Origin of the sequence: Shouchella xiaoxiensis (genome assembly GCF_016907895.1) — a bacterium.
Taxonomy (GTDB): Bacteria; Bacillota; Bacilli; order Bacillales; family Bacillaceae_D; genus Shouchella; species Shouchella xiaoxiensis.
Genome location: NZ_JAFBCV010000014.1, coordinates 1 through 57,671 on the forward strand (window position 1 = coordinate 1; position 57,671 = coordinate 57,671).

The following is a 57,671-nucleotide window of genomic DNA, read 5'->3' on the forward strand; positions in this document are numbered from 1 at the left end:
GCCTTCACTTGAAGCCAGTTGCCTTCTTGTTTGATGATCTCCAGCTTCTGTCCGAGCGGAAGCGTCGTAAGAACGCGATGAGACGTGCCTGCACCGGCGCGTAAGTTCAAGCGAGCTGTTGTTTCACCTGTTCCAATAGAAGGAGCTGGTTGTGTAGTGTTGCCACTCGTCTTCACATGGTCGGAAGAAACCCAACCTGTTTGCGAGCCGGCCTTCACTTGAAGCCAGTTGCCTTCTTGTTTGATGATCTCCAGCTTCTGTCCGAGCGGAAGCGTCGTAAGAACGCGATGAGACGTGCCTGCACCAGCGCGTAAGTTTAAACGAGCCGTTGTTTCACCTGTTCCAATAGAAGGAGCCGGTTGTGTAGTGTTGCCACTCGTCTTCACATGGTCGGAAGAAACCCAACCTGTTTGCGAGCCGGCCTTTACTTGAAGCCAGTTGCCTTCTTGTTTGATGATTTCCAGCTTCTGTCCGACCGGAAGCGTGGTAAGAACGCGATGAGACGTGCCTGCACCAGCGCGTAAGTTTAAACGAGCCGTTGTTTCGCCGTTACCAATAGAAGGAGCCGGTTGTGTAGTGTTGCCACTCGTCTTCACATGGTCGGAAGAAACCCAACCTGTTTGCGAGCCGGCCTTCACTTGAAGCCAGTTGCCTTCTTGTTTGATGATCTCCAGCTTCTGTCCAAGCGGAAGCGTTGTAAGAACGCGATGAGACGTGCCTGCACCAGCGCGTAAGTTTAAACGAGCCGTTGTTTCGCCCGTACCGATAGAAGGTGTTTCTTCAACTTCTTCGTTTTCAGAAATTTTTACATAATCTGCGGAGACCCATCCGGTTTGGAAGCCAACTTGTACTTGATACCAGTTGCCTTCTTTAGCAAGAATTTGAATTTTTTGTCCACTGGTCAATGTTGTGCGAATGGAGCTAGATGTATTCGGTTGACTACGCAAGTTTAACCTTGCTGTCGTCGTTCCTTCAGCAATTGGATCTTGAGTCCCTTCGTCGACTTGATCTTCACTAGCTGGATCGAGTTTTAAATAGCTACCAGAAATAAAACCTGTACTTGATCCAACTCTAATTTGGTACCATCCGCCTTGTTTAGCAAGAAGTTCTACTTTTGTGTTATTGCTTAAGGTAGTAATTACGGAATGATTTTGTCCAGGGCCAGTACGTACATTTAAACGAGCCGTTGTTGTCCCGTATGTATCTGGAGGTAGCTGTTCAAGTTCACCAGTGTCAGGACTCGTCCCATCAGGCTGATTTCTATATACTGGTACATCAAATTTCAAATGGTAATCATCAACTAAGCTATACAGATTAGACATGTGGTGAGTTTGTTTAACCGCCCATCCAATATCTGTTGCATATTGATATGTAGCAGGATTTGCCGGGTTCCAGCGCATTTTATAAAGCGTATTTTGGCCACGAGCCATATAGCTGTTAGAGACAAATCTAGCTCCGCCAATAATAGCGTCTTCTGGTGTAAACCAACCTTGGTTGTATGCGTACTGAGCACCCATTCGAACAGCGTCACCATCAAAAGCACCAATTCCATACATGTTATAAACAGTTCTGCCATTTACCTCTACACCAGTTGCTAGACGAGAACCACCGTTTCCTGTTTCTAAAAGAGCGTGTGAGATTAAATAAATCTCATTCACATTATAGAGTTTACTTGCGTTAATAAAAGCTTGACCTTGTCCAGATAATGTCCCTTTACCAGCTAAAAGTTGTGAATTAATGGAGCTGGCACTTAAACCCGCACTCGATTGCAAGTCAAGGAATTGCAAGTAAGAGGATGTACCTTGACTGAAATTATTTGGATTCATGTAATAGGAAACATCTGAACGACTTGCATTCTGCCAACGGCCATTACGATCTGTTTGTGGTGGAGCAGATGCCTTCATTTGTCGGTCAACAGCTTGCTCAAATGAAATGTCGTATGTCGTCTCTGAAATACTGGATGTACTTGCATAAGCAGAATGTAATGGAAAAGCAGATGCAAGCAGAGTTAAAGCAGATGCAGAGCCCCCAGTTAGTAACAGTTTTTTCTGAATGAGAAACACCTCCAAGTTAGTTAATTGCCCTCACTATCTACTATCGTTCTAATAGATTAATAAATTAATAGGGTTTTAACATTTTCTCATATTTATTTAGCAAAATACAACTTAATTGAACATAATTCGTTCTTTTTATATTTTAAAAACATTCATTTTTTGACATATTTTTTATTATATTCTTTACTTTAGAATATAATAAAAAAACTCCCTTCATCGTTTTCACTAAGTGATTACTTTGAAGGGAGACTTTTTAACTCGTCTTTTCCTATTTAACTAGCGCTAATTCTGTTGAACAGTCGATGAAGGAGCCGTTGATTCCAGTCCTAGGTGTTCTTTTAGTGTGCCTTGTAGCTCAACCAAGTCTTCCTCTATAACATCCTCGTACCATATGCTATTACCATAGTTGTCTAGACGACGGTCACCTGCTGTTTGCAGCTGATGTGTTTCAATGTTACTAATAGAAGAGGCGTAGCCATGTAATGAGAGGATATTAGCGAAACTAAGATCCATTTGAATGTTGTTGCCTACCGCGTCAAACACATCATTAAAGCGCGTTATACTTGAAAATGAAGCAGCTCGATCAATAATGGCTTCTATTACTTGTTGCTGACGAATGCCTCGTCCTTTATCGCCACCACCTGCAGCAGACTTTCGTTCACGAGCATAGGCAAGTGCTTTTTCGCCATTCATCTTTGTAGGGCCTTCTGTGAAAGTGAAGTCAACGTTCCGGCTTTTCTCTTTAAAATCAAATTCATAAGTGACATCTACAGTGATTCCTTCAAGTGCGTCAATAATCTCTACTAAACCATCAAAACGCACTAAGGCATAATGATCAATGGGAATATCAAGTAAATTTTCGACTGAATCGATGGTCATATCAATTCCACCAAAAGCGTGAGCGTGGTTTATTTTATCGTAAAACTCACCGCTGCGATGACCAACAATCTCAGTATACGTATCACGTGGAATGCTTGTAAGCATAATGGAGCGATCATCTTTATTAAATGTCGCGACCATCATTGTATCGGTCCGCTCTCCACCACTATCGCCTTCACGGTGATCACTTCCGAGTAATAACATCGAAAAATTATCTTTTCCGACATCTACAGGTTCAATTCTTAGCTCAGATTTATTGCCACGATCAAGTCCTTGAAATGCTCCTGCAGCAGTATCATTTAATTGATTGTATATATACCAAACACCGCTTCCGACCGTAATCAGTCCAATTAAAGAAACAATTAAAGCTGTCTTTAAGACGAAGCGAGTTCGTTTTTGTTTCCGACGACGTTTTCTAGAATCTTCCATAATACGCCAATCCCTCATTTCATATATAGATAGAAAGTAAGCTAATGCTTATAAATGTATACAGTTCAAAATAAAATTATAGCATATCTTGTAGGAAATGATAGAGAATAAACAAATAAATAAGATGTTACAATTTCTTACACGCAGCTTGCATTCTAGGCTAAAGTTTTTGACATTATATATATGAGTTCACTAACTAAATCATGAGGGATTCATTTAAATAGTAAATAAGGAGGAAATAGAATGGCTTATATATGGAAAAATCACACTATTTTTAGAAAAAGTGTTGCACTTTCCATATTAATAAGCTAATAATGAACGTACTTCATAAATATGTTATACAGACGTAACCTAAAATTAATATAATTCATTTATCTTTAATTTTTACAAAAAAATAGATTTGTCTAAACTTTTTGTTGCTTTCTTAATTTGATTCTTTTATACTAACTATAACATTTACGAAATTGACAGTTTATTTGAAGATTCTCTACTGAATTCGTAAAGCGAACTGCTTTTATTAGTTGGGAAATAAGTGAGTGATAAAATGGGGAAACTGGATGAATTAGATTTTTTGATTTTAGATCATTATCAAAAAGACGGAAAATGTTCCTACAGTAAAGTTGCTCGATTGCTTAATGTGAGTGAAGGGACGATTAGGCAAAGGACTAAAAAGATGCGTTCTAATGGTGTCTTTGACTTTATGATTCAGATAAATCCAATAAAGGTAGGTCTTGCGGTTAAGGCTGTTATTGGACTTAAGGTGAACTTGGGAAACCATGATGAAATAGGAACGTGGCTAGCTTCATTTCAAGAAATTGTATCTGTCACTGCTGTTTCAGGCTATCATGATTTTATTATTCAAGCATACTTTAATCATAATGAATCTCTTGTCCACTTCGTCAATTATGAATTATCAAAATCCGCAGATATTTATACCTTGGATGTTAGTGTGCAATTAAAGGAATACAAGAATTCTTTTTCTTATTTATTATCTAACAAAAGTGACAAATCAATTATTTAATCAGTAAGGTGGGGCACGATGTGGATAACAAATTACTTCAAATTGAGAATTTAAAAACATCATTTCGGATTAATGATGAGTATTACGCAGCGGTAGACGATGTAACTTTATCGGTAAACAAGAATGAGATTTTAGGTATAGTAGGCGAATCTGGTTCTGGCAAAAGTGCATTGGGATTCTCAGTCTTAGGTCTCCATCCTAAAAACAAATCAAAAATAGAGGGAAATATCTTCTATAAAGATGAAGATATAGCAAAAGTTTCCGAAGCCAAGTTGCAGAAGTTACGTGGTGGTGAATTAGGTATGATTTTCCAAGACCCCATGTCTGCATTGAACCCATTAATGATAATTGGTAAGCAAATAGAAGAATCTCTAATATTACATACAAATTTACTGAAAAAAGAAAGAAAGAAAAGAGTAATAGAATTATTAGAACAAGTGGGAATTTCAAGTCCTGAGGTTGTTTATAATCAGTACCCACATGAGCTATCTGGCGGAATGAGGCAAAGAGTAGTAATTGGGATAGCAATTTCTTGTAACCCAGCATTTTTGATTGCAGATGAGCCAACGACAGCTTTAGATGTAACGATTCAAGCGCAAATTTTAGGTTTGATCAAAAAATTAAAGGAAGAGTTAAATAGTGGTGTCATTTTAATTACACACGACTTAGGAGTAGTTGCTGAAATGGCTGACAAGGTTGCGGTTATGTATGCAGGGCAAGTCGTAGAACTAGCACCGGTACATGAATTATTTAAAAATCCAAAGCATCCATATACAAGATCCTTATTACAATCTAATCCAACGAATAATTTGGCAAAGACCAAATTGCATGTTATTCAAGGAGTGGTTCCATCTTTAGCGAATTTACCTAGAACGGGATGTCGTTTTGCGACTCGAGTGCCGTGGGTGAGTAATTCTGCACACGAGGAAAATCCAGAGCTCCACGAAATTTCACCAGGTCATTTTGTGCGGTGTAGTTGTTATAAAACCTTTGAATTTGCAAAAAAGGAGGACCTCAAGGATGGAATTTCTGAAGATTAAAGATTTGAAAATACATTTTCCTATCAAAGCAGGCATTTTAAAAAGAACAGTTGGACATGTGAAAGCTGTTGACGGATTAAACATAACTCTAGAAGAAGGTAAAACATACGGACTTGTTGGCGAATCAGGATCTGGAAAAACAACAACAGGTCGTGGAATAATTGGATTAAATGATATTACTTCTGGTCAAATATTAATAAACAACAAAGAAATGACTAAACGGAATATCAAGGAGTTTAGGAGAAATGTTCAGATGGTTTTCCAAGATCCATATTCTTCTTTAAATCCCAAAAAAAGAATTTTAGATATAGTCGCGGAACCTTTTAGGAATTTCGAGAAATTATCAAAGGCTGAAGAGAAAAAAGCAGTTCAAGAATTATTAGAAAAAGTCGGCATAAGCGCTGATAGTATTTTCAAGTATCCCCATGAATTCTCAGGAGGTCAAAGGCAGCGAATTGGAATTGCTAGAGCTATTGCATTAAAGCCAAAACTAATTATAGCTGACGAACCAGTATCGGCCTTAGATGTATCGGTTCAGGCTCAAGTATTAAATTTCATGCAGGATATCCAAAAAGAATTAAATTTAACGTATTTCTTTATAAGCCATGATTTAGGTATTATACGTCATCTATGCGACCACATTGGAATAATGTATAAGGGTAGGTTTGTAGAAGAGGGCACACCTGATGATATATTTAATAACCCTCAGCATATTTATACTAGAAGATTAGTTGCTTCAATTCCCGATATTGATCCCGGTAAGAGAGAACAGATTCAATTATCAAGAAAAAAAATAAATGAGGATTTTCAAATGAATACAAATAAATATTTTGATCAAGAAGGATTGGCTTACCCCTTGAAAAGTATTTCCAACACTCATAAAGTTGCAATGCCAGAAAGGGGCTAACTATGTGGAAATTTATTCTCAGAAGAATGTTAATTGCTATACCGCAATTATTCTTCTTAAGTTTATTAGTGTTTATCCTTGCTAGTCAAATGCCTGGTGACCCATTTACTGGATTAATTGATCCAAGTATCACGGCTGAAAGATTAGCGGAAATGCGAGAGATACATGGTTTAAATGACCCTTGGTATCAGCAATATGGTCGATGGGTTTCTAATGCAGTGACAGGAGATTTTGGACAATCTTTTCGTTATAAAATGCCTGTTACAGAATTAATAGGAGACCGACTACTCAACACTGCGGGTCTGGGATTACTAACTCTTATCTTCTCTTATCTAATAGCTATTCCATTAGGCATTGTCAGTGGAAGATATAATGATACGTGGGCAGATCGCGCAATTGCAGGCTATACATATGTAGGTTTTGCCGTCCCAAGTTTTATTTTTGGTCTAATTGCGTTATTCATTTTCGGGTTTCGTCTGAATTGGTTCCCTGTTGGAGGAAGTGTGTCTCCAGGTCTTGTTTCAGGTACATTGGAATATTATTTAAGTAAAGTTTACCATATGACATTACCAGCTCTTTCTTTAGCTCTAATTACAACGGTGGGTACTGTCCAGTATTTACGAAGCGAAATAATAGATATAAAGCACAAAGAATTTATTTTAACTGCTAAAGCAAAAGGTGCTAGTGAGAATAGGATTTACAATAAGCATATTTTTAGAAATTCTCTGCTTCCTATTGCTGCCTTCTTTGGGTACGAAATTACAGGTATACTCGGTGGCGCTGTTTTCATTGAAAGAGTCTTTAGTTTTCCAGGAATTGGTGACCTGCTAATTTCTTCAATTAATAATAGGGATTATAGTGTTGTAACTGCCCTCTTATTACTGTCTGGATGTTTAGCGGTAGTTGGAACGATGTTATCGGATATTATACTGAGTATGGTAGACCCACGAATTCGTATTAAGTAAGAGGGTGAGGATTAAAAATGGAAACGCAGAAGAATGTACAAACAAATCCAGGTAATGATCCAGCCATTAAAACACCTTCAGGAGCTAAAGTAATCCTTGTAGAGATTCTAAAAGATAAAATGGCTTTGTCATCAGCGATTCTTCTACTGTTAATAGCTGCTTTTGTGTTTGGCGTTTCAATAATATTAGATCAAGATCAAATTGTAACAGTTGATCTATTAGCAATTTTTGAGCCTCCATCATCACAATATTGGTTAGGAACTGACCACGGGGGACGAGATGTGTTTGGTCAATTAATCATTGGGACACGTAATTCATTGCTAATTGGTATAGCAGTAACGGCACTTTCAGGATTAGTTGGATTAGCGATGGGCTTAATAGCTGGTTATTTTGGTGGCCATACAGATAATGTAGTTATGAGAATAGTAGATTTCTTCCTAGTTCTTCCTACTACAATGATAATCATTGCATTTGTGGCTGTTGTTCCGAATTACTCGCTTCTTCAATTCACATTAATAATGTCTGCATTTATCTGGATTTCTATGGCGAGATTAGTTCGTTCCAAAGCTTTACAGCAGAGCGAACTTGAGTATATACAAGCAGCACGAACATTAGGAACACCTCATTATAAAATTATTTTTAGTCATCTTTTGCCAAACCTGAGTTCCATTATAATCGTTAATTTAACGCTTAGTTTGGCAGCAAATATTGGAATTGAAACAGGCTTATCTTTTCTAGGATTTGGTTTTCCAGAGTCAACACCAAGCTTGGGAACATTAATGAGTCATGCAACAAATCCGCAAATTTTTGAGTTACGCCCTTGGGTATGGTTACCTGCATCAATCTTAGTTTTAGTATTGATGCTGTGTATAAATAATGTTGGTCAAGCATTAAAACGTTCGACTGACGCAAAACAAAGAAGAGGTTAAAAGGAGGAGCAATTATGAAGAAGTTATTACAGCCTAAATTTTATTTAGCACCAACGCTTGTTGCAGTTTTAGCACTTGCAGCTTGTAATGATAGTGGGGATGGAGGTTCTACAGAACCAAGTGGAACGGGAGATGATACTGAAACAGAAGAGACCGTAGAGAATGAGGATGGTATTTATTCTCTTGATGATTTTGAACCTACAAAAGCAGCAGATGGAGATGGAATTGAAGGTGGCACGCTAAATGTAGGTGTTGTGGCTAGTTCTCCATTTGAAGGAACACTTGATTGGCAACATTACTCGATTTCAACTGATGCCGATATCTTACAATTTTTTAGTGAATCGTTATTTGCAATGGACGATGCCTTTAATATAACCGATGAAGGTGCTGCAACAATTGAAGTATCAGAAGACAATTTAACGTATACTATTACAATTAAAGACAATGTCAATTGGCATGACGGAGAGCCAGTTACTGCAGAGGATTTTATTTTCGCGCATGAAGTAATTGGTCACAAGGATTATGACGGGGTTCGCTATGATGCATCTTTTAGAAACATAGTTGGAATGGAAGAGTATCATGACGGTGAAGCAGATGAGATTTCAGGCTTTAATATTATCGATGAAAAAACAGTTGAGTTAACATTTAAAGAAGCAACACCGTCTCTAATGAGTGGAGGAATTTGGTATTATGCAATGCCAAAACACTACTTTGAAGGTGTAGAAGTGGCAGATATACCTGCTTCAGACCAAGTGCGTAGAGAACCATTAGGTTATGGACCTTTTGTTGTTGAGAATATTGTACCTGGTGAGTCTGTTACGCTTTCAAAAAATGAAGACTATTGGAAAGGTGAGCCTCTTGTTGATGAAGTTGTCTTAACAGTAGTAAATCCAGATGTTGTAGTCGAATCATTAAGATCAGGACAAATTGATCTTGTCACAACGTTCCCTGCAACTCAATTCGCAGACAATGCCGATATGAGTAATGTTGATTGGTTAGGAAGAACATCAAGATTCTACACATATACAGGATTTAAGCTTGGTACGTGGGATGCAGATGCGAATGAAGTTGCTTACGATCCAGATGCAAAAATGTCCAATCAATCATTACGTGAGGCTGTCCGATTAGCAGTTAACTATGAAGAGTTGGGTAACCGGATGTACAATGGATTACGCTTCCCTGCAACAACTGTTATTACTCCATACCATGCACTTTATCATGATGATAGTAATCCAGGTTTTGAATATGATCCTGAAAGAGCAAAAGAACTTTTAGCTGAGGCGGGTTATGAAGACTTAGATGGTGATGGGTATGTAGAAGATCCAAATGGTGAAGAGTTAGTGATTAATTATGCAGCGCGTCAAGGAGACGCTACTGCTGAAGCTGTGGCGAACTATGAAATGCAGGCATGGAGAGACATTGGTTTAAATATTGAATTATTGGAAGGGTCTCTAACTGAGCCAAATGCATTCTACGATCGAATCGAAGAAGATGACCCAGCTATTGATATGTATACTGCTGGATGGGGTGTAGGTTCAGATATTGATCCATCTGGATTGTTTGGACCACAGGCGATGTTCAACTACCCTCGTTATACGGATGATACATTAGAAGCTATTTTAGCGGATGGGTTGTCTGAAGATGCATTTGATTTATCATATCGCCAAGATGTGTACAATCAATTCCAAGAATATATTAATGAAGTATTACCACTTGCACCGACGCTTTATCAAATTGACACATTCCCTGTTAATAATCGGGTGAGCGGTATTTCTTATGAAGTAGGTAACAACGACTATGGTTGGCATACTGTTCAATTGAATGATGAAAATCCTGCTGTAGATTAATTACTAAACAAAAAGAGCTAAACAGGTAAGTCTGTTTAGCTCTTTTAATAAGTCTAGTAAAGACGTTTTTACTATTAATTATATAGGATTAGAATGTCAGAAAAAAAGTAAAACAGCCTTATCTTCAGACTACCGTCCTTCTTACAAAACTAGCCGGTGAATCAAACTAGCCGTGCTTAGCCTTTGTCTAAAACGAAAAATTTAGTAGTTTAATTTCCTCACACCACCTTCTCAATCCTCGGCAACCGCCACCCATACCGCACCGTCAGCATCCGTAAAACAATAATGAGCACGAAAATGACATAATGAGAGACCGGATGACTTAATCCTAATCCGATTAATAATCCTCCAAGTAAAGCCCAACCTGCATAAATATCAGTATGAAGCACAAGTGGCTTTCTCCCAGCTAGTACATCTCGCAAAACGCCTCCACCAACACCGGTTAATACGGCCGCAATCATCATCGCAAAAATCGATTCATTCGCCGTTTTGGCAAACAAAGCTCCTTGAATAGCAAAGGCAGATAGCCCGACGGCATCAAAGAAAATCCCCCATCGATTCCAAACTTTAAATAAGGCAGGAGGTAAAATAAATAGTAAAGTGATTAGAGCAAACGTTAGTAAGAATAAACTTGTTTGTGTCCAAAATGCTGCGACCGGAATGCCAACTACGAGATTTCGAATCATTCCTCCACCAAATGCGGTGATAAAACCTAGTGTATATACGCCAAATAAATCATACTTCTCTTCGAACGCAACAAGTGCACCTGATAGGGCAAAAGCTAACGTACCGATGATCGTGAATATTTCCCAACTATCCAATTGTCTCTCCTTTGAACGATTCGTCATGATATGTGATAAACTGACTTTATCTGAAAAAAAGAGAAAGGAGTTTATTTAATGAAGAAAAAAATATTAATTTCTGGTTTTGAACCATTTCTCGCTCATGATTTGAATCCGTCTGAATGGTTAGTTCAGCAATTAAACGGATTAATTATAGAGGAAATGGAAGTAAGTAGTATTGTTCTACCTGTGGCTTTTGATCGAGCTTCGCACATATTGATTGAAAAAATCAAGTACGAAGAACCAGTAGCAATCATTATGTTTGGATTAGCAGCAAATCGCAGTGAAATTACACCTGAACGGGTTGCTATTAATGTGATGGACGGTGAAGTGGACAACGATGGAAAACGCAAGCAGGACGAATCTATTATCGAAGGTGGTCCAACAGCCTATTTTTCTACGTTACCAATTCGCAAGATTGTTCATGTTGCCAATGAAATGAATTTCGCGGCATCGATTTCAAACACAGCAGGAACGTATGTCTGCAATTCATTGATGTATAATGTCCTTCATTACTTAGATCAAACGAAGCAGCCAATACTAGCAGGCTTTATTCACATTCCGATTGTAAACGATAAAACCGAATTATCTCCTGATAAGTTACTAGCTACAACCACTGAGATCGTTAAAGAAATTGCGCTTACTATTCAAACAACATCTGTTTCCAAGTAAACGGCTTCTGTATTGTTTAACTCAGCTTGTCCGTTTGTAACTTCCGTTATCCATGAATAGAATGAGTCGATAAATGCTTCCTCGACATAGGTGCGGACAACCACTTTTTCTAAATAGACTATTTCTTTTAATAAGTAGCCAGATTGGCGAATTTCGTTTTCTAACTTGCCTAGCCAAGTATAATCAACCGTTGCTTCAACAATATAGCTTAATTTTCGATTGACAATCCCAACTTGCTTTAGCCCTTCACTAACGGAACTGCCGTATGCACGTATCAAACCGCCAGCACCAAGCTTAACACCACCAAAATAACGTGTGACAACAACGGTTGTATCTTTCAAATCTTTCTTTTTTAACACTTCTAGCATCGGAACGCCAGCTGTTCCACTTGGTTCACCGTCATCATTTGCTTTTTGAATAAGACTATTTTCGCCAATTAAATAAGCGGAGCAATTGTGATTTGCACTCCCATGTTCCTTTTTTATTGCTGCAATAAAAGCAATGGCTTCCTCTTCCGTTTCTGTACGCATAAAGTGAGCAATAAACCGTGATTTTTGAACAATCATTTCAGCTTGACCTGTTTTTTTAACTGTATTATACGATGGTAACATGAGATCCTCCCTAGAGTTTTTTTATATTTTTACATATTCGCGAAACCACGATGTAATACAGTTCTGTTACTATAATCGGTATTCTCCACTAATCAAAAATGCCTGAGTCGTTAATCTTAATTTCCCCTTACTTTCTGAACTAGATAGTGTAAGATAAGAATAACGGAAAGGGAATTAAAAAGAAAGATTGACACGAAGGACTTGTTCCGTGATTCGACAAAAGTGGGGATACAAATGGAAGAAGTGAAAATGTTAAACCATATTATAACGCAAACAATTGATTCTGTTGGGACAAGTAGAGAAAAGATCTTTGAAATTGGAGAACGTTCGAGAAATGAGTATGAGTATTTAAAAAAAGAGTTAGACCAAGTAAAAAGCAAAGTAACACAAGTAATTAAAGATGTGGATCAATCTGCATTGAAAGCAAAGCATGCAAGAAATCGTTTAGCTAAAGTGAGTAAAGAATTTGCAAATTTTACAAATGAAGAAGTTCGCGTGGCTTATGAGCAAGCAAGTGAATATCAAGTGCAAATGGCCGTCCTTCAACAGGAAGAAATTCAGTTAAGAACACGAAGAGACGATATTGAACGTAGATTGAAAAATTTACAAGATACGATTAACCGTGCTGAACAGCTATCTGTACAAATGTCGGTTGTGTTTGATTTTTTATCAAGCGATTTACGGCAAGTGGGAGAATTTATAAAAGATGCAAAAGAAAAACAAACTTTTGGACTAAAGATTATCGAAGCGCAAGAAGATGAGCGAGGGCGACTTTCCCGGGAAATTCATGACGGTCCTGCTCAGATGATGGCTAATGTAATGCTTCACTCAGAGCTAATTGAACGAATTTATCAAGAAAAAGGTATTGATGAAGCATTAAAAGAAATTAGAGGATTACGGAAAATGGTTCGATCTTCTTTAGCAGAAGTACGTCGGATTATCTATGATTTACGACCAATGGCTTTGGAGGATTTAGGGCTGGTACCGACTTTAAGAAAATATCTAGAAAATGTAGAAGAGCGGTTTGGAATTTCAATTTCTTTTAAGCATTTTGGAGTTGAAAAAAGACTGGCTCAACATTTTGAAATAGCGTTATTTCGTTTAGTGCAAGAAGCTGTGCAGAATGCGACAAAACATGCGCATGCATCTGAGATCGTTGTAAAGATTGAATTAAAACCGAGTAATGTAACGGTAGTTATTAGAGATGATGGAAGAGGATTTGATCCAGCAGAGCGAAACGAAGCCTCTTTCGGAATCATAGGAATGAAAGAACGAGTAAATATGTTGAACGGTTCCATTACTATTCAGTCTAATTTAGGACAGGGAACAAGTATTTTTGTGCAATTACCAATTTCAACAAACGAAACGTAGAAAAAGCGATTTGGAGAGGTGAAGGCAATGATTATGCAAGAAACTGATGAAATACGGATTGTGATAATAGATGATCATCCATTGTTTAGAGAAGGGGTAAAAAGAATTCTTTCAATGGAACAAGAATTTAATGTTGTGGCAGACGGAGAAGATGGATCAGAAGTTATTAACTTAGTGCGAAACCATCGTCCAGACGTTATTTTGATGGACATAAATATGCCAAAATTGAACGGTGTAGAAGCAACAAAAGAGTTAGTAAAAGTATTTCCTAAAGTAAAAGTGCTCATTTTATCGATTCATGATGACGAATCCTACGTGTCTCATGTATTGCGGACGGGTGCATCAGGATATTTATTAAAAGAAATGGATGCAGAATCCTTAGTTGAAGCTGTAAAAGTAGTTGCTTCTGGCGGTGCGTACATTCATCCTAAGGTAACCTCAAATTTAATTAAAGAATACCGTCGTCTTGCACGACAAGATGAAAAACATCAAGATTCAGTTGGCTATCGAGAAGTTGAATACCGTAAGCCATTGCACATCTTAACTCGGAGAGAGTGTGAGGTGTTACAGCTTATGACTGATGGACAGAATAATCGTGCCATCGGAGAATCCCTATACATTAGCGAGAAGACGGTTAAAAACCATGTTAGTAACATTTTGCAAAAAATGAGTGTAAATGATCGAACCCAAGCAGTTGTTGAAGCAATTAAAAAAGGGTACGTCATCGTTCGCTAATTTCGACAATTATTTCTCGGGAAATTTTTCTCTTACTGCTTGAATATCAGCCTCGTTTCAGCTACATTAAAACAGAGTAACTGTTAGTAGAAAAGTGAGGAATAAATGATGCATAAAACGGCAATTATCACCGATTCAACTGCGTATCTAGATGAATCACTTATTGAAAAGCTAGAAGTTCAAGTCATTCCTTTGTCTGTTAATTTCGGAGAAAAGACATTTCGTGAAGGAAGCGATATAACGACTTCATTATTCTATCAAAAACTAGAAGATGAAGTGTCGCTTCCGACAACTTCTCAACCTGCTATTGGAGAATTTGTTGCTTTAATGGAACAACTTAAATCGAATGGTGTGACAGATATTGTCTGCATCCACTTATCGGCAAAAATAAGTGGAACCTTACAGACTGCATTATCTGCTGGAGAAATGGTTGAGGATGTGTCTGTTTTTGGCTTTGATTCGGAAATTAGTTGTTCACCTCAGGGCTTTTATGTACAAGTTGCAGCTAAAATGGCTCAAGAAGGTAGTACGGGCTCTGAGATTATGACTTACTTAACAGAAATGAAACATCAAGTCCGAGCCTATTTTATGGTCCATGATTTAAACCATCTTCGTCGCGGAGGCAGGTTAAACGGAGCTCAAGCTATCGTTGGGAGCTTGTTGCAAATTAAACCAATCCTTCACTTTGAAGATGGGTTAATTATGCCTTATGAAAAAGTTAGAACAGAGAAAAAAGCCTTAAATCGCATATTAGATATGTTATTTGAAGATTTAGAGGAAGACATCGTAAATGAAATTGCAGTCATTCATGCCAATCGTTTAGAAGGTGCTGAGAGCTTAGTTCAAAGCATAAAAGAAAAATACCCGAACGCTTCAATACACATAAGTTATTTTGGACCTGTTATTGGGACGCATCTTGGATCAGGTAGTTTAGGTATTGGCTGGTATTAAGAACGAGATTTGATAGATAAGGAGTCAGTTACTTGGACGAAAAACAAGTTTATGCTGTGCGTACTTACTTGAATGGAAGACAAATGCTTTCTTCAGAGTGGCCTTTCTCAAATCAATTGTTATCAGCTTGTATTGAGCAGAAGTTTGTAGAAAGTAAACCTGCGATCGTGTATGCAAATAATCATTGGCACTGTGAACGTTGTGGAAATCATTCTAAACATTTGTTTTACACACATTATTGTTTTCGCTGTACTCAATTATGTACCTATTGCAGACATTGTTTTTCAATGGGAAAAGTATCTACCTGCACACATCTGCTTCAATGGAAAGGTAGACCATTCTTTTTTAATGCAAGAGATGAATCCTGTCAATGGGAAGGACAATTATCTCCTTTACAAAAAAAGGCAGCTACACATCTTGTTGAGGCGGTTCAACAAAAGAATGTAAAAGAGTTAATTTGGGCGGTTTGTGGAGCTGGGAAGACAGAAATTTTGTTCCCTGCTATTGAACAATGCTTGAGACAGAGTTTACGATTATGTATTGCCACACCACGTACAGACGTTGTTAAAGAACTAGCGCCTCGATTAGCTAAATCATTTCCTAAATTAAGACAAAGTGTGTTATATGCAGATAGCCGAAACCAATTCATTCAAGCACAACTTGTTTTGACAACCACGCATCAATTGATTCGATATGTAAATACGTTTGACGTGTTAATTATTGATGAAGTAGATGCGTTTCCTTATTCTTATGACAAAAGCTTGCAATTTGCTGTTAATAAAGCCAAAAAGTCAAATGCCACGGTTATTTTATTAAGTGCTACCCCCTCACTAAAACTCCTAAATGATCCCACTACACGCGTGACAAAAATACAAAGACGTTTCCATGGTAAACCATTACCACTCCCACGTTTTGAGTGGATTGGAAATTGGCAAAATCAATTAAAACGAAAGAAAATCCCACATAAAATCCTTTCTTGGATAAACCATTACAATGACAAACCCACACTACTCTTTTTTCCTTCAATCTATTATTTAAAAGCATTCTCTACTCTCTTAGATAAGCAACAAGTTAATCACGGAGCTGTTTTTTCGGAAGCTGAGGATCGGCATGAACTCATTCGAAAATTTCGAAGTGGCCAAATTAATCTATTATTAACAACTACAATATTGGAACGTGGAATTACCATTGCAGATGTGCAAGTTGCTGTTATTGGAGCAGAACAGCCTATCTTTTCAGAAGCGTGTCTCGTGCAAATTTGCGGGAGAGTGGGAAGAAAAGAAGAATTTCCAACGGGTGATATTGTCTTTTGGCATTATGGGTTAACGCATTCTATGATACGCACGAAAGCACACTTGAAAAAAATGAATAAGGAGGGCGGAGTATGAACCATTGTTTAATTTGTCAAAAAAGCTATTGGCATGAAACGACTATTCGCTCTTTATTCACACAATCTAAAAACAACATTTGCTCTGCTTGTAAAAACAAATTTGAATTGGCAGAAGGCTGTAACCGTTGCAGTAAAAAGATACGTATCAGTAGAGAGGCGCAGACAACTTGTACAGATTGCATGAGATGGAAATACCTTTCTCACGGTGACCCTCTTATTCTGAATAGATCCATTTACCGTTATAATTCTTTTATGAAGAACGTTCTTGCCCAATTTAAATATCGAGGTGATGTGGCTTTAGGAGCAATTTTTCAGAGTGAAATAGAGTCAATTATTTCTACTACTTTTAAAGGGTACGAAGTGACTATAATTCCTTTAACCAAACGAGGTTTAGAGACCAGAGGCTTTAATCAAGTTGAACAGTTAATTCCCTCCTTAGGATGGCACTCTTGCATAGAGAGAATGATATCAAATGATGACAAAAAGCAGAGCAAAAAGACCCGGGCAGAGAGAATCAATTGGTTTCAAAACAACCCTTTCTATATTAAAAAGCAAGAAATCCCACTAATTAAGGGTAAAAACTATTTAATTATTGACGATATATATACTACAGGAGTAACTGTTCGATTAGCAGCAATTTGTTTACTGAATGCAGGTGCTCAAAGTGTCACATCATTAACGTTGGCAAGGTCATAGGAAATATAAATTAAGAATTAGCAGGAGAATACAATGGCAGAACTCTCAAACTGTAAAACATGTGGTACAGTATTTGTAAAAGTGTTTCAACCAATCTGTCCTCAATGCGCTGAAAAAGAAGAAAAATGGTATAAAACGGCAGTAGATTTTTTGCGAAAAAAAGAGAATAGAATGGCTACGAAGAAAGACTTGTTAGAGGCAACGTTAATTCCATCACAAACTTTAAATGCATTTATAAGAACGGGAAGGCTGTCATTAAAGAATTTTCCAAATATGCATCATCCATGTGAGCGTTGTCAAGAGCCTACACATGAACGGCGATTTTGCATAAGTTGTGCTGACGAATTAAGAAAAAACTTTAGTTTACCATTAGAACAATCTCAATCAGAACCACAGACGATTAGAGAGACAACTTACTCATATTCTTTAAAAAACACGTTTCGATTAGACGGGAAGTAAAGGTGGAGATCAAATGAAGATACAATCCTCACAGCCTATTCATCAGGCTGCAGCGTATAAAAAAATAACTCAACCGACACAAACAGATGCTTCAATAAAAAAAGATAAAGTAGAGATCTCTCAGGAAGCTCGAGCTTTGCGTACGAATACAAATGAGGCTAGAGAAACCAGACTAAATGAATTAAAAGCACAAATTGACAATGGTACTTATAAGCTAAATGCTGAACAAACAGCGTTATCTGTGTATCAGTCTTGGAAATCAAGTGGGTTACTATGAGTGTTCTTGAACAGTTAAATGCTTTGCTAGAGGTTCACTCTGAACTGTTGCACTTATCTAAGCAAAAAGAGTCCATTATAATAAAAAACGATATAGATGAGCTTAACAAAATTATAAGGATTGAAGCTTCACATGTATCAAAATCCCGAATGCTAGAGAAATCAGTAATGCAATTATTAGCCACTCAATCATTAAGCTCTTATATCGAGCAAGCTAATGAACTGAAAGACGATTTAACTCATACTCAAAAACAGTTACTTGATACGGTTAATAGTCTAAAAGAACAGAATGAATTGAATCAAAGGTTATTAAGTGATTCATTAACATTTGTCCAAGGGTCGATACACTTATTACGGCCTGAGAACAAAACATATACAAAAGAAGCATCAGCAAAGTCCAAGCCTCGAACGCTATTTGATTCGAAAGCTTAGTTGGGAGTGAGGTAAGAGTGACTACTTTCTTAGGAATGGAAACAATGCGAAGAGCTGTTTCAGCAAATCAAGTTGCGTTACAAACAGTAGGAAATAATATCGCAAATGCAGGTACGCCAGGTTACTCACGTCAGAGAGCGAATATGGAGGCAACTCCTGGTTATCCTGGATTAGGGCCGTTTGGTCAACCTGTTATGAATGGCCGAATTGGGACTGGCGTAGAAATAAGTAAGATTGAGAGAATTCGGGATCAATTTCTAGATCAACAGTTTCGTTCAGAAGCTCACATTGAAGGGTCAGCTTTTATGCAATATCGGACACTCGAACGTTTAGAGGACCTTTATAATGAAGGTCCGACGAATAGCGAGCATCCAAGCGGACTTTCTGGCCAGCTAAATGCTTTTTGGAATGGTTGGAAAGAACTAGCATCAGGACAGGAGAACCAAGCTGTTCTAATTGAACAAGGAAAAGCAGTTACAGATACATTTACACACTTACAAAATGCTTTTAATACAGAATTATCTTCACTTAGAAAAGAAGCAGAATTGAAAACGGATCAAGTAAATGACTTACTAGAGCAAATTGCCATTAATAATAAGACAATCGCCAAGATAGAGGGCACAAATCAGACACCGAATGAGCTTTATGATGAACAAGATCGTTTAATTGATCAGTTATCTACACTTATCCCCATTGAAGTTTCTAGAGAAACAAATAAAAAGGGCTTTGAGGGGACGTATTCAATTAAAGGTATAAATAATGGCCCAACATTAGTAAATGAAAACGGTGCAAGTAAGATAGAGCTTAACGATGAAGCTGCAGCTCAAAGTGGTTTAAGCTGGCAAATAAACACCACTGATGGTTTATCAACTGAGTTTATAAACGCAAGTAGTGGTGGAGGAGAGCTATTCGGGCTACAAAAAGCGTATGCTCGTATTGAACAAGAACGAACGGATTTTAGTGCCATCGCTAGAGATATAGCTGGTGAAGTAAATGCTATTTTTGCGGCGGATTCAGATGTTGCCTTTTTTCTTATTGAAGACAATGGTTCAATAAAAGTAAACGAAGCGCTTAACAGTAATATGAATATTGACATTGAAAAAGCAAAAGCAATTGGCGATTTAGCAGTTAATAGCACAGCGGTAAAAGAATATCAAGATTTAATGGGGAAGCTTGGTGTTGAGACGCAATCCGTTAGGCGTCAAGGCGAAGCTTCTAGCTCACGCTTAGCGAACATTGATGGAAACCGAATGGCCATGAGTAGCGTTTCACTGGATGAAGAGTTAACAATGCTTATTCAATACCAGCATTCCTATAATGCAGCAGCTCGCGTGATGACAGCTATGGATGAAATGCTTAATACGATCATCAACGGAATGGGCGTCGTAGGACGTTAAAGGAGGAAATCATGCGCATTACGCAATCAATGCTAACAGCAAATACAATGAAATATTCGCAAGCAAGCTATGAGCGTTTGTCCACTCTACAAAACCAAATGAGCACGCAAAAAAAGATTACACGGTTTTCACAGGACCCTGTTGTGGCTGCAAAATCCATGCAATTTCGAGAATCTTTATCTCATATTAATCAATATAAACGTAACTTAAGTGAGGCTCATACAAGACTCGATCAGAGTGATACTTCATTAAGAGAAACGTCCAACATATTAACACGTGCAAAAGAGCTTGTTGTTAAAGCGGCGACGGATACGTACGGGGAAGATGAACGAAAAAGTATAGCTGAAGAGTTAAACCAATTACGGCAACATCTTGTCACGGTCGCAAATACAAACTCAGCAGGGAAATATGTGTTTAATGGGATTCATTCTAAGCAGGCTCCATTAGAAGAGATGAACTTGGACCAAGTCGTGAATCGACTTGAAAATGGAGAAGATTTAAGTGGAACAAGTATTAGTTATGGTGGAGAACTGTATGTATTTGAAGAAGGTGTATTTTCTACAAGAGATGGAAATGCTCAATTGGAGTTGCAAGATGGTCAATTTTCAGTAAATGGAGAAACGATTAGACAGGAAGAAGCTTTAGTTATAAAACGAGCATTCGATCAGTCCACGGTAGAGATTGAATTGCAACAAGGCGTATACGTTCCAGTAAATGCAGATGGTCATCGTCTATTTTCAGAGGACTTGTTCCATGATTTATTTACACTTGAACAAGCATTAAAAGGCTCAGAAACGACTGGAACAGATTTAGATCCATTTATTTCAAAAATTGATGATCATTTAAAAACTGCAGCAGATGTTAATGGGCAGCTTGGTGCAAGAATGAATCGAGTTGATTTAATGGAGGACCGTTTGAGTCATCAAGAATTATTAATGGAAAAGTTAAAATCTGAAAATGAAGATGTCGATTTTGAGGAAACTGTAATGAAACTTCTTGTAGCTGAGGGAATTCATTCTGCAGCGCTCGCCGCAAGCGCTCGCGTTATCCAACCTTCATTGTTAGATTTTCTAAGATAGGTGGATGAGATGTTTGTAGAAACAACGTATTTAGGCAAAGTAGAAGTACAAGCAGATGACATTCTGACGTTTGCAAACGGAATTCCTGGTTTTAAAGATGAAAAGGAGTATGTCCTCCTACCCTTCGGTAAAGAAGGTTTCTTCCTTTTACAATCGGCTGTCACAAAGCACCATGCATTTATTTGCGTCAATCCATTTATCTTTTGGGCTAACTATGAAATTCGTCTTGATGATCAATCAATTGAACAATTAAATTTATTAAATGAAACAGATGTTGCTCTCTTTGTTTTATTGACAATTGAGCAACCGTTTACGCTATCAACGGCCAATTTAAAGGCACCAATTGTTACAAATACGAAAAATGGAAAAGCAAAGCAGCTTATGCTTCAAACAAGTCATTATTCAGCAAAAACCCCTTTGGTTACAAAAGGGGGAAGTTAAATGTTAGTCCTATCAAGAAAGTTAAAAGAAAGCATTTGTATTGGCGAAGATATTGAGATAACGATTCTCGCCGTTGAAGGAGATCAGGTGAAAATAGGCATATCTGCGCCAAAATCAATTGAAGTTCATCGTAAAGAAGTCTTTGATTTGATCCAACAAGAAAATGAAAATGCGGCAAAGCCCGTCTCCATTGATTTATTGCATGCATTTTTACAGCAATCCCGAAAAGACGACTTTTGATAGCAAAAATTTAAATAAGATGCAAAAGTTCTTAGAAAAGAGGGAACGCATGTCAATCCATTTTCCAATGGTTACCAGCTTAACGTCTATACCAGCAAATTCTCTTAGCCACGCGGTCGAAGGAAATAAAGATCGAACATCTCAAGGGAAGGTCATTCATGAGGATTTACAAGCATCTATTGAAGCTTTTAATAAAGTATCGAAACGAGCATTAACATTTAATATTCATAAGGAACTCGATCGAGTATATGTTCAAGTTATTGATCAAGAAACAGACGAAATTGTAAGAGAGGTACCACCTGAAAAAATACTTGATTTGATTGCATCTATGATGAAATCAGCTGGACTAATCGTTGATCGTCAAATCTAGGTGGAAAGGAAGATAACATGAGGTTAACAGGATTATCATCAGGGCTTGATATCGACCAAATGATGAAAGACTTAATGCGGGCAGAACGAATGCCGGTAAACAAGCTTGAAAAACAGAAAACAGAATTAGGCTGGAAAATGGATGGTTTTAGGGAAGTAAATTTAAAGATGCGCTCGTTGCATTCATCCATGTTCGATACCATTATGAGATCTTCAAATATGTTAAAACGTTCCGTTGTATCGTCAAATCAAGCTGTCATTTCTGCAACAGCCTCATCGACCGTAGGGAATACAAGTTTTACCATTAACAAGGTTAGTCAAATGGCAACATCTGCTACTGCTAGAGGTGCTAGTTTAGGTAACGAAGTAAATGAGAAAACAAAGTTGAGCGATGTAGGACAATTAAGTGATTCAACTAATATTCAAACGGGCTGGGTCACAGGATCTATGCAAAGAGAGAATATAGCAGTAACCGATGGAGTTGCAAAACTTCAGGAGAAGCCAACACTAGCAGATGGCGCTAATCAATTACTTATTAATGGAAAAGCGTACGAAATTGCTACAGAACAAGGGGCATTATCAGCTGGACAAGTTTTTATTGGTGATGAAGGTGAGCTAACATTCTATGAATCAGACAATATACCGGCTCGTTTACAAATAGAATACATTAAGGAAGATGAATCTAGTACGGATCGATTTACAATGTCAACAGTGGCGACAACGAAAAACGAGCAAGGTGATGTAACAAGCAGCTCCTTCTTTTTTAAAGACTCAGATACGATTGAAGCCGTTACGACGAAGATGAGAAATGCAACTGCAGGAGTGAATGTATTTTTTGATGAACATCATAAGGCTCTTGTTGTAACACGAAAAGAAACGGGAACTTACTCCAGCGAAAGCAATTTAAAAGACATTCAATTTGACGGTGCGCTTTTTCAAACGGTCTTCGGTTTAAACGATGACAACGTACAAAATGGAAATAACGCTAAATTCACCATCAATGGGGTTGAGACTGAAAGGCGTTCAAACACGTTTACTGTCAGCGGCATGACGATAACGCTTAAAGATGTTTCTGAACAAGCCATTACACTGGGTGCAACGACTGATGTTGACGCTATTTATGATACAATTTCCTCTTTTGTAAAAGAATATAATGACTTAGTGGATCTTATGAATGGGAAGTTGAATGAGCGGTATTACCGTGATTTTGAGCCATTAACCGATGAAGAACGTGATGCGATGTCAGAGTCGGAGGCAAAGAGATGGGATGAGCAAGCGCAAAGTGGAATGTTGCGTAATGATTCTTTGGTGCAGAGCAGTTTAAACCGCGTCCGACAAGGTCTGTATCAATCAGTTGATTCCGGAACTTCCATCACTCATCTGACTCAGCTCGGAATTTCAACAACTAGAGACTACGCCGATGGCGGAAAACTGGTTATAAACGAAGATCAATTACGCGCGGCAATAGAAGAGGATGCGGACGCAGTCTTTGCTTTCTTTAATGGCACTGGCGGTCAACCTGGTATGGCTCAAACGATGCGGTCGAATCTACAACAGGGCATGTCTTCTCTCTCTCGAAAAGCTGGGGGATCGGAAGGGTTTCATGAACAACATCAATATGCTATTGGTCAGCAAACCAAATCGATAGATGATCGAATTGAAGCTTTTGAGCGAAGGCTTGAGCAAAAGGAATCTCGTTATTGGCGCCAGTTTACGGCGATGGAACGAGCGATGCAAATGGCTAACCAGCAAAGTGAATCATTATTTAATTTACTCTATAACAATTAGGAGAGTGATTTAGTGTTAAAACAAACTGCCTATAAACAACAATCCGTTCAAACGGCCTCTCCTGGGGAATTAACGCTTATGCTTTATGATGGTTGTTTAAAACAAATTCGATTTGCTGAACACGCAATTGAACAAAAAAATATTGAAAATCGCCATATTGCTCTTTCTAAAGCAGAGGCAATTATAAGAGAACTTATGGTTACGTTAAAAACAGACACAGAAGTTGGAATGAACATGATGAGGATGTATGAATATATCCTTCATCATCTCATTGAAGCGAATGTGAAGAATGATGTGTTGTTGTTACAAGAGGCCAAAACCTATGTGGAAGAATTTCGTCAAACATGGAAGCAAGTAATTCAGTTAGAAAGACAAGATCGTTATCGGAATACAGGAACGCTATAGTGAATCATTTATTTACCTCCATTACGGAAGAATTGATTAGAAAGCTCGAACAGCAACTGCCTGCTGGAGATGATGATAGAGATCTTTATTTAACGGCTGTTGAAGAGTTAGTTCTAAACCGTGAGAAAGCGATGATAGCACTTAAGGTTTGTAATGATACAGAAAAAGAGCAGTTGCTGCAAAAAGAAATGTATCTAAAAACCATGCTAAATGAAAAATTTAACCACATAAAAAAAGACTTGAAAAATTTGTCCACGAAAAAACAGGGGAGAAATAAGTATTTAAATAACCAGACGTTGTCAACACAAAATGGTGTTTTTTTAGATAGACAAAGCAAATAAACAGGCTATCCTTGAGATAGCCTGTTTATTTTACATTGAAGGAAGAGATATTCCTTCGGGATTATTTACGTTGGATCTAGTCATGGACAAGTCTTTTCGAATCACATATTCCTCATTATTGTGTTGAATAATGAATTCTATGATTGAGTTGGTTTTTTCAAGCAATAAAGTTTCTTTATTAATGAAGAGCATGTAATCGAGCTGCGCCACTTGAAACGTATCGTCAAGCTCAATATCTTGGTGACGTAATAAGGATTGATCAATTAAGTCCATATTCAACGCCATTTGTTTTAACTCATCGCCACTAGCCTCAACACTTAGAACGTAAAGCCCGTCATATTCACTCACTTGAACATAATTGGAAATAGAATAGAGCAATTGCAACTGATGACTAGGAGACAAATCAAAGGAGAGGTAAGTCTCCTCAATTAATGATATGTCTTCTACATCTTCCCAACCATTATTGTTCACATTTGCTAATATGTCAGTTGAGTCTTTTAAAATACTTAGTGTTTCTTCTGGGCTTTCAGCTTGAGTTTCTGAGTGAATTGGGTAACGAGCAAGATTCGTGTAAGTCACTTCAGGCTGTTCTTGATGAGCTAATGTTCCTTCAGTTATCTTCATCACTTGTTCTTCATCATCCCAGTTGTCTTTAGGGGAGAGTGAATCAGTTATTTTTAAGTTTGCTGTATAATTCTCTAGTTGTTCATCCGCTTTAATGGACTTCTCAAGGATTGTGTTACTCTGTATACTTGATTCATCTTCTTCACTTGTTAAAGAAAGAAGTGAAGTATCCGAACTCGTTTCATCACTATTATAAGAACAAGCTCCAAGAAGGACAGAAACAGCAACACTGCAATAAAACCAGCTTGTGTTCTTCATATATTCCACTCCTGGCATAATAAATTACGCTTAATATTACAATTTCATTACAAAGCGCTGGTGATATTGTAACAAACCAGCTGAAGTTTAGATATAGGCAAAAGGTACTATAGACTGTAATCAATCTTATTGATCTTTGAAAAATAGACTTTAGTCATTTAATTAACTTGTTCATCTAGAAAAGTTTTCGACAGATTATTTATAGGCTGTTTTAATTAAAGTAGATAAAATCGTTATGTATTTAAGGGTTTTCAAGAAAGCGCTACCAACTAAGGGAAACATTCGACAAAAGCAGACAAATGAACTGATGGCGATTTGAAGAAAGAGTTTGACTTATATGAATCTCACTGTTATAGTGAGGATGTGGTTTTACACTACAATTGAAATTTTTAGTAACGAAGGGAATGTGAAGCATGCAAGGAAAAGTAAAATGGTTTAATGCAGAAAAAGGTTTCGGTTTTATCGAGCGTGAAGATGGAGACGACGTATTCGTACACTTCTCAGCTATCAACTCTGAAGGATTCAAAACTCTTGACGAAGGTCAAGACGTAGAATTCGAAATCGTTGAAGGCGCGCGTGGACCGCAAGCTGCAAACGTAGTAAAGCTTTAATTCACATTCCTGTAAGGATATGAATAATAGCTCATAATCAACTCACTCCATTATTGGGGTGAGTTTTTTGTTATGAAATTGTCACATCATTTACGTTTAAGGAGGATTTTTAGGGGAAATGTAGAAGTAAGCAAGGGAAAAGGAGGAGTTCTAGTATGCATTATAATATTCGTGGTGAAAACATTGAGGTTACAACAGCTTTAAGAGAATACGTTGAGAAAAAGGTTGGTAAACTTGAACGCTATTTCGACACAACTCCTATAGCTGATGTAAACGTAAAGTTACAGCTTGTTAATAGTAATGAATCAAGCATTGAGGTAACGATTCCAATGCCTAAACTCTTATTAAGAGGAGAAGAAACCAACGCGGATATGTATGCAGCGATTGACGTTGTCGTTGAAAAGTTGGAGCGCCAAATTCGAAAGCATAAAACAAAGGTCAATCGCAAATTTCGTCAAGAAGGTAGTCTCAAGCACATGTTTAAAAATGACTTGGAGCCTTTAAGAGAAGAAATCCTCGAAGAAGATTCTTATAATGATGAAGATGATTTAGAAGTTGTTCGTACAAAACGCTTTAATTTAAAACCAATGGATGCTGAGGAAGCAATTTTGCAAATGGATCTTTTAGGGCATAACTTCTTTGTATTTTCCGATGCCGATAGTGGGAGTACAAACGTGGTCTATCGACGTCGTGATGGAAAATATGGCTTAATCGAGTCAGAAGCATAAGCTGATCATTGAAAGGTGTGACTTGTTCAAGTCGCACCTTTTTGGTCTGTCTATCTATGTCGAACGAGCTAGCCTTGTAAGCACGAAGCGAAACTGCTAATATAGATATGATAAAGGCTCAATTCTAAAAGAGTTATATGCGTGTATAATAGAAGATTAAGGTTAAAAAAGAACATAATATGAAAAGTGTCGTTGTTAAGAGAGGAAGATGTTAATGCTCGGTTTACTGCGAAAAGTAGTTGGAGATCCAGCTCAAAAACAACTCAAGAAAAATGAAAAAGTAGTTGATCAAGTAGAAGCACTAGCAAGCGAGATGAAAAATCTCTCTGATGATCAATTAAAAGACAAAACAGCAGAATTTCAAACAAAATTGACGGATGGAGCTTCAATAGATGATATTGTTGTCCCTGCTCTAGCGGTTGTTCGTGAAGCAGCTGGGAGAGTTTTAAATGAATATCCCTATCGCGTTCAATTGTTAGGTGCTCTTGCATTACATCAAGGAAATATAGCGGAAATGAAAACAGGTGAAGGTAAAACGCTCGTTGGAACTGTAGCCTGTTATGTTCAAGCACTACATGGAAAGGGCGTCCATATTGTAACGGTCAATAATTACTTGGCAAGTCGAGATCTACAAAATTACGGACGTATCTTTGAGTTTTTAGGGTTAACAGTTGGTTTGAATGAAAATGGATTATCGAAAGAAGACAAGCAGAAGGCCTATGCAGCTGACGTAACATATAGTACGAATAATGAGCTTGGCTTTGATTACTTAAGAGATAATATGGTTCTTTATAAAGAGCAGATGGTTCAGCGTCCGCTACACTTTGCTCTAGTCGATGAAGTAGATTCTATTTTAGTTGATGAAGCGCGAACGCCATTAATCATTTCTGGATCAGTAGAAAGAAAAACGAAATTGTACGGACAAGCCAATACGTTTGTTCGTGTCTTAAAAATTGAAGATGATTATACGTACGATGAAAAAACCAAAACGGTCCAGTTAACAGATGAGGGTGTTAATAAAGCGGAACGTGCTTTTAATATTGATAATCTTTATGATCAAAAGCATGTTCAGTTAAATCATCACATTAATCAATCGTTAAAGGCACATGTAGCGATGCTTCGAGATGCTGATTATGTCGTTGATGATGGCGAAGTTGTTATTGTAGACCAATTTACAGGACGTTTAATGAAAGGAAGACGTTATAGCGATGGGCTTCATCAAGCGCTTGAAGCAAAAGAGGGTCTTGAGGTGCAGCGAGAAAGTATTACACTTGCTTCGATAACCTTCCAAAACTATTTCCGAATGTATAATAAGCTTTCAGGAATGACTGGTACGGCAAAAACGGAAGAAGAAGAATTTCGTAACATTTACGGGATGGATGTCATGGTCATTCCAACGAACCGCGAAATTGCAAGAGAAGACCGTTCAGATTTAATTTATAAATCGATTGAAGCTAAGTTCAATGCGGTTGTAACAGAAATTGCCGGACTTCATAAAGAAGGTCGTCCTGTGCTTGTTGGAACGGTAAATGTTGAAACATCTGAATTGGTTTCAAAAATGCTTACGAAAAAAAGAATTCCACACCATGTTCTTAATGCGAAGAACCATGAACGAGAAGCTGAAATTATCGAGAATGCAGGTCAACAAGGTTCGGTTACGATTGCTACCAATATGGCTGGGCGCGGGACGGACATTAAACTTGGGCAAGGGGTTAAAGATTTAGGTGGTTTGCATGTGCTAGGAACAGAACGCCATGAATCGAGACGGATTGATAATCAATTGCGTGGACGTGCAGGTCGTCAAGGAGATGTTGGGTCTTCTCAATTCTATCTCTCAATGGAAGATGAGTTGATGAGACGCTTTGGTTCCGACAATATGAAAGCCATGATGGAAAGACTTGGAATGGAAGAAGATCAACCAATTGAATCAAAGCTTGTTTCAAGAGCTGTTGAAACAGCACAAAAACGTGTTGAAGGAAACAACTATGATGCGCGTAAACAAGTTTTGCAATTTGATGATGTTATGCGCGAGCAACGCGAAATCATTTATACGCAGAGAATGGAAGTGCTTGAATCAGATAATTTACGTTCAATCGTAGAGAATATGATGAAAGGCACGGTTGAGCATGTTATTAAAACGCATACGCCTGATTCACTTGTGCAAGAGGAATGGGACTTAAATGCCATTGTAACCTACATGAACGGGCAGTTACTGAGCGAAGGTGCAATAACAGAGAATGAAATTAAAGGAAAAGATCAAGAAGAAATTATTGAATTAATCGTTGGAAAAGTTCTAACAGCCTACAATGAAAAAGAAGCTGAAGTTTCTTCTGAACAAATGCGTGAATTTGAAAAAGTCATTATGTTACGTACGGTGGATCGTAAATGGATGAACCATATTGATCAAATGGATCAATTGAGACAGGGTATTCATTTACGAGCGTATGGTCAAAATGATCCATTAAGAGAATACAGATTTGAAGGCTTTAATATGTTTGAGGCGATGATTGCTGAAATTGAAGAGGAAGTGTCCATGTATGTCATGAAGGCACAAGTTCAGCAAAACCTTCAGCGCCAAGAAGTGGCAGAAGGAAAAGCGGTTCAACCGTCAGCCAATGCAGAAGCTCAAAAAGCAGAGAAGAAAAAGCCGATTCGAAAAGGTGAGACAATCGGTCGAAACGACCCTTGTGTATGTGGAAGCGGAAAAAAATACAAAAATTGTTGTGGGGCAAACGGATAAGTTTGCCTCTCCTCATGAGGTGAAAAGATGGATTTAGTTGAAATTAAACAAGAATTAACGACGCTTGAAAAGCGACTATCTGATTTTAGGGGGTCTCTTTGACGTAGAAGAAAAAGATGAGCGAATTGCTGAGCTCGAAGAGAAAATGGCAGACCCTGAATTTTGGAATAATCAAGAAGAAGCTCAGACAGTTATCGGTGAAACCAATGGCTTGAAAGAACAAGTGAATACGTTTAAAGAGATGGTTGAAAGTTACGAAGATCTTGAAGTTAGTTATGAGCTTGTCCGTGAAGAAGGTGATGAAGAACTTGCTTCAGAGCTTGAATCAGGCGTGATTGCACTTAAGGAAAAGATGAACCAGTTTGAACTTCATTTACTTTTGAGTGAGCCGTATGATAAAAATAATGCTATTTTAGAGTTGCACCCAGGTGCCGGCGGAACGGAGTCACAGGACTGGGCTTCAATGTTGTTACGCATGTATACTCGTTGGGCAGAAAAGAGAGGCTTTTCAGTAGAAACCCTTGATTACTTACCTGGTGATGAAGCTGGTGTGAAGAGTGTAACGCTCCTAATTAAGGGGCATAATGCTTACGGGTATTTAAAAGCAGAGAAAGGTGTCCATCGCCTTGTGCGCATCTCTCCATTTGACTCTTCTGGGAGACGTCACACATCATTTGTCTCTTGTGAGATTATGCCTGAACTCGATGATGCTGTTGACATAGAAATAAATACCGAAGATTTGAAGATAGATACGTATCGAGCAAGTGGAGCAGGTGGACAACATATTAACACGACTGATTCAGCTGTTCGTATTACCCACTTGCCTACCAACACGGTGGTAACCTGTCAGAGTGAACGTTCACAAATTAAAAACCGTGACCAAGCCATGAAGATGATGAAAGCAAAACTCTATCAGCTTCAAATTGAAGAGAAGGAAAAAGAGCTTGCTGAAATTCGTGGTGAACAAAAAGAGATTGGCTGGGGTAGTCAAATACGTTCTTATGTTTTCCACCCTTATTCGATGGTGAAAGACCATCGAACAAATTATGAGATTGGAAATACAAATGCTGTGATGGATGGCGACCTTGATGCATTTATTGATGCTTATTTAAGACAATCTCTTTCGGTGGATTAGGAAATCGTTTAGTCGGCTGATACAGCCGGCTTTTTTTTCGGATCAAATAAAAAAAGGAGTACATCAAAGCGTTATGACACGACGACGAAATAAAGAACTACAACCCGTTACGATTGCAACTTACAATTATATACGAATTTTGATTGGATCTGCGATAGTCGCACTATCATTTAACTTATTTTTACTTCCTAATCAAATAGCCCCAGGTGGTGTAAGTGGAATAAGCACAATTGCAAATTACGCACTTGGATTTGAACCTGCTTATACATTGTGGGCATTAAATATACCTATTTTTATATTAGGTCTGTTTTTATTAGGCGGGTTGAAGTATGGAGCAAAAACGCTGATAGGTACATTGTTTCTCCCGCTTGTCGTTTTCTTAACAAGAGACTGGGCTGTAGAAGTCAGTGATCCGTTGCTTGGTGCATTATTTGGAGGAATTGGAGTAGGGCTAGGTTTAGGAATTGTATTCTTAGCTAATGCAAGTACAGGTGGTACGGATTTGGTAGCGCAGATTGTACAGCGTTTTACTGGCTTATCTGTTGGAGTTTGTGTCGGAATAATTGATGGTCTAGTTGTTGTCACATCTGCATTTGTGTTTAATATTGAATTAGCACTTTATGCGTTAATCTCGCTCTTTGTAACAACAAAAACAATTGATTTAGTTCAAATGGGTATTGGCTATTCAAAAATTGCTTATATCATTTCTGCTAAAGAAGAACATGTCCAAAAAGCGCTATATGAAACAGTAGATCGAGGTGTAACGAAACTAGCAGGTTATGGTGGCTACACGAACAAAGCTCGATCTGTCCTGATGTGTGTCGTCAATCAAAATGAAGTAGCTAGATTAAAACAAACCGTTCGAAAAGCTGACCCTAAAGCATTCATTGTTTTAACGAATGCATCGGAAGTGTTAGGGGAAGGTTTTAAGCGAGTTTAGAAAGGTGGAGACATGAAGGTCATTGTCTGTCTTTTTCTACTTTTTATTCTAACAGGCTGTCAAACAAATAAAGAAGAAGAGGAATTACCAGAGTTAAAGGAGATTAACATAGCTGATGAAGGGTACAGTTTGTACCAAGACAATAGCTGCATTCAGTGCCATGGTGATCAACTTCAAGGCGCTTCAGGTCCAGCACTGCAAGACTTGGATTTAACGGAGTTTGAGATAGTGAGTATTATTGAAGAGGGGATTGGGTTTATGCCTCCACAAGAACTAAGTGATCCCGATAAAACAACATTAGCTAAGTGGTTGAGCGAACAGTAGGTTCGCTCTTTTTTTTGTCAACTTTTAAAGGTTACCCTGTTACACCAATTTTAAAACGTAAAACTGAAATAGAACTGTAATATTGTGAGTGTCGATCTAATGTTATAATAACCGCGAAGCATGTCGGAATTACATAGTATTTGCATGTTATTGGTTAAAAGATAACTTAGGTTAATTTGGTTTTAAAGGTTGTGTTTAAGTGAGTATAATTCGTTTTGATGATGTATGGAAAGTATATACCAATAATGTAAAAGCAATTAATGGTATGTCCGTACAGTTCGAAAAGGGTGAGTTTGTTTATATAGTAGGTCCAAGTGGAGCGGGCAAATCTACTTTTATCCGCTTAATGTATAGGGAAGAAAAGGCAACAAAAGGCGAAATTATCGTAAATAACGTCAAGCTATCAGGAATGAAAGAAAAAGAAATTCCTGCTTTACGTAGAAAAATAGGCGTGATTTTTCAGGATTTTAAACTATTACCTTCATTAACCGTTTACGAAAATGTAGCCTTTGCGTTAGAAGTAATTGAAGAAAATCCGTCAAAAATAAAACAACGAGTAATGGAAGTTCTAGACCTCGTGAAAATAAAAAGCAAAGCAAAATTTCTGCCAAGCGAACTTTCTGGTGGAGAGCAGCAGCGTGTGGCAATAGCGCGAGCCGTTGTAAACCGTCCGGATGTACTAATTGCTGATGAACCAACGGGTAATTTAGATCCTGATACGGCTTGGAGTATTATGGATATTCTCGAAAATGTAAATGGACTAGGAACAACTGTAATCATGGCGACTCACAATAAAGAAATTGTTAATACGTTAAAGCGTCGAGTCATAGCCATTGAAGGCGGTCGGATTGTTCGCGACGAAGCTAGGGGGAATTACGGCTATGAAGTTTAATGCAACCAAACGCCATTTGCGCGAAGGGTTAAAGAACTTAAGTCGAAGTGGTTGGATGACCTTTGCTTCAATTAGTGCTGTAACTGTTATGTTAGTTATTGTCGGATTCTTTATGATCGTATTTCTTAATGGGAATCATATCGCATCTACAATAGAAAATAATGTTGAGGTTAGAGCTTTTATTGAACATGGTACTGATGAAGCTGAAATTGAAGAATTAATAAGTGAAGTAGAGAGCCAGGCGGATGTAGAAGAAGTACTTTTTGTTGATAAGGAAGAAGGATTAGAAAATTTTCTTGCATCAACTAACGAAGAAGTATGGGGCAACTTAAGAGAAGACAACCCTTTGAGAGATGCATTGAGCGTTACAGCTTCTTCACCCCAATTAACGGAAGAAATAGCAACTGCCATTGAGAAACACCCACAAGTGAATAATGTGGCATTTGGTGAAGATATCATCTCAGATTTATTTAAGATTACGAATACAGGTCGAATCGCAGGAGCGATAATTGTTGCTGCATTGCTATTTACAGCAATGTTCTTAATCTCAAATACAATCAAATTAACAATATTAGCTAGAAAAAAAGAAATACAGATTATGAAGTTAGTAGGAGCAACGAATAGTTTTGTAAGATGGCCATTTCTTATTGAAGGAATGTTACTTGGTTTACTAGGAAGTATTATTCCTGTCGCTATAATGAGCATCGGATATCATTTTGTTTACATTGAGGCCGGGAGTTTCTTACAAACACAAGCGTATAGTTTATTGCCACCAAATGAATTGATTTTACAGATCTCTATTTTATTAGTAGCTGTTGGATTGATTGTTGGTATTTGGGGAAGTGCCATGTCGGTCCGGAAGTTCTTAAAAGTGTAAGCTAGATTTGAGGGGGAAAAGGGTTTGAAAAAAAGATTTTTTAAGGCTGCATTTGCAGTAACAGCAGCAACATCATTAATCGTAACGGGAATACAACCTGCATCAGCTAATTCTGAAATTAATAGTCGCCTTGATCAAGTTAGAGAGCAACAAGAAGATATTAATGAGCGTGCAGACAATACTAGATCAGAAATGACGATCTTAGACGATGAGCTCAAAGAACTACAAAAAGAAGTTGCTGATTTACAAGCAGAACAAGAAGCAACTGAGAGTAAATTGTCGCAAGCTGAAGACGAATTAAAAAAATTAGAAGAAGAAATTAAAGCGTTAGAAGAAGAGATTGTAGAGATTGAAGAGCGCATTGCAGAAAGAACGGTTATTTTGCAAGAACGTGCTGTTGCTAGCTATGAATCTGATGGTGATGTCAGCTATTTAGAAGTTTTATTAGGTTCTCAAAGCTTTGGAGATTTTATTGAGCGCCTATCTGTTGTAACAACAATTGCTCAACATGATCAGGATCTTCTTGAAGAACATATTGCCGATGAAGAGCGTGTACAAGCTGCAAAGCAAGAAGTTGAAGAGAAGCTTACTGAAGCCGAAGAACGTAAAGCTGAGCTTGAAGACCTTAAAGCTGAACTTGATGAGCAACGTAGCCAATTGGATACTCTTAATCAAGAGCTTAAAGATAAAGAAGCGGCATTAAAAGCAGAATTAGATGAAATGATGTCAGATGAAGAACTTTTAAACAAGCAAGAAGAAGCGTTAGAAGCTGAGCTAGCTGCTTGGGAAGAAGAACAACGAAAAGCAGCAGAAGAAGAAGAAAAACGTAAAGAAGAAGAACGTAAAGCAGAGGAAGCACGTAAAGCGGAAGAAGCAGAAGCAGCAGCTACTCGTGAAGCCCCTGCAAGAACAGAGGCAACTCCAAAAGCAAGTGAATCAACAGCGAGCACAAATTCTGCTCCAAGTACGTCAAATACAAATACAGCAACACCGTCTCCTGCACCGGAACCGAAACCATCTAATTCCAGTTCGTTTGTAAGACCTGCAACTGGATCTGTCACTTCAGGCTATGGTCCACGATGGGGGAGAATGCACTGGGGAATTGATATCGGTAAAAATGGTCGTAGTGGAGACGTCCCAATTGTATCCGTTCTAGATGGTACAGTCGTTTCTGCTCAATATCATGAGAGTTTTGGGAACTGGGTCTTAGTGACTCATCAAATGAATGGACAACAAATCTCTACTGTCTATGCACATTTAGACCGCATGGATGTAAGTCCTGGTCAACGTGTAGGGCAAGGTCAGCAATTAGGGACAATGGGTAATACAGGTCACTCAACTGGGCCTCATTTACACTTCGAAGTACACGAAGGTCCTTTTAATTGGTCACGTTCGAATGCAGTTAACCCAACAAAGTATTTATAAGCGTAAAAAGCGTCCATTTTTAAACGGGCGCTTTTTTTATTCAAGAATAATAAGAAAAAGGCAAAACGACTTTTGACATCGAGTTCATAACAAACTAGAATATAAATAGTAAGGATAAGGACGTTATTAATTGGGAGTGTGGACAATTTGAAGGTCAAACAACTACTTTTTACGTTGTCGGTTATCGTAATTGTTGCGATCTCGGGATTTTTCTTTATAAATGATGGTGTCGATTTTGGTTCACCTACTCCTGCGGGATCAAATGAACAGAATGAAACCCAAGAAATTCCAGAAGTTATTTTAAATGATGATGAACTAATGGAGAAATTCGAATTGGCATTGGCGACAATTGAGGGGAATTATGTTTCTGAAGTTGATCGACAAAAACTAATTGAAGGTGCCATTAACGGAATGGTGGAGACTTTAGATGATCCATTTTCTGATTATATGGATGTAAGTTCTGCAACAAGTTTCCAGGAATCGCTTAGTTCTCATTTTGAAGGAATTGGTGCCGAAGTAGGAATGATTGATGGAAATGTATCGATTATTTCTCCAATGCGTGAATCTCCTGCTGAGCGTGCAGGTTTATTACCTAATGATGCAATTGTTGAGATTGATGGAGAATCGATAGAAGGCTGGTCTGTTAATGAAGCCGTTGCGCTTATTCGTGGTGAAGGTGGAACAAGTGTTACATTAACGATCCAAAGAAGCGGTCAAACGAATCCTTTTGATGTCGAAATTGAAAGAGATCGAATTCAAATAGATTCCGTTCGCTCGGATACATTCGAACAAAACGGGATGACAATAGGTCGATTGGAAATTACTTCTTTCGCTGAAGATGTTGGTAGTCAATTTGACCAATTGCTACAAGAATTAGAAGCTGATGGAATTGATGGATTAATTGTTGATGTCCGAGGCAATCCAGGTGGCTACTTAGACGGTGCTCAAAACATAGGGAACTTACTAATTCCAGATGAGAAACCAGTTGTTCAGATTGAGCACGGTGATGGCGAAATTGAAACCTATCATTCGCAAATGGAAGGAAAAAAACCATATCCAATTGTTGGCTTAATTAATCAAAGTAGTGCTTCTGCTTCAGAGATTTTAGCTGCTGCATTAAAAGAATCTGGTGAGTATGATTTAGTTGGTACAACAACATTTGGAAAAGGAACGGTCCAAAAATCCATTCAAATGAATGATGGCAGTGCATTAAAGATTACGACGGACCGTTGGTTAACTGCTGGTGGTAACACGATTGACCAAGAGGGAGTTGAGCCGACTATCGAGCAAGATCAGCCTGATTACTTTTACTCATTTGCCTTATCGATAGAAGAGCCCTATGAAATTGATCAGGTTTCTGAACAAATTGGGCGAGCTCAAGATATGTTGCAAGGTTTAGGCTTTGATCCAGGGCGAGTAGACGGTTACTTTGATGAAAATACAGAAGAAGCCGTAAGAGAGTTTCAAGAAACACATGACCTAACTTCAGACGGCAAATTAACAGAAGAAACGGCTTCAAAGTTACAGGAAGAAATTCTTTCACATATGCGGGATAATGAAAACGATGCACAACTAAATCGTGCGATTGAAGTACTAATAGAACAAGCATCTGAGTAAAATTGGATTGAACTAAACGTTTAGGGTATCTGCTGCTAAGAAGCAGATACCCTTTTTGATAAGGGGTGAAAATAGAGATGATGGAAACAATTTTTATTGCACTAGCGACGTTGATTCTTCACCCATTAGTTTACATAGGTATAATTGTCATGGCTATCAGTGCGGTGGTGCGAGTAAAGCAAGAGCGCAATTCTTTCCATACGAGAGTTTACGCTAAGCGTGCAGAGTACATTGTAAGCTTTTTTCCTTCTTTATTAGCGGGAATATCTGCTAGTGTCATTCTGTTAGCCCTAGGAATGGTTTTTCCTGTTCAATTACTCGTTTTAGTTGGGCTGGCGTCAGCTACACTGCTGCTAACTGGACAGTTAAGCTCTCAATCACCGATATACATAATGAGTTTGGCTACGGTGTTTTTTATCTGTTTACCTTATGTATCTTTACCAACGTGGATGATAGTGTCACCGGGTGACATTCCTCCTTATGCTAGTATAATGGCATTTACAATTATCTTGCTTTTAGTCCATGCTGGTTTGATCTATAAGAATGGTGCTAAGTTAACATCTCCTCAAATTGAAGAAGGGAAGCGTGGGCGATTTGTAGGAATACATCGTATAAAGCGATTATGGATCGTACCACTTATATTATTTATACCAGAAGGAATGATACCGAGCTTTACCTATTGGCCAGTTTTTAATGTAAACGGGGCTGGTTTGCAGCCAATCATCCTTCCCTTTATCTTTGGTTTTGGTCATACAGTTCGATCATTACCTTCTGTATTTATTACAAACCAAGCAAGAAAGTCAGCTACTTTAGCAGTGGGACTAGTTGTCCCAACGGTTTTTATGTTTTTTTTCCAAAACGAATGGCTTTTTCTCGCAACATTGGGTGGTGCGCTGATGGTGCAAATTGGATTTCATCTTTCTTTAGTTATTAAAAGCCGTACAGAAGCCGCTTTTTTTACAGAGGAGCAAAGAAGTTGTAAGGTCGTTGGCGTGTTACCGGGAAGTCCTGCTGAAAAAATGGCTATACAGATTGGTGAAGAAGTGGTGAGAGTAAATGGTCAAACAGTATCAGATGAAACCTCCCTTTACAAAGCTTTGCAAGTTAACCCGGTTTATTGCAAATTAGAAGTAAAAGACCTTCAAGGAGAAAAGCGGTTTGTAAAAGGACCTTTGTACAGTGGGGAACATTATCAATTAGGTGTTTTGCTTGTTCGGAAACGTGAAAAACTATCTGACTCAGTTATTTAATCGTAAAAAAAGCTTCAAGAAGTGGACAACTTCTTGAAGCTTTTTTACAATCATTTTTTATTTAGGCTCTGTAGATAATGTCTGCCTTTTCTTAATTGGAGGAAGTGTTGAGATTGCATCTTGTTGTCTTGAGATTCGGTAGAGCACAATCCAAATTAAAGCAAATCCAATTAATTGTGCAATGGTTACGCGTTCTTCCAACGTAACCCAAGATACAAGTAATCCAGTCATTGGAAAGCTGAGTTCAGCTATTGTCGCAACAGATGCTTTAACTGATTGCAATCCACGATAATAGAGAAGCATGGAAACTAGACCAGGTAATAGAGCGGATGCAAGTAAATTAAGCGCTATAAATGTAAAAGCAATTCCCGTTGCAGGCGTATTCCAAGCATCTGGAGAAACAGTTATTAGAACACCTAATAAAGGTAATGCTAATAAGAAGCGCAAGGCAGTTACCGTTTCATAACGACATTTTTTGAGGAGGATTCGCCCCATTACAGTTGATCCGCCCCATAATGCAGCTGCACCAATTGCAAATAAACTACCTAGTTGTAGGACATCTGATGATGAGCCAATAGGAACGGAAAAACCAAAAGTTAATAAATATGTCCCAAATAAAGCAATAGGAACATAATAGCCGAAGCCTTTTGGTAAGCGTTCTTTTAATAAGAAGTGAGCCAAAGTAATCGCAAACAATGGCTGAAGTTTTTGTAATAAAAGCACAGAATTAATTTCGCCATTTGATGAAGCGATCGTCAGTCCTTGAGTAAAGAGCAATGTAGCAATGGCTGAACCGCCCCAAGATATGAATAATAAGGCACCGATATCGCGAAACGCTAATTTAGAGAGATCTGTCCTGAATTTCCATAAGATCGGTATTGCAATAAAAGCTAAGATAATGTGCTCGATAAATACGATTTGCAAGGATGTCATCGTATCAAGTAGTAGCAGTCGGAATAGCGGGTTTATGCCCCAAAATGCCGCTCCAATGACAATAAACCAAAACGTCTTGTGTGTTCGTTGTTGTTGTTCCACTTACGCTAAGCTCCTTTTTCTAGAAAAGGTCTTCAAAAGAAATCAAAGAGCCCTGAAATTGACATTCAACTTCAGGGCTAGCTAAATAGAACAAGGTTGTACCATGTTTTATTTATTGATCTTCTCCCATCCGGACTTTAACCGTCGGCCTTGGAATTTCACCAAATCAGTCCTAATATACATTAGGAGTCGCGGGCTTTAACCGCCGGTCAGGATTTTCACCTGCCCCGAAGATACCTATTCATTTTTATATTCGCGATATTATCATACCTTAGGTTTACCTATTCGTCTAGTGTATTGCTTATTGGAAAATAATAGATTGAATAAATCGCACGTGCGTTCGCTTAAATGATGTGTAATAAGGTGCATCTATGCTATAATAAAGCGAACATCTGTTTATAAAACGATTTATTTGTAGAGGTTTTATCTGTTTTTGATCAGGGAATAAATAGTCATCAATTGTCTAGTGAAGGAGGAAGGACGCTAATTACCATCGTGTTAGTGGTATTAGCACCAACAAGTTATGGATCAAACGTTTCAACTAGTATCAGATTATTCTCCTCAAGGAGATCAACCGAAAGCAATTGAAAAGATTGTTAAAGCGATACAGAATGGTGACAAGCATCAAACATTGTTAGGTGCAACGGGAACGGGAAAGACATTTACCATGTCAAACGTTATTCAAGCTGTAAATAAGCCAACGTTAATTATGGCTCATAATAAAACGCTTGCTGGGCAGTTATATAGTGAGTTTAAACAGTTTTTTCCTAACAATGCTGTTGAGTATTTTGTCAGTTATTATGATTACTATCAGCCAGAGGCTTATGTCCCATCCTCCGACACTTTTATTGAAAAAGATGCGAGTATTAATGATGAAATTGATAAACTGCGGCACTCAGCGACAAGTTCTCTATTTGAACGTCGCGATGTCATTATTATAGCAAGTGTCTCGTGTATTTACGGATTAGGTTCACCTGAAGAATATCGCGACCTCGTTCTTTCGATTCGGACTGGGATGGAAATAGATCGCAATGAATTATTAAGAAGACTAGTAGACATTCAATATGATCGCAACGATTTGAACTTCATCCGTGGTACGTTTCGTGTTCGTGGTGATGTTGTAGAAATTTTTCCGGCATCAAGAGATGAGCAGTGTATTCGTGTCGAATTTTTTGGTGATGAAATTGATCGAATGACAGAGGTAGATGCTTTAACTGGCGAAATAAAGGGAGAGCGGAACCATGTATCAATCTTTCCAGCTTCTCACTTCGTTACCCGTGAAGAAAAAATGAAAAAAGCGATAACAAATATAGAAACAGAATTAGAAGAACGTTTAAAAGAAATGCATGAGGATGGCAAACTTTTAGAAGCACAGCGACTTGAACAGCGGACAAGATATGATTTAGAAATGATGGCAGAGATGGGTTTTTGTTCGGGAATTGAAAACTATTCACGCCACCTCACATTAAGAGGTGCGGGCGCAGTACCTTATACGCTACTTGATTTCTTTCCTGATGATTTTCTGTTGATTGTTGATGAATCACACGTCACGCTTCCTCAAGTGCGAGGAATGTTCAATGGTGACAGAGCGAGGAAAGAAATACTAGTTAATCACGGTTTTCGCTTACCTTCCGCTCTTGATAACCGTCCATTACGGTTTGAAGAGTTTCAAGAAAAGGTCGGGCAATCCGTTTATGTTTCCGCAACACCAGGTCAATATGAGTTAGAGCACACACCGGAGATGGTTGAGCAAATTATACGTCCTACTGGATTATTAGATCCGCCTATTGAAGTCAGACCGATTGAAGGGCAGATAGATGATTTAATAGGCGAGATTCATGAGCAAGTGAAAAAGAACGAGCGAGTTCTTGTCACGACTTTGACTAAGAAAATGTCAGAAGATCTAGCTGATTATCTTAAGGAAATAGGGATTAAAGTACGATACCTTCACTCTGAAGTGAAAACACTTGAGCGCTTAGAGATTATCCGTCAATTAAGAATGGGGACATTTGACGTTTTAATTGGAATCAACTTGTTACGTGAGGGATTAGATATTCCAGAAGTTTCATTAGTAACGATCTTAGATGCTGACAAAGAAGGGTTTTTACGGGCGGAACGTTCTTTAATCCAAACCATCGGTCGAGCTGCTCGAAACGAAAATGGGCGTGTCATCATGTATGCAGATAAGATGACGAACTCAATGACAGTAGCGATAAGTGAGACGCAGAGACGACGGGAAATTCAGCAAGCGTTCAACGAGAAGCATGGAATTACGCCTAGAACTATCCAGAAACGAATACCAGATGTCGTACAAGCAACCTATGCAGCGGAAGATTCTGGTGATTATAACCCAGTTCCACAACAAAAGTTGTCTAAAAAAGAACGCTTAGCAACGATTGAACGAGTGGAACAAGAGATGAAAGAAGCGGCTAAAGGCTTGAACTTTGAACGAGCTGCCGAGCTTCGTGATATGCTGTTAGAACTTAAAGCGGAAGGATGACATGATGGCACATGAACATATAGTAGTTAAAGGAGCGCGTTCCAACAATTTAAAAAATATGGATGTTTCTATTCCTAGAGGAAAGCTTGTTGTGCTTACAGGTTTATCTGGATCAGGAAAATCATCGCTTGCTTTTGATACGATTTACGCTGAAGGTCAGAGGCGCTATGTCGAGTCATTATCAGCATATGCTCGTCAATTTCTTGGTCAAATGGATAAACCAGATGTTGATTCTATTGAAGGATTATCTCCTGCCATTTCCATTGATCAAAAAACAACGAGCCGAAATCCTAGATCAACTGTTGGTACAGTAACGGAAATCCATGATTATTTACGCTTACTATACGCTCGAATTGGGAAGCCAATTTGCCCGAAACATGGAATTGAAATTACATCTCAGACAATCCAACAAATGGTCGACCAAATAATGGAGTACCCCGAGAGAACAAAAATGCAGATTCTTGCTCCAGTCGTTTCTGGACGAAAAGGAACCCATACTAAAGTATTTGAACAGATTAAAAAAGATGGTTACGTTCGAGTCCGCGTAAATGGTGAAATGCATGAAGCGGCAGAGGAAATCGAATTAGACAAAAATAAAAAACATCAAATTGAAGTGATTATTGATCGAATCGTGATTAAAGAGGGTGTGCAAACCCGCATTGCTGATTCCTTGGAAACAGCACTGTCGCTTGCTGATGGAAGAGTTTTGGTTGATATCATCGACGGGGAAGAGCTATTATTTAGCCAGCATCATGCTTGCCCAGAGTGTGGATTTTCTATTCCAGAACTTGAACCTCGAGCATTTTCATTTAATAGTCCGTATGGTGCTTGTCAATCCTGTGATGGTCTTGGGGTCAAGCTTGAAGTGGATAGTGAGCTAGTTATACCGGATGCTTCTCGTTCACTAAATGATGGGGCAGTTGCGCCTTGGGAGCCTACAAGCTCAACGTATTACCCACAGTTGTTACAAGCAATCTGTGAACATTTTAGCATTGATATGAATGTTCCTTTTGAAAAGTTACCAGAAAAACAGCAAAACATCATTTTAAATGGAAGTGGAAAAGAAAAAATCTTTTTTCACTATGAAAATGACTTTGGTCGCGTTCGTGAGCATATGATTGTGTTTGAAGGTGTATTGGCTAACATAAGTAGACGATACCGTGAAACAAGTTCTGATTACATTCGTGAACAAATGGAAGCATATATGGGACAGAAACATTGCCCAACGTGTAAAGGATTTCGGCTAAAGAAAGAATCACTTGCTGTATTTGTTGGTGAAAAGCATATTGGTTCAGTAAGTCAAATGTCATGTACAGATGCATTATCATTCATTAGCAAACTCGATTTATCGGAAAAAGATCGAGCGATTTCCCGATTAATTTTAAAAGAGATAGAGGATCGAATAGGGTTCCTCATTAACGTAGGACTTGATTATTTAACCCTTTCCAGAGCGGCGGGCACATTGTCAGGTGGAGAAGCACAACGAATTCGCTTAGCTACTCAAATTGGTTCCTCATTAATGGGCGTTTTATATATTTTAGATGAACCTTCCATTGGACTGCATCAGCGCGATAATGATCGATTAATTGAAACACTAAAGCGAATGAGAGATCTTGGCAATACGTTAATTGTTGTTGAACACGATGAAGATACAATGCTCGCTGCGGATCATATTATTGACATTGGTCCAGGCGCAGGTGTTCATGGAGGGTATATAACGGCGGAAGGAACGCCAACGGAATTAATAGAGAACGCGAATTCTTTAACCGGTCAATACTTATCTGGTGCTAAATTTATCCCTGTACCTTCGGAAAGAAGACCACTTTCTGAGCGAAAGTTTGTCGTTAAGAAAGCTGAAGCAAATAATTTAAAACAAGTAGATGTAGCATTTCCACTTGGTGTATTTATTGCAGTAACCGGTGTTTCTGGTTCTGGAAAAAGTACTCTAGTTAATGAAATTGTTCATAAAGCATTGGCTCAAAAAATTCATCGAGCGAAGCAAAAGCCTGGTAAACACAAAGAAATTGTTGGCGTTGATTTAATGGATAAAGTGATTGATATTGACCAATCACCAATTGGACGAACGCCGCGTTCAAATCCAGCGACGTATACGAGTGTATTTGATGACATTCGAGACGTATTTGCATTAACAAACGAAGCGAAAGTTCGCGGCTATAAAAAAGGTCGATTTAGCTTTAATGTAAAAGGTGGTCGCTGTGAGGCTTGTAAAGGCGATGGGATTATAAAGATTGAAATGCACTTTTTACCTGATGTTTACGTTCCTTGTGAAATTTGTCACGGGAGGCGCTACAACCGTGAGACGCTTGAAGTAACGTATAAAGGAAAAACAATTGCAGATGTCCTCTCAATGACGGTGGAGGAAGGCGTTGAATTTTTTGCAAGTATCCCTAAAATAAAACGCAAGATTCAAACGTTAATTGATGTTGGTCTGGGCTATATCCGTCTCGGTCAACCAGCAACAACACTATCTGGGGGTGAAGCGCAGCGTGTAAAACTAGCCTCTCAACTTCACAAACGCCCAACAGGAAGAACATTATATATACTTGATGAACCAACCACTGGCCTTCATGTTGATGATATTGATCGCTTATTAAGTGTTCTGCAACGCTTAGTAGATAATGGCGATACGGTTTTAGTGATTGAGCATAATCTTGATGTAATAAAAACCGTTGATCACATTGTGGATCTTGGGCCAGAGGGCGGTCTTGGTGGTGGAATAATTGTAGCCGAGGGAACACCTGAGGAAGTGGCAGAGGTAGAAGAATCGTATACGGGGCGCTATTTGAAACCGATTTTAGAACGTGATAAAGCTCGTCTGGATGCACGTCTCGAAGCAATCAGTCAAAAAGTTTGATGAAACATGAAACATGTTGCCTAGCTTTTACGTAATAAGATTAAAGTATTCTATAAGCAAAGGGAGCGATCGCTGTGGAAGAACGTAAAATGATATTAAAAATGATTGAAGATGGAAAGATATCTGCTGAAGAAGGGCTGAAACTACTTGATTCATTAGGAAAAGATAAACAAGAGCCTGAACAAACGGATGGTCATAATCGATCGGACAATGAATCAAAAAGTTATAAACAAACATCGGCAGATCCTGAAGAAACGCCATTTTCGAGATTTACTAGTTTCTTTGAATCAGCATTTCAAAAAGTTCGTGAAGGAGACCTTGATTTTAACTTTGGTTCTGTTACCGAAGTAGATCATGTTTTTCAACATCAAGGGATTATACCGAAATCGGTTTATGTTTCTTTAGAAAATGGATCGGTTCAAGTCGTGCCTTGGGAAAAAGAAGATATTCGGCTTGAGTGTGAAGCAAAAGTTTATAAGGCGAAAGATGAAGAAGAAGCAAGAGAATCTCTCTTAAAAGACTCGGTCTTTTCTGCAACTGAAGAAAAAGTGTCTTTTGAAACAAAATCAAAGGCAATGAAAGTAAATGTCGTTTTATATGTACCTGAAGCTTCATATGAGAATGTTAAATTATACGCGTTTAACGGCTCACTTAACGGGGAATCGATAAAAACAGACTTGTTTGATGCATCAACAACGAATGGCTCGATAAAAACAGCGGACCTAGTTGCTAAAAAAGCGATGATGGAAACGTCAAACGGAAGCATTTCTTGTGAAGGTCATTCAATTGGATCTCTTTATGCAAAAACCTTAAACGGTTCGATAAAAGTTGATGGTGCAGCTGAAGATGCGGATATTGAAACGCTAAATGGTACAATTAATTATCATGTGAATGATTCTGTTGAAACAGGTTATCTGGACATTAAGACAACAACAGGTAGTGTGAAAATACTTGTTTCCGACCAAATTCGTTTTGAAGGGAAATTAAAATCAAACGTGGGGTCAATCCGAAATCGTCTTTCGGATGCAGAAATCATTGATGAGAAAAAAGAATTTGCTCAGAGATACATGCAAGTTTCTGCGAATCAGGCACAATCAAAGCGTATTAAAGTGCATGCTGTCGCTAACACAGGTACAATTACTGTGGAGGATAAATAAGACAATGTTTGTCTAAATGAAAGGTGACTATATGAAACAATTAACACGATCACAAGATAAACGAGTCATTACTGGTGTGTGTGCTGGGATTGGACGCTATTTCGGTGTAGACCCAACATTAATTCGGCTAATAGCTGTTATTCTAGCAATTATTAGTACGTTTTGGCCAGTTGCTATTGCGTATATTGTTGCTACAATTATTATGCCAGCAGAGTAGGAGGTATACATCAATGAGATGGCTAATTGGTCTTCTTTTAAACGCGCTCGTTTTATGGCTTCTATCTGAATTATTTTCAGGTTTTACGCTTAGTGGCTTCGGAGCAGCAATTATTGCCGCGCTTATTTTAAGCATTCTTAACTGGACAGTTAAGCCACTGTTAACCATACTAACGCTCCCTATTACCATTATTACCTTGGGGTTATTTTTATTTGTTATTAGTGCATTAACACTGATGCTCACAGCGTGGTTAATGGGTTCTTCCTTTATCATAGATGGCTTTGGTATTGCTTTACTTGCTGCCATCATCATTGCGCTTTTCCAGGCAATCTTAATTAATCCTGTAAAACGATCGTAAAAGACTGTGAATTTCACAGTCTTTTTTTTGATCTCATTTAGGAGTCTTTATAAAATCATGCTACAATATGGCTAGTATAAAAACAGGTCTATTTTTGAACGAGGTGAAAGTGGTGTCAAAAGTTACAGCAAATGATATTATTGAAAAATTCCAGTTTGAACTACTAGCTGGAGAAGAAGGGATATACCGACCGATTACAACGAGCGACATTTCGAGACCAGGAATTGAAATGGCTGGTTTTTTTACGTATTATCCAGCCCGTCGACTTCAGTTAATTGGACGAACGGAACTGTCTTTCTTAAAGTCGCTTTCTGATCAAGAAAAGGAAGAACGAATGACGAAACTGTGTACATATGATACGCCAGGTATTATTTTGTCACGTGGTTTAGAAGCCCCTGATCAATTAATTAAAGCAGCGAATATGCGTGACGTTCCAGTTCTTCGATCAACACTAACAACAACTCAATTAAGTAGTCGCGTCACAAACTTTCTTGAAAGCGAGCTTGCGCCGGTCACAGCGGTGCATGGTGTTCTAGTAGATATATATGGAATTGGTGTTTTAATTACAGGTGGAAGTGGTGTCGGAAAAAGTGAAACGGCATTGGACCTTGTTCGACGTGGTCATCGTCTAGTTGCCGATGATTCAGTTGAAATTCGTCAGCAAAATGAAGATACGTTAGTCGGACATCCGCCACCATTGTTGCAACATTTGTTGGAAATTCGTGGATTAGGTATTATAAATGTGATGACACTTTTTGGTGCAGGTGCGGTACGTCCGTTTAAGCGCATTAGTTTGTGCATGAATTTAGAGTTGTGGGATCAGAAAAAAGCATATGACCGGTTAGGACTTGAAGAAGATAAGATGAAGATCTTTGATACTGAGATTACGAAGTTAACGATTCCGGTTCGTCCAGGTCGAAATTTAGCTGTTATTATTGAGGTCGCAGCAATGAATTTTCGCTTAAAACGACTAGGCTTTAATGCGGCACAGGAGTTTTCGGAGCGATTGACGCAAGTAATCGAGCAAGGTGACAATGAGGTTTAAGTGAGAGGGGAAAACCATGGAAGATCAAATTCAACCAATTGGACGTGAATTTATTTCATTAGGACCAATTACAATTTACTGGTATGCCGTTTTAATTTTAATCGGAATTGGGGTAGCCTATCTATGGGTGCGTTATGAGAGTGAAAAGCGGGGCTTGCCTAAAGAAACATTTGCTGACCTGCTTGTTTGGGCTTTGCCTATATCGATTATCTCAGCACGTGTGTATTATGTCATTTTCCGCTGGGATCAGTTTGCGGATAGTCCATTAAGTGTTTTTAACATTCGTGAAGGCGGAATTGCAATCCATGGAGCCTTAATTGGAGCGGTTCTGACTGCGATTATTTTTGCAAGAGTAAAAGGATTGTCTTTCTGGAAAATTGCTGACGTAGCAGCACCAGCCATCTTAATTGGTCAGGCAATCGGTCGCTGGGGAAATTTTGTTAACCAAGAAGTGTATGGAGGAGAAGTCTCTCGAGAATTTCTAGAGGGTTTGTTTTTACCGGAGTGGATCATAAACCAAATGTACATAAATGGCACCTATTATCATCCGACATTTTTATATGAGTCGCTTTGGAGTCTAGTTGGAGTGGTCATCCTAATACTGTTAAGAAAAGCAAACTTGCGCCAAGGTGAACTGTTCTTTAGCTACATGATTTGGTATTCCGTCGGACGCTTCTTTATTGAAGGAATTCGTCTAGACTATTTATTAATTGGTGAAACATTGCGTACAGCACAATTTATATCTCTTGTTTTAATCGCACTTGCAATCATCTTGTGGGTGTACCGGAGAATTGTTGTAAAGCCACCACGTTATTTAGATACGGATGGTAAAAAGCAGTAGAGAGAAAGAAGGGTTTTAATGGGAGTGGTCAAAAGAGGTTTACTATCAGGCTTGGCAACTACTTGGACACTTGGAAAAATTATCTTTCCCGTTACATTGTTTGTTACTTTGCTAGGGTATACGCCAGTACTTGAATGGATTGCAGGACAAATAGCCCCTTTAATGAATCTAATTGGCTTGCCTGGTGAAGCTGCAATCCCCCTTGTTGTTGGGAATGCTCTTAACCTATTTGCTGGGATTGGAGCTATTCTATCACTTGAACTAACGGTAAAAGAAGTTTTTATCCTAGCAATCATGCTTTCTTTTTCGCACAACCTCATTATTGAATCAGCAGTCGCGTCAAAGGTAGGGATTAAAGTAGCCCCCATTATTGCGGTTCGTGTCTTTCTTGCCTTATTTTCAGCGTTTGTGATTCATTTGGTTTGGAGTGGAGGTAGTGAACAAGCGGTTTATGGTTTAGCGTCTTCAGCGACAGCCGGCGCTGAAGCTTCGGGTTGGCTTGCGATAACAATGGTTGGAATTCAAACGGCATTCTGGGGTGTAGTTCAGCTCGCACTTATTGTCATACCGCTGATGTTAATTGTACAGGTAATGAGAGAAAGAGGATGGCTTCAAGTCATTTCAAGATGGCTAACGCCACTAACGAGATTAATTGGTGTTGATCGAAATACATCTGTTACGTTAGCATCAGGCTTAACAATTGGTCTTGCTTATGGCGCCGGGGTCATGATTGAGGCGGTCAAACAGGATCGGGTAAAAAAGAAGGATTTATACATTGTTTTTATTTTTCTCGTTGCCTGTCATGCGGTTGTTGAAGATACGGTTGTTTTTCTCGTTTTAGGTATACCAGTTTGGCCACTACTTGTTATACGTGTTGTCACAGCGCTCTTATTAACGATTGCCATATCACGTATTTGGAATCAGTTGGAGAAGAAAAAAGCTGGAGTTTATAGAAAGGACACGGCATATGAGCATTAATACCATTTTGTTTGATTTAGATGGAACACTAATTGATACAAACGAGCTAATTATTCGCTCGTTTATCCATACACTTGAAGAGGATTATCCAGGTAAATATACAAGAGAAACTGTTCTACCTTTTATTGGTCCTTCCTTATATGAGACGTTTTCAAGCATTAATGCAACGAAAACAGACCAATTCATAACGAAATACAGACAATACAATCATAAACATCACGATGAACTTGTCGTCATTTTTCCTGGCGTTCTAGAAGGCATTAAACAGTTACATGCTCAAGGCTTTAAGCTGGCGATTGTGACAACGAAAATTAGTCAAACTGCATTAATGGGACTTAAGCTTACTGGACTTGATCGTTACTTTGATGTGCTGGTTGGGTTGGACCATGTTCAACATGAAAAGCCGCATCCAGAGCCATTGTTTAAGGCTCTTGAACAACTTCAATCTACTCCTGATAAGACCTTGATGGTTGGAGATAATTCGCATGATATTGAAGCTGGAAAAAATGCAGGGACAAAAACGGCAGCTGTTGGTTGGGCAATTAAAGGGAGATCGTATATAGAGTCTCTAGAACCGGATTACATCTTAGATTCAATGACAGATCTAATTCATATTGTGGAACAATCATGAGTCGGCAAACGGAACGTTATCCTGTTGAAGAAACAAATTCTCTATGGCAACTCTATCGAACGGTTTCTTTTTGGAAGGTTGTCAAAATCTTTATCATTAGCCAATTAGCTCGGGTTTCTCCTTCACTATCATTCAAGAACTGGCTTTACAGAACGTTTTTGCGAATGAAAGTGGGAGATCATACCGCATTTGCTTTGATGGTCATGGTTGATGCGATGTTCCCAGAACGAATAACGGTTGGTTCTAATACCATCATCGGCTACAATACAACGATACTGGCACATGAATATTTAATTAAAGAATACCGTCTAGGGGATGTGAACATCGGCAGTCATGTTATGATTGGTGCGAATTGTACCATCCTCCCTGGTGTGACAATTGGTGACTATGCCATTATTGGCGCAGGAACCGTTGTACATAAAAATGTTGCTCCAGGGACGTTTGTCGCTGGTAATCCCATGCAACTCATTCGAGACCGCTCTCAATAGCCAGGGCGGTCTTTTTAGATGTTGACTTTTTAGCGTGTAAAATGTAAACTATTAAAAAACTTTACTTCGTTAGTGATTTAGCGAAATAAAGCGTCGGTATATAGTGTGAAGGAGAGTTTACTATGGCACAACCATTTACATTTGAAAAACCAATTGGAATGAGAGATGTAACACCTCAAGCATTTCAGCATAAAAACCAAGCAGCTAATCGCTTTTTAAACGTAGTGAAACAGTGGGGCTATGACCAAGTACAGACTCCCGCTTTAGAATATTTTGAAACGGTAGGACGGGCATCAGCCATTGCGGATAAGCAATTATTTAAATTAATTGATTTTAATGGTCAAACTTTGGTACTTAGACCTGATATGACCGCTCCTATCGCTCGGCTTGTCTCTTCGACAATGAAACAAGTCCCTTATCCCATTAGGCTGTCCTATTATTCTAGCTTATACCGTGCGCAGCAAGTAGAAGGGGGTAAGCCAGCTGAGTTTGATCAAGTTGGTGTTGAATTAATTGGGGATGCATCAGGGAGCAGTGATGAGGAAGTACTTGTCCTGTTGCAAGAGGCGCTCATTGAGACAGGGTTAACAAATTTTCAAGTAGCAATTGGACATATTCATTTTTTAAATAGCGTGTTTAAAGAGATTCTCTCATCTGAAGAAGATGCGGAAGCATTGCGACGTTATCTTTACGAAAAAAATGATGTTGGATTTCGGGAGTTCGTCTTATCGTTAGAACTAACCCCAGCAGATCGAGATCGTTTATTTATGTTAACGGAGTTACGAGGCGGTGTTGCCGTTTTGGATCAAGCCGCTGAGCTTGTTTATTCACAAGAGGGAAAGCAATCCGTTAATGAATTAAGGAGATTATGGCAAGTGTTAATTGATGAAGGGCTAGATACTCATTCGATTATCGATTTAAGCGTTGTTCTCCATATGGAATATTATACAGGCTGCGTCTTTGAAATCTATCATGAAAAGACGGCTCAACCAATAGGCAGTGGTGGTCGATACGATGGATTATTAGAGAATTTTGGCAGGAGAGGCTCTGCAACGGGATTTGGTGTGCGCGTCGATTTATTAGCAGAGGCTTTAAATGGTCTCGTCCTAAATAAAAAAATGTGTATCGTATTTGATTCAGTGCGGCGAAAAGAGGCATATGATCGTGCTAAAGAACTGAGAAGCGAAGGAACGTACGTTGTACTTCAAAACAAGAACGGTATGAACAACCTTGAGGAGTTAGATGGATCATTTACCCAGGTTGAGACGATGTGTGAATAGATAGGAGAAATGGGAATGAATACATTAACAATGGCAATGCCGAAGGGAAGGATTTTTAAAGAAGCCGTCCTATTATTGAGAAAAGCGGGGTATAACCTGCCTGACCAATTTGAAGACTCTAGAAAATTGATTATCGATGTTCCAAATGAAAAGTTGAGATTCATTTTAGCAAAACCAATGGATGTACCGACTTATGTTGAGCATGGTGTTGCCGATGTCGGTGTAGCAGGAAAGGATGTTTTGCTAGAAGAAAAAAGGGATGTCCATGAGGTGCTTGATTTAAAAATTAGCGCATGTCATATGGCTGTAGCAGGGTTACCGGGCTATCAAAGAGGCGAATTAAATCCAAAAGTTGCGACAAAATATCCAAATCTAGCAAGTCAATACTTCAAAGAACAAGGAGAACAAGTTGAGATTATTAAGCTAAATGGTTCAATCGAGCTGGCACCAATTATGAATCTCGCAAAGCGAATTGTGGATATTGTATCAACAGGTCAAACATTAAAAGACAATGGCCTTGTTGAATTGGAGAGAATGGAATCAATTACGTCACGTTTTATTGTGAACGCGGCAAGTTACAGAATTAAGTCGGGCGAGATCAAAACGATGATTAATTGTCTCAAAGTGGCGCTAGGAGAGGATGCATAAATGAGAATTGAGTATGTAAAGCAGGAAGATCAACTCTCTTTAAAACGAAGTGGATTACTTGGAACATCTGAACAAATTGAGACAGTTCATCAAATCATTAATGAAGTAAAATTAGAAGGGGATCGAGCCTTATTTCGCTTTACAGAAACCTTTGATGGTGTGCAATTAAATCAATTGCTTGTTTCTGAGGAAGAAAGGTTAAATGCGTACAATGCTGTTGATGAAGAAGTGTTAATTGCAATTAAACAAGCAATACATCAAATCAGGAAGTACCACGAACTACAAAAGATCACATCCTGGTTTCAAGCAGAAACAAATGGGACAATTGTTGGTCAACAAGTAACTCCACTAGACTCTGTCGGCATCTATGTCCCCGGAGGAAAAGCAGCTTATCCTACTTCTGTGTTAATGAACGTGATCCCAGCTCAAGTAGCAGGAGTGAAGCATATTTCCATCACATCTCCACCAAATAAAGAAGGGTACATTCCGCCTGGCGTTTTGGTAGCGGCCAATGAACTTGGGATTGAAAAGATATACAAAACTGGTGGCGCACAAGCAATTGCAGCGTTGGCATATGGAACAGAGACGATAGAGCCGGTCGATAAAATTACCGGACCCGGTAACCAATTTGTTGCGTTAGCCAAACAAGCGGTTTTTGGAGATGTAGCCATTGATATGATAGCCGGTCCTAGCGAGATCTGTGTTCTAGCTGACCAAACAGCAAATCCGAGTTATGTAGCTGCTGATCTTCTTTCACAGGCTGAACATGATGAACAGGCCTCTGCCATTTTAGTTACAAATTCAAATGAACTAGCTGAAGCAGTAAAAACGGAAGTGGATCGGCAGTTAGTCAACCTACCAAAACAGGACATTGCAAATGCCGCTATCCAGTCTTTTGGTGTTATTTACGTTACGCCTACGATAGAAGTGGCTATTCATGCCGTTAACCAACTCGCTCCTGAACACTTAGAGATTATGACAAATGAACCAATGGAATTGTTAGGTAAAATAAAACATGCTGGTGCAATCTTCATCGGTCCATACAGCTCTGAACCAGTCGGGGATTATTTTGCAGGTCCGAGTCATGTCTTACCTACTAATGGGACGGCCCGCTTTTCGAGTCCGTTATCTGTTGATGATTTTGTGAAAAAATCGAGTGTAATAGCGTACAGTAAAGAAGCGTTAAAAGAAAACGGAAAATCGATCACCGCACTGGCTCGATTAGAAGGATTAGAGGCTCATGCCAGAGCAATTGATATTCGCTTGGAGGATTTAAAATGAGTAGAGCTGCGACAATGAATAGAAAAACGAATGAAACGGATATTCAACTTTCAATTGAACTTGAAGGAGAGGGAAATGCAAATCTGGATTTAGGTGTACCTTTTTTAGAACATATGCTTGATCTTTTTGCCAAACACGGGCAATTTGATCTTGATATCAAGGCAGAGGGTGATATTGACATTGATGATCATCACACAACAGAGGATATTGGTATTTGTTTAGGTGAAGCAGTTAAAAGCGCCCTTGGCGAAAAACACGGTATCAAGCGGTATGGGAATGCATTTGTACCGATGGACGAGACGTTAGCGCAAGTCGTTATTGATTTAAGTAATCGTCCCCACTTGGAATTTAGGGCGTCATTCCCTAGTGAAAAAGTTGGCACGTTTGATACTGAACTCGTACATGAATTTTTTTGGAAACTAGCATTAGAAGCTCGTATGAATCTTCATATCATCGTACATTACGGACAAAACACACATCATATCATAGAAGCAATTTTTAAGGCATTTGCACGAGCGTTGAACGAAGCGACAACAATTGATCCGGGAATTAAAGGTGTACTGTCTACAAAGGGGAAACTGTAATGATTGGCATTATCGATTATGACATGGGCAATTTGTATTCTGTGTCAAAGGCGTTAGAAAGACTTGAAATTCCGTACTTTATTAGTAAGAACATCGATGAATTAATGGAAGCAGATGCCTACATTTTACCCGGAGTAGGTGCTTTCCCGGATGCAATGAAGACGTTGCAAGAAACGGGTTTACAAGCATTTTTAGACACAAAAGTTTACCAAAAAAAACCCTTGCTTGGCATTTGCTTAGGCATGCAGCTTCTGTTTGAATCGAGTGAAGAATACGGTCAGACAAGGGGATTAGCGTATCTACCGGGGACGGTAGAACGCTTTTCCGGGAACACGCTAAACGGAGATGCATATAAGGTGCCACATATGGGATGGAATGAATTAGTTGTAAAAAAGAAAGCACCTATCATTCAGCTTTTTACTAACGGGCATGTCTATTTCGTTCATTCGTACGTGGTACGAACCGATTCGTCCGTTGTTGTTGCAGAGAGTAATTACCATCAAGCTGTTCCTGCGATCGTCCAAGAAGGGATGATTTATGGGATGCAATTTCATCCAGAAAAAAGTGGTGATGTTGGTATGAACTTGTTAAAACAGTATGGACAGCTAGTAAAGGAGCGTAAAGTATGACTTTTACACTATATCCTGCAATCGATGTCTTAAACGGGAAATGTGTCCGTCTTGAGCAAGGAAACTATGATAAAGAAACGGTTTACGGGGATTCCCCAACAGAAATGGCCCGCACGTTTGCTGATGATGGCGCAAAATGGATTCATATCGTTGATTTAGACGGAGCAAAAGCAAAACGTCCGATTAACCAGCAAGAAATCATTCGTGCTGTTCAACAAGTGGAAGTTCCCGTGCAAGTGGGTGGCGGCATTCGAACGGAAGCTGATATTCAGCTTTACCTTGATGCCGGAGTAGCGCGAGTGGTTTTAGGAAGTGTTGCCGTCAATAATCCAGAGTTCACAAAAGAGATGCTAGAAAAGTATAACGAGAAAATAGCAATCGGAATTGATGCTAAAAAAGGTTTCGTTGCAACAGAAGGTTGGCTTGAAACATCCCAGGTTTCTGCTGAAAGACTCGCCCAAGAAATGAGCCAGTTTGGCGCAGAGGTCTTTATATTCACGGATATTTCTCGTGACGGGATGTTAACCGGTCCTAATATTGAGGCATGCGAGCAACTGTCTCGTGTTGCAGGTGTCGAAGTTATTGCTTCCGGCGGAGTCAGTCAACTAGGAGACATTGTCCAGTTAGCTGAATCACATGTAAGTGGAGCGATTGTGGGAAAAGCTTTATATGAAAAGCGCTTTACGCTTAAAGAAGCACTAACGGTAGGGAGCTCGTCATGTTAACAAAGCGTATTATTCCGTGTTTAGACGTAAAGGAAGGACGAGTTGTAAAAGGAACGCAATTCCTATCGTTAAAAGATGCTGGAGATCCGCTCGAACTAGCGTTGTTTTATAATGAACAAGGAGCAGACGAACTTGTTTTTCTTGATATTTCCGCCTCACATGAGGGGCGCGAGATTATAGTCGATGTTGTCAAAGAAGTTGCAGGATCATTGGCAATTCCGTTTACAGTTGGTGGAGGTATTTATTCAATTGAAGACATCCGCCGAATATTACGTGCTGGTGCGGATAAAGTGTCCATGAACACCGCTGCATTAATGAGACCAGACTTTATTAAAGAGAGTGCTCGGGTATTTGGTTCTCAATGCATCGTTGTCGCGATCGATGCTAAATATGATCCAGTTCGAAACGATTGGCGAGTCTACACGCATGGTGGTAGAAAAGAAACAAGCTGGAGTGCTGTGGACTGGGCGAGAGAAGCAGAGCGTCTAGGCGCGGGTGAATTGCTCGTTACGAGCATGGATCATGATGGAGAGAAAAAAGGGTTTAATATTCCTTTGTTAAAAGCAATTGATGAAGTTATTTCAATCCCGGTTATTGCTTCCGGTGGTGCCGGTGCAACGCATCATTTTACAGAGGCATTTAATGAAGGAAAAGCCGATGCTGCATTAGCCGCCTCGATTTTTCATTACAAAGAAACAAGTATTGAGGAAGTAAAGTATGATGTGAAAGAAAAAGGGGGGCTAGTTCGTTGATTGATGTCACTTATAACGCAGATGGTTTAATTCCTGTTATTGTCCAAGATGTAACAACTAAAGCGGTATTAACGCTCGCATACATGAACGAAACGGCGCTAAATAAAACGATTGAGACGAAACAAACATGGTTTTACAGTCGCTCTAGAAATGAGCTATGGCATAAGGGTGAAACATCTGGGAATGTTCAAGATGTAGTTGAGATAATGTACGACTGTGACCAAGATGCACTTCTCGTTTATGTTCATCCACATGGTCCGGCTTGCCATACTGGGAGTATTAGCTGCTTTTCTCAATCCCTTCTCGAAGCAGGAAATCAGTTGGCTAGCAGCCCTTACGCAGTTTTAAGCAATTTAGAGGCACGCATAGCCAATCGAAAAAAAGCAATGCCTGAAGGGGCATATACGACCTATTTATTTTCAGAAGGGTTGGACAAGATCCTAAAAAAAGTCGGAGAAGAAGCAAGTGAAGTCATTATCGCTGCAAAAAATAGAGATCAAGATGAATTAAGTTCAGAAACGGCTGATTTGCTCTACCATTTGCTGGTTCTCCTGCAGGAACAAGAAACGCCGCTTGAATTAATTTTGCAAAAACTATCAGATCGACAAAAATAATGGGTTGTAGGATGGAAGTCAATGTGCAGGCATTGGCTTTTTTCTTTTTTCTAGAAATTTTGCAGTGGGCCTTACAGTAGAGATGCTTTAGTGTATACTTGAGCTGAGAGATTTGAGAGCTTGGAGGGACAAGCGTTTATGAAAGAAGAGCAAGACCGGAAACGGGGCGCAAAAACGGTCATTCCGTTTTATCAAAGTGGCGACTATTTTTTTCATAGAGGTCTACATGCGTTTCATAATAAACATTTAGATCGAGCTGCCAAATTATTTGAACGAGCAGTGAAATTAACTGCCTCGGAACCTGTGTTTAAAATACAGCTAGCAGCTGTCTTAACGGAGCTCGGTGAGTATATTCGTTCGAATGAATTGTTGCATCAGGTGTTGGATGAACATCAAGAAAAGCAACCTGTCTGTTACTTTTTTATTGCTAATAATGAAGTTTATTTAGGACAATTTTATCAAGCGGAGAAGCATGTTCGTCTATATATGGAAAAAGATCCTCAAGGACAGTTCATGGAAGAAGCGAAAGAGTTACTTGAGCTTTTTGAAGATGAAGCGTTGTTTGACGAAGATAAAGAACAAACGGAACAGTTGCTAACGGAGCATGAACAGGCTCGAAGTTGGTTAAGGAATGGAGACCCAGAAGCGGCTGTACCTTTATTAGAATCAATTATAAAAAATCATCCTTCTTTTTGGGCTGCGCAAACCCATCTAGCCGAAGCAATGTTTCGTTTGGGAAATGAAGACGCTGCTTTTGATTATTGTCATGCTGTGTTAGATCATGATAAAGGAAACCTACTTGCTTTATGTAATTTGGCATTATTTTATCAGGCCAAGGGGCATACTAATCAAGTCGAACACTTGCGAGAACAATTAGTGAAGATTATTCCTATAAATTCAGATCACATGATTCGTTTAACGGAAGTATTATGTGTATTAGGTGCTTACAAAGATGTGGCTTCAAGAAAATGGCTTAGTTTTCAATCAACCGATAAAGATCTATTAAGGTGCTTTGGTGTTGCATTTTTTCATCAAGGAGATACACA

59 protein-coding genes and 1 riboswitch (1 of these 60 running past the window's edge) are annotated in these 57,671 nt (G+C 38.8%); of the genes, 53 read left to right on the forward strand and 6 right to left on the reverse strand.

From position 1 onward, the window contains the following. Window positions 1-2,063, reverse strand: a 2,063-nt coding sequence (locus JOC54_RS23525) for an SH3 domain-containing protein (RefSeq protein ID WP_437183586.1), incomplete at its 3' end; no start/stop codon positions are given. 273 nt (window positions 2,064-2,336) lie between these two features. After that, window positions 2,337-3,362, reverse strand: coding sequence for an LCP family protein (locus JOC54_RS17970; RefSeq protein ID WP_204468014.1), 1,026 nt, complete (start codon window positions 3,360-3,362; stop codon window positions 2,337-2,339). A gap of 532 nt (window positions 3,363-3,894) precedes the next feature. Here JOC54_RS17970 and JOC54_RS17975 point away from each other — a divergent pair. The 6 genes from JOC54_RS17975 to JOC54_RS18000 are packed head-to-tail and all read left to right on the forward strand — an operon-like array spanning window position 3,895 to window position 10,071. Further along, complete coding sequence (locus JOC54_RS17975) at window positions 3,895-4,383, forward strand: Lrp/AsnC family transcriptional regulator (protein WP_367617823.1); 489 nt, start codon at window positions 3,895-3,897, stop codon at window positions 4,381-4,383. 20 nt (window positions 4,384-4,403) lie between these two features. After that, on the forward strand, window positions 4,404-5,423 hold the full coding sequence (locus JOC54_RS17980) for an ABC transporter ATP-binding protein (RefSeq protein WP_204468016.1): 1,020 nt from the start codon (window positions 4,404-4,406) through the stop codon (window positions 5,421-5,423). Next, entirely contained in the window at window positions 5,404-6,330 is a 927-nt protein-coding gene (locus JOC54_RS17985; protein WP_204468018.1) for an ABC transporter ATP-binding protein, read from the forward strand. Before JOC54_RS17980 ends, JOC54_RS17985 begins: the two co-directional genes overlap by 20 nt. Window positions 6,331-6,332: 2 nt before the next feature. Beyond that, entirely contained in the window at window positions 6,333-7,295 is a 963-nt protein-coding gene (gene opp4B, locus JOC54_RS17990; protein WP_204468020.1) for an oligopeptide ABC transporter permease, read from the forward strand. Window positions 7,296-7,312: 17 nt separating this feature from the next. Then, window positions 7,313-8,224: an ABC transporter permease gene (locus JOC54_RS17995; protein ID WP_204468022.1), complete on the forward strand. Its 912-nt coding sequence runs from the start codon at window positions 7,313-7,315 to the stop codon at window positions 8,222-8,224. Window positions 8,225-8,238: 14 nt separating this feature from the next. Continuing rightward, window positions 8,239-10,071 carry an oligopeptide ABC transporter substrate-binding protein gene (locus JOC54_RS18000; RefSeq protein WP_204468024.1) on the forward strand — a complete coding sequence of 611 codons (1,833 nt, stop codon included), beginning with the start codon at window positions 8,239-8,241 and terminating at the stop codon, window positions 10,069-10,071. 218 nt (window positions 10,072-10,289) lie between these two features. On the opposite strand, the gene JOC54_RS18005 is transcribed toward JOC54_RS18000, so the two are convergent. Beyond that, window positions 10,290-10,892 carry a trimeric intracellular cation channel family protein gene (locus tag JOC54_RS18005; protein ID WP_235194619.1) on the reverse strand — a complete coding sequence of 201 codons (603 nt, stop codon included), beginning with the start codon at window positions 10,890-10,892 and terminating at the stop codon, window positions 10,290-10,292. Window positions 10,893-10,970: 78 nt separating this feature from the next. Between JOC54_RS18005 and JOC54_RS18010 the strand changes: the two genes are divergently transcribed. Beyond that, entirely contained in the window at window positions 10,971-11,585 is a 615-nt protein-coding gene (locus JOC54_RS18010) for a pyroglutamyl-peptidase I (protein ID WP_204468026.1), read from the forward strand. Here JOC54_RS18010 and JOC54_RS18015 read toward each other — a convergent pair. Beyond that, the gene (locus JOC54_RS18015) at window positions 11,561-12,196 is read right to left on the reverse strand and encodes a YigZ family protein (protein WP_204468028.1); all 636 of its coding nucleotides are present in this window, start codon (window positions 12,194-12,196) and stop codon (window positions 11,561-11,563) included. The genes JOC54_RS18010 and JOC54_RS18015 overlap by 25 nt on opposite strands. Window positions 12,197-12,430: 234 nt before the next feature. Between JOC54_RS18015 and JOC54_RS18020 the strand changes: the two genes are divergently transcribed. From JOC54_RS18020 to JOC54_RS18095, 16 genes are all read left to right on the forward strand, one after another. Next, complete coding sequence (locus JOC54_RS18020) at window positions 12,431-13,567, forward strand: sensor histidine kinase (RefSeq protein ID WP_204468030.1); 1,137 nt, start codon at window positions 12,431-12,433, stop codon at window positions 13,565-13,567. Between the two features lie 27 nt (window positions 13,568-13,594). Continuing rightward, entirely contained in the window at window positions 13,595-14,302 is a 708-nt protein-coding gene (locus tag JOC54_RS18025; protein ID WP_437183579.1) for a response regulator transcription factor, read from the forward strand. Window positions 14,303-14,410: 108 nt separating this feature from the next. Beyond that, the gene (locus JOC54_RS18030; protein WP_204468189.1) at window positions 14,411-15,253 is read left to right on the forward strand and encodes a DegV family protein; all 843 of its coding nucleotides are present in this window, start codon (window positions 14,411-14,413) and stop codon (window positions 15,251-15,253) included. Window positions 15,254-15,285: 32 nt separating this feature from the next. After that, the gene (locus JOC54_RS18035) at window positions 15,286-16,641 is read left to right on the forward strand and encodes an ATP-dependent helicase ComFA (protein ID WP_204468032.1); all 1,356 of its coding nucleotides are present in this window, start codon (window positions 15,286-15,288) and stop codon (window positions 16,639-16,641) included. Continuing rightward, window positions 16,638-17,339 (forward strand): ComF family protein, encoded by a 702-nt coding sequence (locus tag JOC54_RS18040; RefSeq protein WP_204468034.1) that lies wholly within the window; start codon window positions 16,638-16,640, stop codon window positions 17,337-17,339. Before JOC54_RS18035 ends, JOC54_RS18040 begins: the two co-directional genes overlap by 4 nt. A gap of 33 nt (window positions 17,340-17,372) precedes the next feature. Continuing rightward, on the forward strand, window positions 17,373-17,798 hold the full coding sequence (locus tag JOC54_RS18045; RefSeq protein WP_051991699.1) for a TIGR03826 family flagellar region protein: 426 nt from the start codon (window positions 17,373-17,375) through the stop codon (window positions 17,796-17,798). A gap of 13 nt (window positions 17,799-17,811) precedes the next feature. After that, window positions 17,812-18,075 (forward strand): flagellar biosynthesis anti-sigma factor FlgM, encoded by a 264-nt coding sequence (locus tag JOC54_RS18050; RefSeq protein ID WP_035420594.1) that lies wholly within the window; start codon window positions 17,812-17,814, stop codon window positions 18,073-18,075. Then, window positions 18,072-18,506: a flagellar protein FlgN gene (locus JOC54_RS18055; RefSeq protein ID WP_204468036.1), complete on the forward strand. Its 435-nt coding sequence runs from the start codon at window positions 18,072-18,074 to the stop codon at window positions 18,504-18,506. Before JOC54_RS18050 ends, JOC54_RS18055 begins: the two co-directional genes overlap by 4 nt. A 17-nt stretch (window positions 18,507-18,523) precedes the next feature. Next, window positions 18,524-19,903 (forward strand): flagellar hook-associated protein FlgK, encoded by a 1,380-nt coding sequence (gene flgK, locus JOC54_RS18060; protein WP_204468038.1) that lies wholly within the window; start codon window positions 18,524-18,526, stop codon window positions 19,901-19,903. Window positions 19,904-19,914: 11 nt separating this feature from the next. Then, the gene (gene flgL / locus JOC54_RS18065) at window positions 19,915-20,982 is read left to right on the forward strand and encodes a flagellar hook-associated protein FlgL (protein WP_204468040.1); all 1,068 of its coding nucleotides are present in this window, start codon (window positions 19,915-19,917) and stop codon (window positions 20,980-20,982) included. 9 nt (window positions 20,983-20,991) lie between these two features. Continuing rightward, entirely contained in the window at window positions 20,992-21,423 is a 432-nt protein-coding gene (gene fliW, locus JOC54_RS18070) for a flagellar assembly protein FliW (protein ID WP_204468042.1), read from the forward strand. Next, entirely contained in the window at window positions 21,424-21,663 is a 240-nt protein-coding gene (gene csrA, locus JOC54_RS18075; protein ID WP_204468044.1) for a carbon storage regulator CsrA, read from the forward strand. 49 nt (window positions 21,664-21,712) lie between these two features. After that, window positions 21,713-22,033: a flagellar protein FlaG gene (locus tag JOC54_RS18080; RefSeq protein WP_204468046.1), complete on the forward strand. Its 321-nt coding sequence runs from the start codon at window positions 21,713-21,715 to the stop codon at window positions 22,031-22,033. A 17-nt stretch (window positions 22,034-22,050) separates the two neighbouring features. After that, window positions 22,051-23,820, forward strand: a complete 1,770-nt coding sequence (gene fliD / locus JOC54_RS18085; RefSeq protein WP_035420583.1) for a flagellar filament capping protein FliD — start codon at window positions 22,051-22,053, stop codon at window positions 23,818-23,820. Window positions 23,821-23,832: 12 nt separating this feature from the next. Next, on the forward strand, window positions 23,833-24,225 hold the full coding sequence (gene fliS / locus JOC54_RS18090) for a flagellar export chaperone FliS (protein WP_035420581.1): 393 nt from the start codon (window positions 23,833-23,835) through the stop codon (window positions 24,223-24,225). Next, entirely contained in the window at window positions 24,225-24,566 is a 342-nt protein-coding gene (locus tag JOC54_RS18095; protein WP_204468048.1) for a hypothetical protein, read from the forward strand. The genes fliS and JOC54_RS18095 overlap by 1 nt, the downstream gene beginning before the upstream one ends. A gap of 30 nt (window positions 24,567-24,596) precedes the next feature. Here JOC54_RS18095 and JOC54_RS18100 read toward each other — a convergent pair whose 3' ends face one another. After that, on the reverse strand, window positions 24,597-25,448 hold the full coding sequence (locus JOC54_RS18100; protein WP_204468050.1) for a DUF6612 family protein: 852 nt from the start codon (window positions 25,446-25,448) through the stop codon (window positions 24,597-24,599). Window positions 25,449-25,861: 413 nt separating this feature from the next. Between JOC54_RS18100 and JOC54_RS18105 the strand changes: the two genes are divergently transcribed. The 11 genes from JOC54_RS18105 to JOC54_RS18155 all read left to right on the forward strand — a co-directional run bounded on the left by JOC54_RS18105 (window position 25,862) and on the right by JOC54_RS18155 (window position 37,987). Next, window positions 25,862-26,059 (forward strand): cold shock domain-containing protein, encoded by a 198-nt coding sequence (locus JOC54_RS18105; RefSeq protein ID WP_035420575.1) that lies wholly within the window; start codon window positions 25,862-25,864, stop codon window positions 26,057-26,059. 155 nt (window positions 26,060-26,214) lie between these two features. Continuing rightward, entirely contained in the window at window positions 26,215-26,787 is a 573-nt protein-coding gene (hpf, locus tag JOC54_RS18110; protein ID WP_035441469.1) for a ribosome hibernation-promoting factor, HPF/YfiA family, read from the forward strand. 214 nt (window positions 26,788-27,001) lie between these two features. Beyond that, window positions 27,002-29,527, forward strand: coding sequence for a preprotein translocase subunit SecA (gene secA, locus JOC54_RS18115; protein WP_204468052.1), 2,526 nt, complete (start codon window positions 27,002-27,004; stop codon window positions 29,525-29,527). Window positions 29,528-29,554: 27 nt separating this feature from the next. Next, a protein-coding gene (gene prfB, locus JOC54_RS18120; RefSeq protein ID WP_204468054.1) for a peptide chain release factor 2 occupies window positions 29,555-30,662 on the forward strand; the annotation gives its coding sequence in 2 pieces (ribosomal slippage) (window positions 29,555-29,626 and window positions 29,628-30,662; 1,107 coding nt in all). Between the two features lie 73 nt (window positions 30,663-30,735). Then, entirely contained in the window at window positions 30,736-31,602 is an 867-nt protein-coding gene (locus JOC54_RS18125; protein WP_035420571.1) for a YitT family protein, read from the forward strand. A gap of 12 nt (window positions 31,603-31,614) precedes the next feature. After that, window positions 31,615-31,926, forward strand: coding sequence for a c-type cytochrome (locus tag JOC54_RS18130; protein WP_204468057.1), 312 nt, complete (start codon window positions 31,615-31,617; stop codon window positions 31,924-31,926). A gap of 205 nt (window positions 31,927-32,131) precedes the next feature. Then, window positions 32,132-32,818 carry a cell division ATP-binding protein FtsE gene (ftsE, locus tag JOC54_RS18135; RefSeq protein WP_204468191.1) on the forward strand — a complete coding sequence of 229 codons (687 nt, stop codon included), beginning with the start codon at window positions 32,132-32,134 and terminating at the stop codon, window positions 32,816-32,818. Further along, window positions 32,775-33,695, forward strand: a complete 921-nt coding sequence (gene ftsX / locus JOC54_RS18140; protein ID WP_239586819.1) for a permease-like cell division protein FtsX — start codon at window positions 32,775-32,777, stop codon at window positions 33,693-33,695. Before ftsE ends, ftsX begins: the two co-directional genes overlap by 44 nt. A gap of 24 nt (window positions 33,696-33,719) precedes the next feature. Continuing rightward, complete coding sequence (locus tag JOC54_RS18145) at window positions 33,720-35,120, forward strand: murein hydrolase activator EnvC family protein (RefSeq protein WP_204468059.1); 1,401 nt, start codon at window positions 33,720-33,722, stop codon at window positions 35,118-35,120. Window positions 35,121-35,258: 138 nt separating this feature from the next. Further along, window positions 35,259-36,737 carry a S41 family peptidase gene (locus JOC54_RS18150; RefSeq protein ID WP_367617824.1) on the forward strand — a complete coding sequence of 493 codons (1,479 nt, stop codon included), beginning with the start codon at window positions 35,259-35,261 and terminating at the stop codon, window positions 36,735-36,737. A 77-nt stretch (window positions 36,738-36,814) separates the two neighbouring features. Further along, window positions 36,815-37,987 carry a PDZ domain-containing protein gene (locus tag JOC54_RS18155; RefSeq protein ID WP_204468064.1) on the forward strand — a complete coding sequence of 391 codons (1,173 nt, stop codon included), beginning with the start codon at window positions 36,815-36,817 and terminating at the stop codon, window positions 37,985-37,987. 57 nt (window positions 37,988-38,044) lie between these two features. On the opposite strand, the gene JOC54_RS18160 is transcribed toward JOC54_RS18155, so the two are convergent. Then, window positions 38,045-39,022, reverse strand: coding sequence for a DMT family transporter (locus JOC54_RS18160; RefSeq protein ID WP_035420565.1), 978 nt, complete (start codon window positions 39,020-39,022; stop codon window positions 38,045-38,047). Window positions 39,023-39,136: 114 nt separating this feature from the next. After that, window positions 39,137-39,261, reverse strand: a riboswitch (FMN riboswitch). Window positions 39,262-39,545: 284 nt separating this feature from the next. Here JOC54_RS18160 and uvrB point away from each other — a divergent pair. The 19 genes from uvrB to JOC54_RS18255 form a co-directional block, all read left to right on the forward strand. Continuing rightward, a complete protein-coding gene (uvrB, locus tag JOC54_RS18165) occupies window positions 39,546-41,522 on the forward strand; it encodes an excinuclease ABC subunit UvrB (RefSeq protein ID WP_035420564.1) in 1,977 nt (658 codons plus the stop codon). Window positions 41,523-41,526: 4 nt separating this feature from the next. After that, on the forward strand, window positions 41,527-44,397 hold the full coding sequence (uvrA, locus tag JOC54_RS18170) for an excinuclease ABC subunit UvrA (RefSeq protein ID WP_204468066.1): 2,871 nt from the start codon (window positions 41,527-41,529) through the stop codon (window positions 44,395-44,397). A 74-nt stretch (window positions 44,398-44,471) separates the two neighbouring features. After that, window positions 44,472-45,554, forward strand: coding sequence for a DUF4097 family beta strand repeat-containing protein (locus tag JOC54_RS18175; RefSeq protein ID WP_204468068.1), 1,083 nt, complete (start codon window positions 44,472-44,474; stop codon window positions 45,552-45,554). A 31-nt stretch (window positions 45,555-45,585) separates the two neighbouring features. Further along, window positions 45,586-45,771 carry a PspC domain-containing protein gene (locus JOC54_RS18180; RefSeq protein WP_204468070.1) on the forward strand — a complete coding sequence of 62 codons (186 nt, stop codon included), beginning with the start codon at window positions 45,586-45,588 and terminating at the stop codon, window positions 45,769-45,771. 13 nt (window positions 45,772-45,784) lie between these two features. Beyond that, window positions 45,785-46,129 carry a phage holin family protein gene (locus JOC54_RS18185; RefSeq protein WP_054793225.1) on the forward strand — a complete coding sequence of 115 codons (345 nt, stop codon included), beginning with the start codon at window positions 45,785-45,787 and terminating at the stop codon, window positions 46,127-46,129. 112 nt (window positions 46,130-46,241) lie between these two features. Then, window positions 46,242-47,174: an HPr(Ser) kinase/phosphatase gene (gene hprK, locus JOC54_RS18190; RefSeq protein WP_035420558.1), complete on the forward strand. Its 933-nt coding sequence runs from the start codon at window positions 46,242-46,244 to the stop codon at window positions 47,172-47,174. A 16-nt stretch (window positions 47,175-47,190) separates the two neighbouring features. After that, the gene (gene lgt, locus JOC54_RS18195) at window positions 47,191-48,015 is read left to right on the forward strand and encodes a prolipoprotein diacylglyceryl transferase (RefSeq protein ID WP_204468072.1); all 825 of its coding nucleotides are present in this window, start codon (window positions 47,191-47,193) and stop codon (window positions 48,013-48,015) included. A gap of 18 nt (window positions 48,016-48,033) precedes the next feature. After that, window positions 48,034-48,993 (forward strand): nucleoside recognition domain-containing protein, encoded by a 960-nt coding sequence (locus tag JOC54_RS18200; RefSeq protein ID WP_204468074.1) that lies wholly within the window; start codon window positions 48,034-48,036, stop codon window positions 48,991-48,993. Then, window positions 48,983-49,624 carry a pyrophosphatase PpaX gene (gene ppaX / locus JOC54_RS18205; protein WP_204468076.1) on the forward strand — a complete coding sequence of 214 codons (642 nt, stop codon included), beginning with the start codon at window positions 48,983-48,985 and terminating at the stop codon, window positions 49,622-49,624. Before JOC54_RS18200 ends, ppaX begins: the two co-directional genes overlap by 11 nt. Next, a complete protein-coding gene (locus tag JOC54_RS18210) occupies window positions 49,621-50,112 on the forward strand; it encodes an acyltransferase (RefSeq protein WP_204468078.1) in 492 nt (163 codons plus the stop codon). The genes ppaX and JOC54_RS18210 overlap by 4 nt, the downstream gene beginning before the upstream one ends. A 122-nt stretch (window positions 50,113-50,234) precedes the next feature. Beyond that, entirely contained in the window at window positions 50,235-51,392 is a 1,158-nt protein-coding gene (locus tag JOC54_RS18215; RefSeq protein WP_204468080.1) for an ATP phosphoribosyltransferase regulatory subunit, read from the forward strand. A 15-nt stretch (window positions 51,393-51,407) separates the two neighbouring features. Beyond that, window positions 51,408-52,040, forward strand: coding sequence for an ATP phosphoribosyltransferase (hisG, locus tag JOC54_RS18220; protein ID WP_148298023.1), 633 nt, complete (start codon window positions 51,408-51,410; stop codon window positions 52,038-52,040). After that, window positions 52,041-53,321 carry a histidinol dehydrogenase gene (gene hisD, locus JOC54_RS18225; RefSeq protein WP_204468082.1) on the forward strand — a complete coding sequence of 427 codons (1,281 nt, stop codon included), beginning with the start codon at window positions 52,041-52,043 and terminating at the stop codon, window positions 53,319-53,321. Next, window positions 53,318-53,905 carry an imidazoleglycerol-phosphate dehydratase HisB gene (hisB, locus tag JOC54_RS18230; RefSeq protein ID WP_035420550.1) on the forward strand — a complete coding sequence of 196 codons (588 nt, stop codon included), beginning with the start codon at window positions 53,318-53,320 and terminating at the stop codon, window positions 53,903-53,905. The genes hisD and hisB overlap by 4 nt, the downstream gene beginning before the upstream one ends. Beyond that, entirely contained in the window at window positions 53,905-54,534 is a 630-nt protein-coding gene (gene hisH, locus JOC54_RS18235; RefSeq protein WP_204468085.1) for an imidazole glycerol phosphate synthase subunit HisH, read from the forward strand. The genes hisB and hisH overlap by 1 nt, the downstream gene beginning before the upstream one ends. Then, window positions 54,531-55,259, forward strand: a complete 729-nt coding sequence (gene hisA, locus JOC54_RS18240; protein WP_204468087.1) for a 1-(5-phosphoribosyl)-5-[(5-phosphoribosylamino)methylideneamino]imidazole-4-carboxamide isomerase — start codon at window positions 54,531-54,533, stop codon at window positions 55,257-55,259. Before hisH ends, hisA begins: the two co-directional genes overlap by 4 nt. Continuing rightward, window positions 55,253-56,011: an imidazole glycerol phosphate synthase subunit HisF gene (hisF, locus tag JOC54_RS18245; protein WP_204468090.1), complete on the forward strand. Its 759-nt coding sequence runs from the start codon at window positions 55,253-55,255 to the stop codon at window positions 56,009-56,011. Before hisA ends, hisF begins: the two co-directional genes overlap by 7 nt. Beyond that, the gene (gene hisIE, locus JOC54_RS18250) at window positions 56,008-56,625 is read left to right on the forward strand and encodes a bifunctional phosphoribosyl-AMP cyclohydrolase/phosphoribosyl-ATP diphosphatase HisIE (RefSeq protein ID WP_204468092.1); all 618 of its coding nucleotides are present in this window, start codon (window positions 56,008-56,010) and stop codon (window positions 56,623-56,625) included. The genes hisF and hisIE overlap by 4 nt, the downstream gene beginning before the upstream one ends. Before the next feature lie 138 nt (window positions 56,626-56,763). Further along, window positions 56,764-57,671 carry the 5' portion of a tetratricopeptide repeat protein gene (locus tag JOC54_RS18255; protein ID WP_204468094.1) on the forward strand. It continues 172 nt past the right edge of the window, so only the first 908 of its 1,080 coding nucleotides appear in the window; the start codon lies at window positions 56,764-56,766; its stop codon lies beyond the right edge, outside the window.

Excerpts from the sequence above, each read along its gene's own strand:
- fliD (WP_035420583.1), top strand. The coding sequence starts at position 22,051 with ATGAGGTTAACAGGATTATCATCAGGGCTTGATATCGACCAAATGATG.
- hisB (WP_035420550.1), top strand. The coding sequence starts at position 53,318 with ATGAGTAGAGCTGCGACAATGAATAGAAAAACGAATGAAACGGATATT.
- JOC54_RS17985 (WP_204468018.1), top strand. The coding sequence starts at position 5,404 with ATGGAATTTCTGAAGATTAAAGATTTGAAAATACATTTTCCTATCAAA.
- lgt (WP_204468072.1), top strand. The coding sequence starts at position 47,191 with ATGGAAGATCAAATTCAACCAATTGGACGTGAATTTATTTCATTAGGA.
- JOC54_RS18020 (WP_204468030.1), top strand. The coding sequence starts at position 12,431 with ATGGAAGAAGTGAAAATGTTAAACCATATTATAACGCAAACAATTGAT.
- opp4B (WP_204468020.1), top strand. The coding sequence starts at position 6,333 with ATGTGGAAATTTATTCTCAGAAGAATGTTAATTGCTATACCGCAATTA.
- hisF (WP_204468090.1), top strand. The coding sequence starts at position 55,253 with ATGTTAACAAAGCGTATTATTCCGTGTTTAGACGTAAAGGAAGGACGA.
- JOC54_RS18030 (WP_204468189.1), top strand. The coding sequence starts at position 14,411 with ATGCATAAAACGGCAATTATCACCGATTCAACTGCGTATCTAGATGAA.
- JOC54_RS18185 (WP_054793225.1), top strand. The coding sequence starts at position 45,785 with ATGAGATGGCTAATTGGTCTTCTTTTAAACGCGCTCGTTTTATGGCTT.
- hisG (WP_148298023.1), top strand. The coding sequence starts at position 51,408 with ATGAATACATTAACAATGGCAATGCCGAAGGGAAGGATTTTTAAAGAA.
- hpf (WP_035441469.1), top strand. The coding sequence starts at position 26,215 with ATGCATTATAATATTCGTGGTGAAAACATTGAGGTTACAACAGCTTTA.
- JOC54_RS18010 (WP_204468026.1), top strand. The coding sequence starts at position 10,971 with ATGAAGAAAAAAATATTAATTTCTGGTTTTGAACCATTTCTCGCTCAT.
- fliW (WP_204468042.1), top strand. The coding sequence starts at position 20,992 with ATGTTTGTAGAAACAACGTATTTAGGCAAAGTAGAAGTACAAGCAGAT.
- JOC54_RS18155 (WP_204468064.1), top strand. The coding sequence starts at position 36,815 with ATGATGGAAACAATTTTTATTGCACTAGCGACGTTGATTCTTCACCCA.
- hisD (WP_204468082.1), top strand. The coding sequence starts at position 52,041 with ATGAGAATTGAGTATGTAAAGCAGGAAGATCAACTCTCTTTAAAACGA.
- JOC54_RS17995 (WP_204468022.1), top strand. The coding sequence starts at position 7,313 with ATGGAAACGCAGAAGAATGTACAAACAAATCCAGGTAATGATCCAGCC.
- JOC54_RS18055 (WP_204468036.1), top strand. The coding sequence starts at position 18,072 with ATGAGTGTTCTTGAACAGTTAAATGCTTTGCTAGAGGTTCACTCTGAA.
- uvrA (WP_204468066.1), top strand. The coding sequence starts at position 41,527 with ATGGCACATGAACATATAGTAGTTAAAGGAGCGCGTTCCAACAATTTA.
- flgL (WP_204468040.1), top strand. The coding sequence starts at position 19,915 with ATGCGCATTACGCAATCAATGCTAACAGCAAATACAATGAAATATTCG.
- JOC54_RS18210 (WP_204468078.1), top strand. The coding sequence starts at position 49,621 with ATGAGTCGGCAAACGGAACGTTATCCTGTTGAAGAAACAAATTCTCTA.
- hisH (WP_204468085.1), top strand. The coding sequence starts at position 53,905 with ATGATTGGCATTATCGATTATGACATGGGCAATTTGTATTCTGTGTCA.
- JOC54_RS18080 (WP_204468046.1), top strand. The coding sequence starts at position 21,713 with ATGTCAATCCATTTTCCAATGGTTACCAGCTTAACGTCTATACCAGCA.
- hisA (WP_204468087.1), top strand. The coding sequence starts at position 54,531 with ATGACTTTTACACTATATCCTGCAATCGATGTCTTAAACGGGAAATGT.
- JOC54_RS18045 (WP_051991699.1), top strand. The coding sequence starts at position 17,373 with ATGGCAGAACTCTCAAACTGTAAAACATGTGGTACAGTATTTGTAAAA.
- JOC54_RS18180 (WP_204468070.1), top strand. The coding sequence starts at position 45,586 with ATGAAACAATTAACACGATCACAAGATAAACGAGTCATTACTGGTGTG.
- uvrB (WP_035420564.1), top strand. The coding sequence starts at position 39,546 with ATGGATCAAACGTTTCAACTAGTATCAGATTATTCTCCTCAAGGAGAT.
- JOC54_RS18200 (WP_204468074.1), top strand. The coding sequence starts at position 48,034 with ATGGGAGTGGTCAAAAGAGGTTTACTATCAGGCTTGGCAACTACTTGG.
- JOC54_RS18015 (WP_204468028.1), bottom strand. The coding sequence starts at position 12,196 with ATGTTACCATCGTATAATACAGTTAAAAAAACAGGTCAAGCTGAAATG.
- JOC54_RS18105 (WP_035420575.1), top strand. The coding sequence starts at position 25,862 with ATGCAAGGAAAAGTAAAATGGTTTAATGCAGAAAAAGGTTTCGGTTTT.
- JOC54_RS18130 (WP_204468057.1), top strand. The coding sequence starts at position 31,615 with ATGAAGGTCATTGTCTGTCTTTTTCTACTTTTTATTCTAACAGGCTGT.
- JOC54_RS18050 (WP_035420594.1), top strand. The coding sequence starts at position 17,812 with ATGAAGATACAATCCTCACAGCCTATTCATCAGGCTGCAGCGTATAAA.
- JOC54_RS18125 (WP_035420571.1), top strand. The coding sequence starts at position 30,736 with ATGACACGACGACGAAATAAAGAACTACAACCCGTTACGATTGCAACT.
- JOC54_RS18100 (WP_204468050.1), bottom strand. The coding sequence starts at position 25,448 with ATGAAGAACACAAGCTGGTTTTATTGCAGTGTTGCTGTTTCTGTCCTT.
- JOC54_RS18215 (WP_204468080.1), top strand. The coding sequence starts at position 50,235 with ATGGCACAACCATTTACATTTGAAAAACCAATTGGAATGAGAGATGTA.
- JOC54_RS17970 (WP_204468014.1), bottom strand. The coding sequence starts at position 3,362 with ATGGAAGATTCTAGAAAACGTCGTCGGAAACAAAAACGAACTCGCTTC.
- csrA (WP_204468044.1), top strand. The coding sequence starts at position 21,424 with ATGTTAGTCCTATCAAGAAAGTTAAAAGAAAGCATTTGTATTGGCGAA.
- JOC54_RS18025 (WP_437183579.1), top strand. The coding sequence starts at position 13,595 with ATGATTATGCAAGAAACTGATGAAATACGGATTGTGATAATAGATGAT.
- secA (WP_204468052.1), top strand. The coding sequence starts at position 27,002 with ATGCTCGGTTTACTGCGAAAAGTAGTTGGAGATCCAGCTCAAAAACAA.
- ppaX (WP_204468076.1), top strand. The coding sequence starts at position 48,983 with ATGAGCATTAATACCATTTTGTTTGATTTAGATGGAACACTAATTGAT.
- JOC54_RS18000 (WP_204468024.1), top strand. The coding sequence starts at position 8,239 with ATGAAGAAGTTATTACAGCCTAAATTTTATTTAGCACCAACGCTTGTT.
- JOC54_RS18040 (WP_204468034.1), top strand. The coding sequence starts at position 16,638 with ATGAACCATTGTTTAATTTGTCAAAAAAGCTATTGGCATGAAACGACT.